General features: G+C 47.6%; 56 protein-coding genes, 3 tRNA genes and 2 pseudogenes (2 of these 61 cut by a window edge). 29 read left to right on the forward strand and 32 right to left on the reverse strand.

Annotated features, from left to right (window positions below; all coding sequences use genetic code 11):
• The 4 genes in view from VNK96_04515 to VNK96_04530 are tightly spaced (at most 46 nt apart) and all read left to right on the forward strand, a layout consistent with a single transcriptional unit that may run on beyond the window.
• Positions 1 to 119, forward strand: the 3' end of a protein-coding gene (locus VNK96_04515) for a hypothetical protein (protein HWP30978.1). The gene continues 235 nt to the left of window position 1, outside the view; 119 of the gene's 354 nt are visible here — the last part of the coding sequence; its start codon lies off the left edge, out of view; its stop codon occupies positions 117 to 119.
• A gap of 25 nt (positions 120 to 144) precedes the next feature.
• Complete coding sequence (locus VNK96_04520; protein ID HWP30979.1) at positions 145 to 771, forward strand: hypothetical protein; 627 nt, start codon at positions 145 to 147, stop codon at positions 769 to 771.
• Positions 772 to 801: 30 nt separating this feature from the next.
• Entirely contained in the window at positions 802 to 1,440 is a 639-nt protein-coding gene (locus tag VNK96_04525; GenBank protein ID HWP30980.1) for a type II secretion system protein, read from the forward strand.
• A 46-nt stretch (positions 1,441 to 1,486) separates the two neighbouring features.
• Positions 1,487 to 2,170, forward strand: a complete 684-nt coding sequence (locus VNK96_04530; GenBank protein HWP30981.1) for a hypothetical protein — start codon at positions 1,487 to 1,489, stop codon at positions 2,168 to 2,170.
• Between the two features lie 34 nt (positions 2,171 to 2,204).
• On the opposite strand, the gene VNK96_04535 is transcribed toward VNK96_04530, so the two are convergent.
• Both VNK96_04535 and VNK96_04540 read right to left on the reverse strand, forming a co-directional pair.
• The gene (locus tag VNK96_04535; GenBank protein HWP30982.1) at positions 2,205 to 3,074 is read right to left on the reverse strand and encodes a hypothetical protein; all 870 of its coding nucleotides are present in this window, start codon (positions 3,072 to 3,074) and stop codon (positions 2,205 to 2,207) included.
• Positions 3,068 to 3,286, reverse strand: a complete 219-nt coding sequence (locus VNK96_04540) for a hypothetical protein (protein ID HWP30983.1) — start codon at positions 3,284 to 3,286, stop codon at positions 3,068 to 3,070. The genes VNK96_04535 and VNK96_04540 overlap by 7 nt, the downstream gene beginning before the upstream one ends.
• A 202-nt stretch (positions 3,287 to 3,488) precedes the next feature.
• On the opposite strand from VNK96_04540, the gene murA reads away from it, so the two are divergent.
• From murA to VNK96_04565, 5 genes and pseudogenes are all read left to right on the forward strand, one after another.
• A complete protein-coding gene (murA, locus tag VNK96_04545) occupies positions 3,489 to 4,766 on the forward strand; it encodes a UDP-N-acetylglucosamine 1-carboxyvinyltransferase (GenBank protein HWP30984.1) in 1,278 nt (425 codons plus the stop codon).
• 1 nt (position 4,767) lies between these two features.
• Complete coding sequence (locus VNK96_04550) at positions 4,768 to 5,766, forward strand: rod shape-determining protein (protein HWP30985.1); 999 nt, start codon at positions 4,768 to 4,770, stop codon at positions 5,764 to 5,766.
• A 52-nt stretch (positions 5,767 to 5,818) separates the two neighbouring features.
• The gene (locus tag VNK96_04555) at positions 5,819 to 6,604 is read left to right on the forward strand and encodes a hypothetical protein (protein ID HWP30986.1); all 786 of its coding nucleotides are present in this window, start codon (positions 5,819 to 5,821) and stop codon (positions 6,602 to 6,604) included.
• Positions 6,605 to 6,616: 12 nt separating this feature from the next.
• Positions 6,617 to 6,913 (forward strand): annotated as a pseudogene (locus VNK96_04560) (TlpA disulfide reductase family protein).
• Positions 6,914 to 7,081: 168 nt separating this feature from the next.
• On the forward strand, positions 7,082 to 7,531 hold the full coding sequence (locus tag VNK96_04565; GenBank protein ID HWP30987.1) for an S-layer homology domain-containing protein: 450 nt from the start codon (positions 7,082 to 7,084) through the stop codon (positions 7,529 to 7,531).
• 153 nt (positions 7,532 to 7,684) lie between these two features.
• Here VNK96_04565 and VNK96_04570 read toward each other — a convergent pair whose 3' ends face one another.
• The 3 genes and pseudogenes from VNK96_04570 to VNK96_04580 all read right to left on the reverse strand — a co-directional run bounded on the left by VNK96_04570 (position 7,685) and on the right by VNK96_04580 (position 8,878).
• Entirely contained in the window at positions 7,685 to 8,251 is a 567-nt protein-coding gene (locus VNK96_04570) for a redoxin domain-containing protein (GenBank protein ID HWP30988.1), read from the reverse strand.
• Between the two features lie 75 nt (positions 8,252 to 8,326).
• Positions 8,327 to 8,623 (reverse strand): annotated as a pseudogene (locus VNK96_04575) (redoxin domain-containing protein).
• A 12-nt stretch (positions 8,624 to 8,635) separates the two neighbouring features.
• A complete protein-coding gene (locus VNK96_04580; GenBank protein ID HWP30989.1) occupies positions 8,636 to 8,878 on the reverse strand; it encodes a hypothetical protein in 243 nt (80 codons plus the stop codon).
• A gap of 69 nt (positions 8,879 to 8,947) precedes the next feature.
• Here VNK96_04580 and VNK96_04585 point away from each other — a divergent pair, with 69 nt between their 5' ends.
• Positions 8,948 to 9,562, forward strand: a complete 615-nt coding sequence (locus VNK96_04585) for a TetR/AcrR family transcriptional regulator (GenBank protein ID HWP30990.1) — start codon at positions 8,948 to 8,950, stop codon at positions 9,560 to 9,562.
• A 166-nt stretch (positions 9,563 to 9,728) separates the two neighbouring features.
• Here the strand turns inward: VNK96_04585 and VNK96_04590 are convergent, their stop codons facing one another.
• Both VNK96_04590 and VNK96_04595 read right to left on the reverse strand, forming a co-directional pair.
• Positions 9,729 to 10,466 carry a ThuA domain-containing protein gene (locus VNK96_04590; GenBank protein ID HWP30991.1) on the reverse strand — a complete coding sequence of 246 codons (738 nt, stop codon included), beginning with the start codon at positions 10,464 to 10,466 and terminating at the stop codon, positions 9,729 to 9,731.
• A gap of 60 nt (positions 10,467 to 10,526) precedes the next feature.
• Positions 10,527 to 11,474 carry an FAD:protein FMN transferase gene (locus VNK96_04595; GenBank protein HWP30992.1) on the reverse strand — a complete coding sequence of 316 codons (948 nt, stop codon included), beginning with the start codon at positions 11,472 to 11,474 and terminating at the stop codon, positions 10,527 to 10,529.
• On the opposite strand from VNK96_04595, the gene VNK96_04600 reads away from it, so the two are divergent.
• The 4 genes from VNK96_04600 (at position 11,452) to VNK96_04615 (ending at position 14,781) form a co-directional block, all read left to right on the forward strand.
• Positions 11,452 to 12,222 carry an SUMF1/EgtB/PvdO family nonheme iron enzyme gene (locus VNK96_04600; protein ID HWP30993.1) on the forward strand — a complete coding sequence of 257 codons (771 nt, stop codon included), beginning with the start codon at positions 11,452 to 11,454 and terminating at the stop codon, positions 12,220 to 12,222. The genes VNK96_04595 and VNK96_04600 overlap by 23 nt on opposite strands.
• Before the next feature lie 14 nt (positions 12,223 to 12,236).
• On the forward strand, positions 12,237 to 13,490 hold the full coding sequence (locus tag VNK96_04605; protein ID HWP30994.1) for a Gfo/Idh/MocA family oxidoreductase: 1,254 nt from the start codon (positions 12,237 to 12,239) through the stop codon (positions 13,488 to 13,490).
• 18 nt (positions 13,491 to 13,508) lie between these two features.
• A complete protein-coding gene (locus VNK96_04610; protein HWP30995.1) occupies positions 13,509 to 14,432 on the forward strand; it encodes a TIM barrel protein in 924 nt (307 codons plus the stop codon).
• Positions 14,433 to 14,493: 61 nt separating this feature from the next.
• On the forward strand, positions 14,494 to 14,781 hold the full coding sequence (locus VNK96_04615) for a VCBS repeat-containing protein (protein ID HWP30996.1): 288 nt from the start codon (positions 14,494 to 14,496) through the stop codon (positions 14,779 to 14,781).
• Between the two features lie 68 nt (positions 14,782 to 14,849).
• Here VNK96_04615 and VNK96_04620 read toward each other — a convergent pair whose 3' ends face one another.
• On the reverse strand, positions 14,850 to 15,026 hold the full coding sequence (locus VNK96_04620) for a hypothetical protein (GenBank protein HWP30997.1): 177 nt from the start codon (positions 15,024 to 15,026) through the stop codon (positions 14,850 to 14,852).
• 1 nt (position 15,027) lies between these two features.
• Here VNK96_04620 and VNK96_04625 point away from each other — a divergent pair, with 1 nt between their 5' ends.
• The 4 genes from VNK96_04625 to VNK96_04640 all read left to right on the forward strand — a co-directional run bounded on the left by VNK96_04625 (position 15,028) and on the right by VNK96_04640 (position 19,365).
• Positions 15,028 to 15,741: a VCBS repeat-containing protein gene (locus VNK96_04625; GenBank protein HWP30998.1), complete on the forward strand. Its 714-nt coding sequence runs from the start codon at positions 15,028 to 15,030 to the stop codon at positions 15,739 to 15,741.
• A gap of 10 nt (positions 15,742 to 15,751) precedes the next feature.
• Positions 15,752 to 17,248 carry a sugar ABC transporter ATP-binding protein gene (locus tag VNK96_04630; protein ID HWP30999.1) on the forward strand — a complete coding sequence of 499 codons (1,497 nt, stop codon included), beginning with the start codon at positions 15,752 to 15,754 and terminating at the stop codon, positions 17,246 to 17,248.
• A gap of 67 nt (positions 17,249 to 17,315) precedes the next feature.
• Entirely contained in the window at positions 17,316 to 18,314 is a 999-nt protein-coding gene (locus VNK96_04635) for an ABC transporter permease (protein ID HWP31000.1), read from the forward strand.
• A gap of 58 nt (positions 18,315 to 18,372) precedes the next feature.
• A complete protein-coding gene (locus VNK96_04640) occupies positions 18,373 to 19,365 on the forward strand; it encodes an ABC transporter substrate-binding protein (GenBank protein ID HWP31001.1) in 993 nt (330 codons plus the stop codon).
• Positions 19,366 to 19,392: 27 nt separating this feature from the next.
• Here the strand turns inward: VNK96_04640 and VNK96_04645 are convergent, their stop codons facing one another.
• Together VNK96_04645 and VNK96_04650 are read right to left on the reverse strand one after the other, a co-directional pair.
• On the reverse strand, positions 19,393 to 20,112 hold the full coding sequence (locus VNK96_04645; GenBank protein ID HWP31002.1) for a DUF1080 domain-containing protein: 720 nt from the start codon (positions 20,110 to 20,112) through the stop codon (positions 19,393 to 19,395).
• Between the two features lie 34 nt (positions 20,113 to 20,146).
• A complete protein-coding gene (locus VNK96_04650; protein ID HWP31003.1) occupies positions 20,147 to 21,484 on the reverse strand; it encodes a Gfo/Idh/MocA family oxidoreductase in 1,338 nt (445 codons plus the stop codon).
• Between the two features lie 209 nt (positions 21,485 to 21,693).
• Here VNK96_04650 and VNK96_04655 point away from each other — a divergent pair, with 209 nt between their 5' ends.
• Positions 21,694 to 22,794, forward strand: coding sequence for a M48 family metalloprotease (locus VNK96_04655; GenBank protein ID HWP31004.1), 1,101 nt, complete (start codon positions 21,694 to 21,696; stop codon positions 22,792 to 22,794).
• Between the two features lie 170 nt (positions 22,795 to 22,964).
• Here the strand turns inward: VNK96_04655 and VNK96_04660 are convergent, their stop codons facing one another.
• From VNK96_04660 to VNK96_04670, 3 genes are all read right to left on the reverse strand, one after another.
• Positions 22,965 to 23,462, reverse strand: coding sequence for a hypothetical protein (locus tag VNK96_04660; GenBank protein ID HWP31005.1), 498 nt, complete (start codon positions 23,460 to 23,462; stop codon positions 22,965 to 22,967).
• A 260-nt stretch (positions 23,463 to 23,722) separates the two neighbouring features.
• Complete coding sequence (locus VNK96_04665) at positions 23,723 to 24,739, reverse strand: hypothetical protein (GenBank protein HWP31006.1); 1,017 nt, start codon at positions 24,737 to 24,739, stop codon at positions 23,723 to 23,725.
• Positions 24,740 to 24,871: 132 nt separating this feature from the next.
• Positions 24,872 to 24,946: transfer RNA gene (locus VNK96_04670), tRNA-Val, on the reverse strand.
• A gap of 78 nt (positions 24,947 to 25,024) precedes the next feature.
• Between VNK96_04670 and VNK96_04675 the strand changes: the two genes are divergently transcribed.
• Both VNK96_04675 and nadB read left to right on the forward strand, forming a co-directional pair.
• Complete coding sequence (locus tag VNK96_04675; GenBank protein ID HWP31007.1) at positions 25,025 to 25,666, forward strand: redox-sensing transcriptional repressor Rex; 642 nt, start codon at positions 25,025 to 25,027, stop codon at positions 25,664 to 25,666.
• Positions 25,663 to 27,243, forward strand: coding sequence for an L-aspartate oxidase (gene nadB, locus VNK96_04680; protein HWP31008.1), 1,581 nt, complete (start codon positions 25,663 to 25,665; stop codon positions 27,241 to 27,243). The genes VNK96_04675 and nadB overlap by 4 nt, the downstream gene beginning before the upstream one ends.
• Before the next feature lie 348 nt (positions 27,244 to 27,591).
• Here nadB and VNK96_04685 read toward each other — a convergent pair whose 3' ends face one another.
• From VNK96_04685 to rpsA, 7 genes are all read right to left on the reverse strand, one after another.
• Entirely contained in the window at positions 27,592 to 29,514 is a 1,923-nt protein-coding gene (locus VNK96_04685; GenBank protein HWP31009.1) for an Ig-like domain-containing protein, read from the reverse strand.
• Between the two features lie 3 nt (positions 29,515 to 29,517).
• The gene (locus VNK96_04690) at positions 29,518 to 30,132 is read right to left on the reverse strand and encodes a hypothetical protein (GenBank protein ID HWP31010.1); all 615 of its coding nucleotides are present in this window, start codon (positions 30,130 to 30,132) and stop codon (positions 29,518 to 29,520) included.
• A 60-nt stretch (positions 30,133 to 30,192) separates the two neighbouring features.
• Entirely contained in the window at positions 30,193 to 32,688 is a 2,496-nt protein-coding gene (locus VNK96_04695; GenBank protein HWP31011.1) for a hypothetical protein, read from the reverse strand.
• Between the two features lie 12 nt (positions 32,689 to 32,700).
• Positions 32,701 to 35,847, reverse strand: a complete 3,147-nt coding sequence (locus tag VNK96_04700) for a S8 family serine peptidase (protein ID HWP31012.1) — start codon at positions 35,845 to 35,847, stop codon at positions 32,701 to 32,703.
• Positions 35,848 to 35,898: 51 nt separating this feature from the next.
• Positions 35,899 to 37,782, reverse strand: coding sequence for a hypothetical protein (locus VNK96_04705; GenBank protein HWP31013.1), 1,884 nt, complete (start codon positions 37,780 to 37,782; stop codon positions 35,899 to 35,901).
• Between the two features lie 202 nt (positions 37,783 to 37,984).
• Entirely contained in the window at positions 37,985 to 38,557 is a 573-nt protein-coding gene (coaE, locus tag VNK96_04710) for a dephospho-CoA kinase (protein HWP31014.1), read from the reverse strand.
• A gap of 93 nt (positions 38,558 to 38,650) precedes the next feature.
• The gene (gene rpsA / locus VNK96_04715; GenBank protein HWP31015.1) at positions 38,651 to 40,138 is read right to left on the reverse strand and encodes a 30S ribosomal protein S1; all 1,488 of its coding nucleotides are present in this window, start codon (positions 40,136 to 40,138) and stop codon (positions 38,651 to 38,653) included.
• Between the two features lie 99 nt (positions 40,139 to 40,237).
• Between rpsA and VNK96_04720 the strand changes: the two genes are divergently transcribed.
• The gene (locus VNK96_04720) at positions 40,238 to 41,536 is read left to right on the forward strand and encodes a thymidine phosphorylase (GenBank protein HWP31016.1); all 1,299 of its coding nucleotides are present in this window, start codon (positions 40,238 to 40,240) and stop codon (positions 41,534 to 41,536) included.
• An 80-nt stretch (positions 41,537 to 41,616) separates the two neighbouring features.
• On the opposite strand, the gene VNK96_04725 is transcribed toward VNK96_04720, so the two are convergent.
• Complete coding sequence (locus VNK96_04725; GenBank protein HWP31017.1) at positions 41,617 to 42,144, reverse strand: hypothetical protein; 528 nt, start codon at positions 42,142 to 42,144, stop codon at positions 41,617 to 41,619.
• A 121-nt stretch (positions 42,145 to 42,265) separates the two neighbouring features.
• Between VNK96_04725 and VNK96_04730 the strand changes: the two genes are divergently transcribed.
• Positions 42,266 to 42,457 (forward strand): hypothetical protein, encoded by a 192-nt coding sequence (locus tag VNK96_04730; protein ID HWP31018.1) that lies wholly within the window; start codon positions 42,266 to 42,268, stop codon positions 42,455 to 42,457.
• Positions 42,458 to 42,674: 217 nt separating this feature from the next.
• Here VNK96_04730 and VNK96_04735 read toward each other — a convergent pair whose 3' ends face one another.
• From VNK96_04735 to VNK96_04745, 3 genes are all read right to left on the reverse strand, one after another.
• On the reverse strand, positions 42,675 to 42,911 hold the full coding sequence (locus VNK96_04735) for a zinc ribbon domain-containing protein (GenBank protein HWP31019.1): 237 nt from the start codon (positions 42,909 to 42,911) through the stop codon (positions 42,675 to 42,677).
• Between the two features lie 185 nt (positions 42,912 to 43,096).
• On the reverse strand, positions 43,097 to 44,707 hold the full coding sequence (locus VNK96_04740) for a hypothetical protein (GenBank protein HWP31020.1): 1,611 nt from the start codon (positions 44,705 to 44,707) through the stop codon (positions 43,097 to 43,099).
• A gap of 33 nt (positions 44,708 to 44,740) precedes the next feature.
• Entirely contained in the window at positions 44,741 to 45,508 is a 768-nt protein-coding gene (locus VNK96_04745) for a DUF6754 domain-containing protein (protein ID HWP31021.1), read from the reverse strand.
• A gap of 57 nt (positions 45,509 to 45,565) precedes the next feature.
• On the opposite strand from VNK96_04745, the gene VNK96_04750 reads away from it, so the two are divergent.
• Positions 45,566 to 45,895: a zinc ribbon domain-containing protein gene (locus VNK96_04750; GenBank protein ID HWP31022.1), complete on the forward strand. Its 330-nt coding sequence runs from the start codon at positions 45,566 to 45,568 to the stop codon at positions 45,893 to 45,895.
• Between the two features lie 267 nt (positions 45,896 to 46,162).
• Positions 46,163 to 47,476: a Glu/Leu/Phe/Val dehydrogenase gene (locus tag VNK96_04755; protein ID HWP31023.1), complete on the forward strand. Its 1,314-nt coding sequence runs from the start codon at positions 46,163 to 46,165 to the stop codon at positions 47,474 to 47,476.
• Here VNK96_04755 and cmk read toward each other — a convergent pair.
• The 5 genes from cmk to VNK96_04780 all read right to left on the reverse strand — a co-directional run bounded on the left by cmk (position 47,434) and on the right by VNK96_04780 (position 51,072).
• Positions 47,434 to 48,099: a (d)CMP kinase gene (gene cmk / locus VNK96_04760; protein ID HWP31024.1), complete on the reverse strand. Its 666-nt coding sequence runs from the start codon at positions 48,097 to 48,099 to the stop codon at positions 47,434 to 47,436. The genes VNK96_04755 and cmk overlap by 43 nt on opposite strands.
• Before the next feature lie 88 nt (positions 48,100 to 48,187).
• On the reverse strand, positions 48,188 to 49,456 hold the full coding sequence (gene aroA, locus VNK96_04765; GenBank protein HWP31025.1) for a 3-phosphoshikimate 1-carboxyvinyltransferase: 1,269 nt from the start codon (positions 49,454 to 49,456) through the stop codon (positions 48,188 to 48,190).
• Positions 49,444 to 50,298: a prephenate dehydrogenase/arogenate dehydrogenase family protein gene (locus VNK96_04770; protein ID HWP31026.1), complete on the reverse strand. Its 855-nt coding sequence runs from the start codon at positions 50,296 to 50,298 to the stop codon at positions 49,444 to 49,446. The genes aroA and VNK96_04770 overlap by 13 nt, the downstream gene beginning before the upstream one ends.
• 99 nt (positions 50,299 to 50,397) lie before the next feature.
• On the reverse strand, positions 50,398 to 50,718 hold the full coding sequence (locus VNK96_04775; GenBank protein ID HWP31027.1) for a TfoX/Sxy family protein: 321 nt from the start codon (positions 50,716 to 50,718) through the stop codon (positions 50,398 to 50,400).
• A 260-nt stretch (positions 50,719 to 50,978) separates the two neighbouring features.
• Positions 50,979 to 51,072 (reverse strand) — tRNA-Sec (locus VNK96_04780).
• A gap of 123 nt (positions 51,073 to 51,195) precedes the next feature.
• Here VNK96_04780 and dapF point away from each other — a divergent pair.
• The 4 genes from dapF (at position 51,196) to VNK96_04800 (ending at position 54,665) form a co-directional block, all read left to right on the forward strand.
• On the forward strand, positions 51,196 to 52,062 hold the full coding sequence (gene dapF / locus VNK96_04785; GenBank protein HWP31028.1) for a diaminopimelate epimerase: 867 nt from the start codon (positions 51,196 to 51,198) through the stop codon (positions 52,060 to 52,062).
• A gap of 13 nt (positions 52,063 to 52,075) precedes the next feature.
• Positions 52,076 to 52,151 (forward strand) — tRNA-Ala (locus VNK96_04790).
• 182 nt (positions 52,152 to 52,333) lie between these two features.
• Complete coding sequence (locus tag VNK96_04795; GenBank protein HWP31029.1) at positions 52,334 to 52,915, forward strand: hypothetical protein; 582 nt, start codon at positions 52,334 to 52,336, stop codon at positions 52,913 to 52,915.
• On the forward strand, positions 52,905 to 54,665 hold the full coding sequence (locus VNK96_04800; GenBank protein HWP31030.1) for a DEAD/DEAH box helicase: 1,761 nt from the start codon (positions 52,905 to 52,907) through the stop codon (positions 54,663 to 54,665). The genes VNK96_04795 and VNK96_04800 overlap by 11 nt, the downstream gene beginning before the upstream one ends.
• A 40-nt stretch (positions 54,666 to 54,705) precedes the next feature.
• Here the strand turns inward: VNK96_04800 and VNK96_04805 are convergent, their stop codons facing one another.
• The 3 genes from VNK96_04805 to VNK96_04815 all read right to left on the reverse strand — a co-directional run.
• Positions 54,706 to 55,974 (reverse strand): multiheme c-type cytochrome, encoded by a 1,269-nt coding sequence (locus VNK96_04805; GenBank protein ID HWP31031.1) that lies wholly within the window; start codon positions 55,972 to 55,974, stop codon positions 54,706 to 54,708.
• Positions 55,975 to 55,985: 11 nt separating this feature from the next.
• Positions 55,986 to 57,545 carry a DUF1573 domain-containing protein gene (locus tag VNK96_04810; GenBank protein HWP31032.1) on the reverse strand — a complete coding sequence of 520 codons (1,560 nt, stop codon included), beginning with the start codon at positions 57,543 to 57,545 and terminating at the stop codon, positions 55,986 to 55,988.
• A 67-nt stretch (positions 57,546 to 57,612) separates the two neighbouring features.
• On the reverse strand, positions 57,613 to 57,671 hold the end of the coding sequence (locus VNK96_04815; protein ID HWP31033.1) for an FAD-dependent oxidoreductase. 925 nt of this gene lie beyond the right edge of the window; only the last 59 of its 984 coding nucleotides appear in the window; the start codon falls outside the window, past its right edge; it ends in the stop codon at positions 57,613 to 57,615.

Below are 57,671 nucleotides of genomic sequence, written 5' to 3' on the forward strand. Positions count from 1 at the left end.
AATGCAAACAATATATGGGATGGTATGTCTGTATCAATAACGAGTGGAAGCCTAAATGCGTGTATCTCAACACCCAAATGGGTCTTTATTGCGGAAACAATGGAGACTGCGGTGGATGAACTTTACGAGATATAAGGTGATATAATGAGCCGTAGAAAACTCGTCATCATTGTACTCGTTAGCCTGCTGGGGGTAGGAGGTTACTTGTTATGGCTTCTTTTTTCAAGGGAAACACTCTTACAGGTTGCCGAGAAGGTTCTGCTCGGCATAGAAAAAAAAGACGCAAGATTACTCATGCGATATTTATCCAATGAAGAGAAGAACCTCGCAGGATTGAACGAAGAAAATCTGCAGAGATTTTTAAATAGCTTTTTTAACAAGGGATTTCAAGGTTTTCAAAGGGATGGAGCACCAATCATAGAAATTTCCGAAGTATTCCACTCTTTATCTCTTACACAGGGTTATCGGCACCCTGACGGAAGAGAAAAATCCATTACAATAACTGTGGCAATGACCGATGAAGGAATTAAAGCAGTCAATCTAACAAATACTATTTTCTTCGCATCGCTATACTTGGATTGGCCAGAGAGTCTTCCTCGTACCGGAAAAAATGCTGCAAAATTGTATGCGGAGAAAATTTCAAAAGAACTTTCTTCTTTGAAAACTTCCGGGCTTAATGGAGTTGTGCAGCAGCCCATAAGTGGCCCATCAAAATTCTTTACCTGGGAAGAATTGATAAGGCGTTATGAAAAGATTGCAAGTCCAAAGTAACACTTACGAATTTTTCCAAAGAGGAAAACCATGAAAAAGAAAACGAACTCCGGCTTCACATTGGTCGAAGTGATTGTTTCTATTTTGATTATCATCGCGTTAGCAGGACTTCTCACGCCTGTTTTCAATAGAATGAAACGCTCGGCAGAAATACGCTCCTCGATAGCGAAGTTGCATCAACTCGGTGTGGCGGTTTCTCTCTATCGTACTGACTACGGTGGTGAAGGCTATGCTCGATACGATTCACCCAATGCGTATTACGGTTTGGCGCTCCCCCCCCTAAGGTATTACGAGTTTTACCGGTTAGACCATTACGGTGCTGATGCGAACTTCTTGCCGAGCCCTTGCGGTGCTGACCAAACCATATTCGATACTTTTCGATGTGGCGTAATAGGCTGGATTACCTATGTCGCTCCAGAATACGAGCCTGCGTTGATGAAGCCAGGCTCAGGAAATCTGTACGAGTTCCACGATTACCTGGCGACTTATCGTGAAAACGCAGTTTTATTTATAGACCCTTACTGCAATCCCCCCGGGACCATCATGGGTGCGCCCTACATTTATAAGCGCGGTCTTTCGGTCTTGATTTCTGGGCAGGTCGTAAATCGTTATGGAATGGGATATGCAGGAGCGGATAATCTGCGGTGGTATTCCGACCCCCCCGAATAAAGCATATAGGACAAGTTTCGTATCTCGATAATGAGGAAAGTGTGACATGATAAACAAAAAAAAAGTTGTCGTCTTATCTGTCGCCGCAATCGTGGTCGTCGTGGCAGCAGTGCTCATCATTAAACATTTCTTCTTTCAAGAAACTCTTGACCAAGCGGCGCGTCGTGTTTTGCAAGCAATGCAAAACTTCGATGCGGGAACGCTCATGTCTTATGTTTCTGACGAAGAAAAAGAACTCGCTAACTTATCCGAAGATAAACTGCAGAGGTTTTTCGATGAATTCGTCAAACCTCATTTGAAGGGGTTTCGCCCTGTTGGGCAAGTAGAAGTTCTCACGTTCACGATACAAGGTGGATTGAACATGACGCAGAAATATCAACACCCAGATGGAAGAACAACGTATCTAAACTCATTTGTAATGATAACTGAAAAAGGAATAAAAACCTTAAATCTCACGCGCTTTCTCTATTTATGGGCTCTTTTTACCGAGTGGCCAGCAGGAAAGCCGTATCCGCGTGGTCAAGAAAAGATGCAGTTCTACGCTGATACGACTTTAAAATATAAGGAACGACTCGAAAAAACTGGCCTTCGAGGAATCGTGGAAGTAGAAGGAAAAGATTTAACAAGAAAGTTCTATACGTGGGATGAATTGGCTCAAATGTATCTCGCTCTCAAAAAGGAAATCGCTGAGAGCAGTGGAAGAAGGAAACGCGAAGAAGCAACACATTGAATATTGAAAACGTCCGTTATTGAGTCCTGATTTTTCAAGTCATTTTTATCTTCCTCACGGCCCTCATCGAAGCGACCCAGGAACGATGCGTTTTCGAATTCGGTATCGCCTCCCCGAATTCGATCCGAAACGATTCTCCGAACCCTTCTACTGTCATAGTCTCCAAGTTCGGCTTCTTCCAGCATTCCCTCGCCGCTCCCTCCACCAAATAAAGGGCTATCGTTTTGTGGTCTAAGGGAACGGGTCCGAATTCGATATCCGGAAGGCCGACTTTCGCCATTCCACGCGTGAATGCCCAACCCGCATCCGTCGTCTCAACCCAATGGATTACGACATGTAAATCGAAACGGTCTCCTCGCGAATTTCTCTGCAGTTCGTTATATAAATCCTCTCGCTTCCAAAACTTTTGCGCTTCGACATCATAAATCAAAGGCGCATTCGTTATCTCCGCCAATGCATCTACGCAATGCGTGACGAATTGCAGGTAGGAAGTGTCTTTAATGGGTGTGTCTTCAGAAATGAATGTAACTCGAATCGCCGCGTTCGTCTTTTCTAAAACGGAAGCGATGTCCGATGGAATTTCTGCATCCGTTTCGCAAAGAATTTCCGGTCGAAACATCATAGCGTTTTGCTCTCTCTTGGCAAAACCGATATGAAAACGAATGTCGCTGAACGTCAAACCTTCTTTGGCTCCTATAGGCACCCCCCCTTTGCGATGGGGATTGCGCGCAAGAAGCCGCTCCATCAATTCTTTATCCGATGGAAGATTTTCAGCAGAGGTGTAAATCCAATATTCGCTGCGCACGAGGGGGGGCTGATGTTTGCTCTTGCGCCTTTTCAAAAAGACAAACAAAACCGAGAAAACAACTGCCAAGAAAAGAATAGCGAGAAAAACATTCAGCATGAAAGTTTGCCTTCTAACCACGGACGAGCCGCTTCCACTTCCTGCTCCGTTAAATTCGCGAAACATCCCTCGCAAAGTCCTACCAAATTCACTTTAGGAGAGCGACAAAGCATGCATCGGTCTATCTCTCGTGCGAGGCAAACCTGTCGAGGGTTTCGAATCGCGCGCAAAAGGTCTTCGCGCCTAACCCCTTCGCTGTTGTATCGCCGCATCGTTTGAATTATGAATGTCAGGAGCGTTTAGGGTCGCGCCTTACGGCGCACCTACGTTTAGATTAGATTTTCGAAAACGGGGTATAACCACTGAAACGTTGGGTCTCCGCTTGGGTAACTATAAGAAAAGGGTAGAAAATTTGGCAAAAGTTGGATATATTTCTGGATGGATGGAAATATCCTTCAAGGATGGAGGAAAAAGTTGAACGTTTTTGAAATCACTGGTGGTAGGGAACTCGCAGGAACCGTCGAGGTCAAAGGAAGCAAAAACGCAGCCTTAGCCATTCTTTCTTCCGTTTTTTTGACCGACCAACCCATAACTCTCACGCGCGTTCCCAATATTACGGACATCCACACCAAACTCCGACTGCTCGAGCGTTTGGGAGTCAAAGTCCAAAAGAAGGGCGAGACGATTCGTTTCGTGCCTTCTTTGAAAAGTTACGAACCCGACCCCGACCTCGTGCGCTCGATTCGTACTTCTTTCTATCTTTTAGGCCCGCTTTTAGCGCGAATGGGTCGTGCGCGTTTGCCTCAACCGGGGGGGTGCCGAATCGGCGCGCGTCCGGTAGATTTTCACCTCAAAGGATTATCGCTTCTCGGCGCACAAATCGAATTGAACGGAGGGTTTTACGAAGCGCGAACGAACGGACTAAAAGGGACGGAAATTTATTTGGACTTCCCAAGCGCTGGAGCGACACAACACTTGATGGCAGCGGCGGTGTTAGCGGAAGGATGCACGACGATAAAGAACGCAGCCATGGAGCCCGAAGTCGTTGTTTTAGCAGATTTTCTCAACCGCTTGGGCGCACGAATCGAGGGAGCAGGTTCGAGCACGATTACGATTCAAGGGGTAACTTCGCTGAAGGGGGGGGAGTTCACGATTCCTGCGGATAGAATGCAAGCGGGAACTTTTCTCTTGGCAGGAGCGGCTACGGGGGGGGACGTCACCGTAAGCGGAATCCTTCCCGAACATCAAGCTCCCGTAATCAGCAAACTGAAAGAGGCAGGCGTCGGTATCGAAGAAGGACCGGATTGGGTGAGAGTCAAAGGAAATCGTTTTCTGCAAGCGGTAAATGTCAAAACGATGCCCTATCCGGGATTTCCGACCGATTTGCAACAGCCGATGTGCGCTGTTCTGGCAAAGGCACACGGAGTGAGTACAGTAGAAGAAACGATTTACGAAAGCCGTATCGGACACATTGCGGAACTCAACCGCATGGGAGCAAAAATCCGCCTCGAAGGCAGGACTTGCATCATCACCGGCGTCGACCATCTCGAGGGAACGGTCGTGGAGGCTTCCGATTTGCGCGCAGGGGCGGCTTTGGTGATCGCCGGACTCTCTGCGAGGGGAAAAACCATTGTTCGCAACGTAGAGCACATCGACAGAGGTTACGAAAGCATCGAAGTTTCCTTACGCAAATTAGGAGCGAAAATCGAGCGTGTATCGGAAAAAGAAAGCAAGGTGACGCAGCATGTTTAAAATGAGTGCGGAGCTCGGAATAGATTTAGGCACTTCGAATATCTTAGTTTATAAACGCGGAGAGGGAATCGTTTTAGAAGAACCCACGGTCGTCGCTTACAACACGCAAACGAAAAAAGTTTTAGCGGTAGGGGAAGCGGCGCGTGAAATGATCGGGCGAACGCCAGGAAGTATCGTCGCCATTCGCCCTTTGCAAGACGGTGTGATTGCCGATTACACGCATACGCTCAAAATGCTGGAATTCATCATTGACAGGGTGTGCGGTCGTCATCGTCTTTTTCGCCCGAAATTGATGATATGCGTTCCGAGTGGTTGCACGAATGTAGAGAGAAGGGCGGTTCTTCAAGCGGCTCGTGAAGCAGGCGCGGGAGAAGTTTTCACGATCGAAGAGCCAATGGCGGCTGCGATCGGTGCAGGGCTTCCTATTTCCTCGCCAGGCGGAAACATGGTCGTAGACATAGGGGGGGGGACGACTGATATCGCCGTCATCTCTTTGGGGGGGCTCGTAATTGCGGAGAGCCTTCGCGTCGGCGGGAACAAATTCGACGAAGCCATCGCTCGTCATCTACGAAATGCGTACAATCTGATGATCGGTGAAAGAACTGCCGAGGAAATCAAATGGAAAATCGGTTCTGCCTTCCCGCTTCCGCAAGAGTTGAGGTTAGAAGTCCGTGGGCGCGATTTGATGGCGGGTTTACCGAGAACCATCGAGATTACAAGCGAAGAAATTAGGGAATCGCTTTCGGACCCATTGCGCGCAATTACAGAGAAGGTTTGTACGGTATTAGAACAGACACCTCCGGAATTGAGCAGCGATATTATCGAGAGGGGAATCGTGGTGACGGGAGGCGGCGGACTTCTTCGCGGAATAGACAGGTTATTGGCTTCCATTACGGATATCCCTGTGCGAGTAGCAGAAAACGCCTTGCATTGCGTCGCGATTGGCACGGGTCGCGCCCTCGAGACCTTACCGGCTATGCAAAAATCCGCCACAGCGTAAACAGTGACGTATAATAAATAATAAAGTCGTATCCACTAAAGAGGAGATATGTATGATAAGTTTAATCGTAGGCGCTAGTCTTCTTTTCATTCCTCAAGAAATTCAAGGAAAGGGGGAAGAGCTTTACAGGAATTTTAGAGAAAAACTTTTGAGAGCACAAACCCTTTCTGGCAGGTGTATGTTCACAAGGATAAGTCCTGATGGCAAAGTTACATTTATAAAAGAATTCAAATACAAAAAACCGAATTTAGAATTTATAAAAACATGGTACAAAGGAAACCTTAACGGAATCGATGTTAGTGACGAAAAGAATAATTGGTTTTACAATGCAATAACGAAAGAATATCAAGTACAGCAAACGTCGGATCGCTTTATCCACTCTATAACTGGTCTCGAGGCGTTTACAAATCCTGAAATAAAATACGAAATCCTCTCGAGCCCTAAAAAACCTTCTAAAGTCAACAACAGAATTTGTTACTCGGTGAACGTTGTTTTTATCAGAGAACATATTGAAAAAGACAAATTACCGGAAACCACTTTTTTCTTCGACAGCGAAACCGGTATGCTGTTGAGAACCGAAACGATATATAAGCATATTATTCTCAAAGTCGTATCTGAATTCGAACGCTTGGAAATTAACCCTGTTTTGAAACCGGGAGAATTCACTTGGATAATTCCCGATGACGCAAAGCCTTTTTCAAGCACACAAAGCCTACTACCCATTGGAGCAGATGCACCATTTTTTACAGCAAAAACCTTTGACGGAAAAGAGTTCAAACTCGCAGATGCAATAAGAACGAGCAAATGTATCCTCTTATACTTTTGGGGTTATGGTTGAAAGCCTTGTAAGGAGGAGTTTCCTCACTTACAAAAATTGCATTCGCGTTTAGAGAAAAAAGGATTGAAAATCGTAGGAGTCCACATAGGTGGACTGTCACAGAATGTAAAACGATTCTACGATGAAGGGAAGTATACGTTTCCAACCATAATGAGTTTTAGCGCAGATATTCAGTTCGAGATCGCTTATGGTGTTCGCACTTTTGCTACAGTATTTATCATCGACTCGAACGGAAAAATTGCAGACCGCTTCATTACCACCAATATCGAAACTATAAAAACTGCGTTGAAGAAGTTAGGCATTGAGTGAGTCCTATCGAGTGCTGATGGCAAGACCTGCGAGAACGCCTTAGAATCAACACAATGGTTGAATAGATTCACCACAACCATACTTTTCCGTATAGCCCTCTCCTATGATAAACAACAATCTACGACAAAACCATGATATACTTCGTAAATATCATTTAGGAGACCAAATATGCTCACCTATTGTTTAGCAGCAGTTTCGATAGCCATTCAAGTGGCTGGATACTCGGATATCCCGCGAGACCATTGGGCGGCTGGTTCCGTGGAAAGACTGACGAATATGGGATTATTCCCCCCCGGGAAGGGGAAGCCGTTCCAAGGCGAGAAACCGGTTACGCGATATGAATTCGCCGTCGTCATGGACAAATTCGTTACGGACATCCGTCGCTCTTTCCTTCGTCAACCGATAAAGAAAAAAATCAATACGCAAAAAATTCGAGGGCGAAAAGAAGACGGTTCGCAAACTGCGATGATACGTTTGGCGGAAGAAGGATTCCTCCCCTATTATTCACCGATTTTTCATGGGCCTAAGGATGCGATCACGCCGGATATGCTTTCGATTGCTCTTTCCCAAATCGCTAAGCGCATTGCATGGTGTTTTCAATCGGAAAAATCAAAATAATGATTTATTTTCTGCATTAGAGCATCGAAAGAGAATATCTTAGACTTACCCACTTTGTGGGAACATCTGAATCTCCAAAGAAAGAAAAGGGATTTTGCGCAAAGCGCAAAACCCTAACTTATGAACCCTCGAACCGAGGGGGATTTAAAACGCTCAACCGAAAGTCTGGCGTGGAGGAGCCTTGCTCAAATCTACATTTGCGACTTCGACCCCAGCAGCCTTCGCAAATGCGCGATTCAAATTCTCGAGCGTCTCCTTTCCATATCCGGGAAACACCTGAGCGATTTTTCCGTCTTTGCCGATTTCGACCGCAACAACCGAAAAGCGCATCTCGTATGCCTTGACCAACTTCTTCTCAGGATCGGGGAGCAGAGGATATTGAACTTGAAATCCCTTTGCCCATTCCGCAATTTTTTCTGGAGAAGTCCATACGATGCCTACGAATTGCACTTTGTCTTTATACGCTTCGTACAGCGCATTGTAGAGTTTCGATGCGCGCGGATTATGCGGGCATACTTCTTTCCAAAAGAGCACGAAAACAGGGCCCTTTTTAAGCATCTTATCGAGGGAAATCTCGCGTCCATCCTGCGCCTTGCCCGAAAAAGTGGGGGCTACAGAACCCTCAGGCAAAAAAATCCTTTGTTCTTGCGAGTTTCCCGCAAGAACAAAGGCTGAAATAAACAATGGCACAAACAGCGAAGCGAGCAGTCCTTTCTTCATGGTTTATTGTACCGATTCGACCGGAGTGAAAAGTTCCCTATAACGGGAAATATCAACCCTAAGCCTATAGATGAGTCATTGCTTTGGCTTTTCTTTGATCAGCATTTCCACAGCGCGGTCCACTTCTTGATTCGCAATGTCCGCGAACCTCAGATTTCCCTCTCTATCGATGAGATAGTAATCCGGGAAGGAATCGGCATGGAAAGCATCCATCAGTTTCCGGTCTCCATCCTGCGCTATTAGCCAGGTGATTCCGAGTTCTTTCACGACCTGCTTCATTTTCTCCGAATCGGGGTCGCAATGAATCCCAATCAAGACCAAACCTTGGTCTCGGTAGCGTCGGAGCAACTCTTTGAGATGCGGCACCGACGCCTTGCAGGGCCCTCACCACCATGCCCAAAAGTCGAGCAAAACCACTTTTCCCTTCAAAGATTTCCAAGTCGGGGCATCGCCGGTGAGATTGACCCACTCTTTCGCCTTCAGAGCAGGAGGAGGTTTCCCCTCGAGAGCGTCCTTGAGTTTCGCATTCTCGCCCGAGCGTTCTCGCTTGAAATCCTGAAAGGGTGGTGCACCAACGAGTATTGCCGTTAGAGCCAAAACGAGAAGGGACGTTTTGAAAACTTTCATGAGATAGATTATATTCGCTCATAGTTCTTGTCGTGGAAAAAGAGGTATATGTAGCGATTGGTACAAAAAATGGCAAAAGGAAAAGAGACAAAAGAGCGGATTCTATCAGCAGCGACGCGAATTATGGCTAATAAAGGCTATGTCGGGGCTGGAGTGGACGAAATTATGCAAGAGGCAGGAGTCGGAAAAAGCAGTTTCTACCATTTTTTTCCGTCGAAAGTCGCCTTGGGTGTAGCGGTTCTGGACGAATATGTCCAAGAACTCAGAACAGGACTAATGCCTGAGATTTTTCACAACAAAATACGGGCGAAAGAGCGAATCCCCGCTTTTTTTTCGAAACTCGCCGAGCGGCTACATTCTGGAAGCGAGGACACGCTTCTCGTCACTTGGTCTGCAGAGACACCTTTTCTGCCCGAGGAATTGAGAAATAAACTCCTAAGCCTCATCACCGATATTCGTGAAGAATTCGAACGCACTTTCGAGGATGCGATACAAGAATACGATTTATTCCCAGAAGCACCGATCGAAGAACTGGCAGAAAACACTATGAGTTACCTTTTAGGTTTATTAGTTTTATGCCGCGCATACGATTCACCTTCCCTTTTACGAGAAAAAGCAAATAGCGTTAAAAACCTTTGGAGAGAGTACACACTCGATGAAAAGCCCGCTCATAGAAAACTTTGAGCAAATCACATCTTATTTAAAAAACTCAATCGATGTGTTTCAACAAACAAGAACAGTTGAGGTTCAAGAGCGCTTAATAGCCTCAACTGCAGGAGCAGTTGAGGCATCACAAAGCAACACAAGCAAAGTAAGCAATCACAGTCAACTGCGGGAGTGTTGGGACATTTTAAATTTTCCGCGCTGCCCAGAGAATCGCGCGTCGGAGCATATCCATGAATAGCGGCTCTCGAAATGTTTCCTTGGTATGTCCCATTGCACAATACCAACTTCGCCCCCCCTCGAAATCTTGACACCAGATAATCGGGTGGTCGTTTCCCATTTCCCCGCCTCGATAACTCTTTTCGTTTACCGTCGCTAACACGTGAACCTCGCTTCGAGGATTCGCTCGAAAGTTGTACCATTCGTCCTTTCTTCGCCAAACTTTCGGCAGAGCGCTCATGGTCGGATGATTCGGATCTTCGATGTGAACGTCCGCTTCTTGAATTTCGGGATGTATTTTGAAATAAGCACCTACCAACCTCCCGTAAAACTTCCACTCGTATTCCGTATCGCTCGCAGAGTGTATCCCTATAAATCCACCCCCCCGTTTGATAAACGATTCGAAAGCACGTTCTTGCGAGGGATTCAACACGTCCCCCGTCGTATTGAGAAAAATGACGACATCGAAGTTTTTGAGTGTTTCATCAGAAAACCAACTCGCATCCTCGGTAAACGCAACGCTATGACCTTCCTTTGCGCAAAGCTCGAGAATCATTCCTTGTCCATCAGGAATAGATTCGTGTCTATATCCTGCTGTTTTGGAAAAAACGAGTACGTTTATCGCAACATCTTCGGGTGCTGATAAGGTGGATTCTACAAAAGCGAAAGCAGGATAAACCAAAAGAGCGAAAAGCAACAAGTTCATCGGAAGCATTTTACCAGCGAGCCGGTTGTGCGTTTCCTACAATTCTTGAGAGGAAATATATTATTTTGGTTTGGCGAAAAATGCCTTCGCCCCGAAGGTTTTTGCCAATTTCTTTCCTTCTTTTTCTCCCAACACACACAAAGCCGTTGCTAAACTATCGCTCGTCATTGCATTTTTTGCAATCACGGTAACTTGCAGTCGGTTCGTCAAACCGAGCCCCGTTCTCGGGTCTACGATGTGGGAATACCGTTTTCCGTTGATTTCTACGAATTGATAAATATCCCCCGAAGTGGAAATCCCGCAATTCGACAAAAATAGGGGCTTGCGATGAAAGCCACGAATGACAATTCGCCATCCTTTCTCACCAGGGGGCGGCTGAGAAACGGCGATATCCCCCCCTGCCTCGACTAAAGCAATCTTTATTCCATGCTTTTTCAATTCGAACAAAGCCTCGTCGCATGCATAGCCTTTCGCAATCCCCCCCAAATCCAATTTCATGCCTATTGTTTTTAATTCTACCGTCGAAGTTTGCTTATCCAATGCCATCTTTTTCCATCCTGTTTTCGAGAGGGCTTTTTGTAAAGCATTGCGGTTAGGCAATTTTTTCGCCTTCCGCGCTTCTCGCCACAGCGAAACGACAGGACCGCACGTAACATCGAAACCCCCCTCTGAAAATCGCGAGACTTTTTGGGCAAATTCCAAAACTCGAAATAAATCCTCGCTGACTTTTATTTTTCCCTTTCCCGACATCGAAGAGAGCCGAGAAAGTTCGCTATCCACGCGATAATCGCTCATGATGGCATCGAGTTCGGCAAACCTCGCAAAAGCCGCTCGAGCCGCTCGCTCCGCTCGAGACTCTTCTTCCGCATATAATATTAAATCGACCCGAACCCCCATATGCACTTGACTGTACGCGAATCGTCTAACTTCTCGACCCTTTCCGAACCCAGCAAAGGGTAAAACGAACAACATAACGGACAACGCGATGCACATCACTGCTCTTTTCATTTTTTTAAACCTAACGCCGCAGCAAGCTTCTCTCGATATCTTCGAAGAAAAGATTCCCTCTACGCTGAGTTCTTTTCGCATGCGTCGCGTTCCTGATGGCGAGATTACGATAAACAAGAAAAAATATTCTATCAAAAATATCTATTTCAGCGAAACAGAAATCACTTGGGACGTTTACGATATTTGGCTTTATCGTTTAGACCTCACTGCTGAAGAACGTGCGAAAGGAATAGATGCCGAATCGAGACCGAGCAAGCCTTATGGTGCACCAGACCGTGGCTTCGGTCATTCGGGTTATCCTGCAATTTCGATGACCTATGATGCGGCAGAACAATTCTGCGCTTGGCTTTCAAAAAAAACGAACAAACACTATAGGCTCCCTACGGAATTCGAATGGGAATACGCTGCTCGCGCCGGAGAAAAAAGTTCTTCGATGTCGAACCTTCTCGATTATGCATGGGTATGGGAAAACTCCATGAGCAAAACCCATCCCGTCGGCAAGAAGAAGCCGAACAATTGGGGATTTTTCGATATGTTAGGTAACGCCGCAGAATGGGCAAAAGATGTCGATGGAAAGCCAGTTCTTTGCGGTGGTTCGTTTTTGGACAAACAAACAAACATCGGCTTCTCTACGAGAGCCTATCAGACTCCGAAATGGAATCAAACCGACCCGCAAAATCCTAAAAGCAAATGGTGGCTTTCCGATGCACCTTTTGCCGGTTTTCGCATCGTTTGCCAAGATAAATAGGATATGCTTTCAGCATGCAAGCGAATGATGGTTTAACTCGGAGAGACTTTCTCAAAAAATCAGCAATGGTAACCGCTTCGATGGTCATCCCTTCGGGAGTTTTCGCATTAGGTTCTGAAACGATAAAAGTTGGTCTGATAGGTTGTGGAGGGCGCGGAACAGGCGCTGCAGCGGACGCCGCAGAAGCAGACCCTGCCGTCGTTCTTTGGGCGATGGGGGATCTTTTCCAAGACCGTTTGGAAAGTTCTCGAAAGCATCTCCAAGAAACCCTAAAAGATCGTTGCCAAGTCCCCAACGAACGCGCTTTCGTCGGTTTCGATGCTTACAAACAAGTCCTCGAAAGCGGTGTGGATATCGTAATTCTCACTGCGCCTCCCGGTTTTCGCCCACAGCATTTGAGAGTGAGTGTGGAGGCGGGGAAACACGTTTTCATGGAAAAACCGATTGCGGTAGATGCTCCTGGAGTTCGCTCTGTTATCGATTCTTCCGATTTAGCGCGTGCAAAAGGGCTTTGCATCGTAGCAGGTACGCAGCGCAGACATGACGTTGCGTATCGTGAGGCGATGAAACGAATTCACGATGGCGCACTCGGCGAAGTCGTTGCTTGTTATGCGTATTGGAATCAAGGCGGTCTTTGGATGGTTCCTCGCAAAGAAGGATGGAGCGATGTCGAATGGCAAATACGCAACTGGCTTTATTTCACTTGGCTTTCTGGCGACCACATCGTGGAACAGCACATCCACAACATCGATGTATGCAATTGGGCAATGAACGACCATCCCGTGAAAGCGATTTCATTGGGGGGGCGACAAGTGCGCACAGACCCTAATTACGGGCATATCTACGACCATTTCGCAACGGAATTCGAATATGCGAATGGTGTGAAAATGGTAAGCATGTGCCGACAGATTGACGGGACGGCATGGCGTGTCGGCGAGCATATCGTCGGAACGAAAGGAACTTCGGATGCAAACAATTGGATCAACGGCGAGAGCGCATGGCGATTCGAAGGCGAACGTCCGAATCCCTATGTCTTAGAACATAAAAGGCTCATTCAGGCGATTCGCACCTACCCGATTAATGAGGGACGTCAAGTCGCGGAAAGCACCATGACGGCAATCATGGGAAGAATGGCGGCTTACACTGGTCAGGAAGTTACTTGGGAACAAGCGTACAATTCTCAGGAATCTCTTTTCCCCGATAAAGTCGAATTCGGTCCTAAACCCGTCGCATCCGTAGCGATGCCAGGCTCTACGAAACTTATATAAATACGAAACTTATATAAAATGGAAAGGTTGACTCGGCGCGAGTTGATAAAGGGGGGGCTTGCTTCCGGTCTCGCTCTTGTCGTCGGGGAAAATTTATTGGGAGAACGAAGAAAGATGAACAAAGCAAAATTCCGATTGAAATATGCTCCGCATTTCGGCATGTTCGTACACCATGCGGGCAACGATTTGGTGGATCAATTGAAATTCGCTGCTGACGAAGGATTTCAAGCGTGGGAAGACAACGGCATGAAGGGTCGCCCTGTAGCCGAACAGGAACGAATTGCAAAAGCGATGTCGCAACTGGGCATGGAGATGGGAATTTTCGTGATTAACCCGAACACAGCGTGGAAACCTTCTCTATCGACCGGAAGCAAAGAAGGGGTGGATGAATTCGTAAAAGAATGCCGCTCTGCTGTCGAAGTCGCAAAGCGTGTAAATGCGAAATGGATGACGCTCGTTCCTGGGACGATGGATTCGAGACTCGATAAAGGATTTCAACTCGCGAACGTGATCGATGGACTTCGATTCGGAGCGGAAGTTTTAGAACCGCACGGTCTTGTTATGGTGATGGAAGCACTCAATTCGCGCAGAGACCATCCGGGAATGGTTCTTTCGAAAGTCGCCGATGCTTATTTAATTTGTCGCGCGGTGAACAGTCCTTCTCTCAAAATTCTTTACGACTTTTATCATCAACAAATCGATGACGGTAATTTAATTCCGAACATGGATTTGTGCTGGTCGGAGATTGCATATTTCCAAATTGGCGACACTCCGGGGCGCGCAGAACCGATGAGCGGGGAAACGAATTATCGGAATGTGTTCAAACATGTTTATGAAAAAGGATATACGGGCATTTTAGGGATGGAACATGGGATGAGCAAACCCGGAAAAGAGGGAGAACGCGCGCTTATCGAAGCCTATCGTTGGTGCGACGATTTTTAGAAATTTTGTTTCAGAATACTTTTTGTTATCGAAAACAGCGTCTATATGTAATAATTTCTATATGGTCTGGGCATATATTCTTCCGCTTTTCACCTCTCCTGGCAAAATCGAGCTCGCGGAGCCGTTTCTCGTAAAAGCCGGAAACGAAATTATCAAGGTGGAGGTCGGTCACGCCGCTCCTACCTTCGCGGATTTCGATGGAGACGGACTTCCCGACTTGCTCGTCGGGCAATTCGGCAATGGGCGACTCCGAATTTACAAAAACGTAGGGACGCGCACAGAACCCAAGTTCGACAAGTTCGAATGGTTCATGGCGGATGGAAAAATCGCTGAAATCGAGGCTGGGTGATGCATCGGATTCGGTCCGCGGTTCGCGGACCTCGATGGCGACGGGATTAGCGATGTCATTTCCGGTTCTTATACGAAAGGTCTTTCCTTTTTCAAAGGTCTCGGTGGTGGAAAATTCGCTGCTGCGAAACCCATTCTCACCAAGTCCGGAAAACCTCTTTCCGAGGAATATGCGCAGAGTCCGTGTCTCGGAGATTGGGATGGAGATGGCGATTGGGACATCGTGCTCGGTTTCATTTCTGGCAACGTGAAACTCTATCGTAATAACGGAGATATGACGTTCAGCGAAGGAGAAGAATTGAAATGCAATGGCAAGCCGATTAGTGCTTTTGACGGAGGGCCTTGCGTTACGGATTGGGATGGGGATGGTATTTTGGATTTGATCCTGGGTGACGACTTAGGGAACGTCATCTTTTATAAAGGAACTGCGAAGGATTCTCTCGATTTGACGATGGATGAGAATGCATACATTCTTCCCAAAGAAAACTCCAAAGACGCATGGAAAATGCGAAAACTCGATTCCAAATCTAAATATGGTTTTTCGCCGGCGAAGCCCGGAGCACGAGTGAAACCATTCACTGCAGATTGGAACGGAGATGGAAAACTCGATTTGCTGGTAGGAGATTTCTTCAACCTCGAAAGACCTGCACCCAAACTTACCGAAAAACAGAAAAAGGAACTGAGTGCACTCGAGGATAAGCAAAGAGCCATCGTGAAAAAACAGCAAGTTTGTTATGAGCGTATTGGAAAACAGGCACTACGAGTCATAGGTAAAAATAAAATAGAGGAACTTTCCCAAGAAGAGATGCAAAAATACGTCGACACATTCAGGAAAATAGGGGAGCAAGACAAAGAGTATCTGCAATTGAATCAAGAGTATTATAAACTCCATCAAGCAATCGAAAAACTCCGCCCCACTCCTGAGTTAACAGGAGTCGTTTGGGTTTATTTGAGAAAGTAATTTTCACAACGTGCCTGGAATCGAAGTCCGCAGTATCGTCAAGGACTTCCCTGCTGTTCGCGCTCTGGACGACGTAAGCGTACGTTTCGCCCAGGGAGAAGTTCATGGAATAATCGGGGAAAACGGGGCGGGGAAAAGCACGCTGATGCGAATCTTGGGGGGGCTCGAAAGTCCGACCTCCGGCGAAATCTACATAGAAAGTAATGGGAAAACCCAGCGGGTCGAATTTCGAAACGTGCGCGATTCGCTGCGCCATGGCATAGCCATGATTCACCAAGAACTCAATTTAGTTGACGATTTAACGATTGCAGAAAACGTATTTTTAGGAACCGAGCCGACAAAAGGGGGAATCCTACAACGCGCTCGAATGCACGACGCAACGAAACATTTGCTCGACCGTATCGGAGCGAATTTCGAACCGTATATCGAGGTCGGCAAACTATCCATTGCAGAAAAACAACTCGTCGAAATCGCAAAAGCCCTTACCTACGACGCTTCTACGCTGATTATGGATGAACCGACATCGGTTCTCAGCGAACGCGAAACGAAGAATCTTTTTTCGCTTATCAAAAACCTGAAAAGTCGCGGCGTGAGCGTGATCTACATTTCTCATCGTCTCGCGGAAGTGGAAGAAATTTGCGATAGAATCACCGTTCTGCGCGACGGCAAACACATTCGTACATTTCCAAAAGGGGAATTGACACAGACCGAAATGGCAAATCTCATGGTGGGGCGCCCTTTGAGCGACATGTTTCCCACAAAAGTCCCGTTCGAGAAAACCCGTCCCGCTCTATCCGTTCGCGCTCTTTTGGGAGAGGGTATGCGAGAACCTGTCGACTTCGAAATCTTTCCGGGTGAGATTCTCGGATTGGCAGGTCTAATCGGTGCAGGGCGAACGGAACTCGCAGAAACGATTTTCGGAATCCGCTGCATTCTTTCTGGAGAAATCTCTCGTCATGAGGCAAGATGCGCCATTCGCACCGCTAAAGACGCCATGCAAAACAAAATCGCATACGTTTCGGAGGATCGAAAAGAAAAGGGATTGATCTTGAATATGGACGTTGTCGAAAACATCACCCTCGCCAATCTTTCCGCTTACGCAAAGCCTATCCTACGTTTCTCCGAAGAAAGAAAAGCAGCAAAAGAATGGACTGAGAAACTCGACATACGAGTTCCGAATTTACATGCTCCTGTGCTTTACTTGAGCGGGGGGAATCAACAAAAAACCTCTTTAGCGAAATGGTTAGACACGAAACCCGAAGTCCTCATTTTAGACGAGCCGACGCGCGGTGTGGATATCGGGGCGAAAAGAGAAATTTATGAAATCATCCATCGCCTTGCCTCCGAAGGAATGGCTTGCATTCTGATTTCCTCTGAAATGCAGGAATTGATTGGTTTATGTCATCGTGTACTCGTGATGAGGGGGGGAAGAATCGTGAAAGAACTTCGTGGGGATGATATCTCGGAATCGGCGATAATGACGGCAGCGGTGGGGATTGAGGCATAAGTGAGAAGACAACTACTCGCCATGGAGAAAACCGAAGTAAAATCTCAGATAACCTAAAACATTCGCTATGAAAATTCTCGGCACGTTTCTTCAGCGATACGGAGTCCTTGCGGCGTTCCTTCTTCTTTTTGCATGGAATGCGTTTAGAGACCCTGGAGTTTTCCTACAACCGGAGAATCTTCGCAACCTCGTCAACCAAAACGTCGGCGTCGGAATCATCGCAATCGGAATGACACTCGTGATTATTACGGGGGGGATCGACCTTTCCGTCGGAAGCATGTTAGCGCTCGCTGCCGCGCTCGGAATCACCGCACTCAATAAAACGATATCTTTAGGATACGGAGAAAGCGTTGCGTGTGCGATTGCGGCAGTCGTTTCCATCGCTTCGGGTACGTTGATGGGGGCATTCAATGGGTTATTGGTCGCGTACGGGCGCATTGCTCCTTTCGTAGCGACCCTCGCAGGTTTTGCGGCATATCGCTCGCTGTGTCTTGCGCTCGCCGATGGAGGAGAAATTCGTTCTCAAAGCACAGAACTTTTTCCGTCTTTGGTGCGCGGAGGGATTCCCTTGCCGCTCGTAAATGTCAGCGGGGGGGAGCCATTGATGATTACGTGGGGCATCATTCTTTTCCTATTAGCCGCATTGTTGGCCGGATTCATATTGAACTATTTGCCGTACGGACGTCATGCGATTGCGACGGGTAGTAACGAGCGCGCAGCAATTTACAGCGCCATCAACATCGCAAGCACACGATGGATTGCCTATACCCTTTTAGGATTCCTCACCGGCATTGCTGCATTCACGCAAGCGAGTCGCATGAATTCCGTCGCTTCCGGTTCTCTCGGAAATCTTTATGAACTGGATGCGATTGCCGCCGTAGTCATCGGCGGCACGAGTTTGCGGGGGGGCAAAGGTCGAATTTGGGGAACCGTCGTCGGGGTTCTTCTTTTGGGCATCATCACGAATATGCTCGTAGTCGCCAACGTTTCTGTGCATTGGCAAGGCGTCGTAAAAGGCTCGGTCATCCTCGCTGCCGTACTTTTACAAAGAGAGCAGAAAGACTAACCTCCCGAGCGAGGTCAAACTTGGGCTAAGATATAGATTCTAAAAGGAGGTTTTTTGCATGCACTCACGATTCATGAATGGCATTATCATGTCCTTGCTCGCTGCGCTTTTCTTCGCGGGGTGTGGGAAGCCAGCGGGTTCGCCCCCGACTGGCTCGAGCGGCATTGCTCGAAATCTGAAAATCGGCATTTCCGTTCCCGCAGCGGACCACGGATGGACTGCTGGTGTGATTTGGTGGGCGAAGGAGGCGATGAAACTTTATCCCGACGTCGAATGGACGCTCGCTACTGCCGAAAACCCAGACAAGCAAATCAAAGACCTCGAAACGATGATGACGCAAGGGTTGGACGCGATTGTCGTTCTTGCGACCGAAAGCGCACCCATCACTCCTGTGGCTGAGGAAATAAAAAAACGAGGAATCCTGCTCGTCAATGTAGACCGCGGTTTTACTAAACCCGTTGCAGACCTTTTCATCGAAGGCGATAACAAAGCGTTCGGACGGAAATCTGCAGAATTCATCGTGAACAAACTCAACGGCAAAGGAAAGATCGTGATATTGGAGGGCATTCCGAGCACAGTGAATACCGACCGCGTAGAGGCGGCGATGGAAGTTTTCAAAAGACACCCTGGAATCGAAATCTTAGATCGACAAACAGGGATGTGGAATCGTCAAAAAGCGCTCGACGTGATGCAAACGATTTTGCTCAAGCATCCGAAGATCGATGCCGTCTGGGCAGCGGACGACGATATGGCTTTAGGTGCGGAGCAAGCGATCAAAGAGGCTGGACGCGAAAAAGAGATGTGGATTTTAGGGGGGGCAGGAATGAAGGACATCGTGAAGCGCGTGATGGAAAGCGATCCGCTTTATCCCGCCGACATCACCTATCCGCCTTCCATGATTGCTGTCGGAGTTCATGAAGCAGTTTCGATTCTGCGCGATGGCAACCGCGAAAAAATTCTCCAATTCATGCCGAAGCACATTTTGATCGACGTGGAACTGATTACGCCGGAGAACGCGAAAGATTATTATTTTCCCGATTCGGTGTTTTGAGATTACCGGAAGTAATTATTATCGCTTTCACAACTTCTTAATTCGAATACTCCGAAACCAGACTTTATACCCATGGTCCTGGAAGACAATCCGACCTTTTGGTTTCCTCCCGAATTCCGGTAACGAGGCGAATTTGCTCTTCGATACTCGAGCCTTCCAATCCTCCGAGCCGATTTCGTACTCTACGATTTTTACGCCGTTCATCCAATGCTCAACTCGGTTGCCATTCGCAATAATCCGAACGTAGTTCCATTCGCCTGCCGGTTTCACGACCTTCTTCGTAGGAGCGTAAAGAGCATATGCCGCACCAGCGGAAGTTTCCGGAGTCTTGCCATTCGGGTGACGCTCGTCATCGAGAATTTGGAATTCAGGACCCGTTTCGGCAGCCCCCCCATGATCCTCGGTGGCACGGTAAAAGATTCCGCTATTGCCCCCTGGCTCGATTTTCCATTCTAAACGCAATTCGAAGTTGTCGAACTCCTCGAGCGTACATAAATCCCCCCCGTCTTCACCGGGTACGAGCGCCAGAGCGCCATCACGAACTCCCCATGCTTTCGGTACCGTCGCGCGTTTCCATCCTCTCCAACCCCTCGTCGTTTTCCCGTCGAAAAGCAACCTATAACCTTCGCTCTTTTCCCTTTGCGTCAAAGTGTTCGGAGGGGTTTCTTCTCTAACGCCATATTGATAGGCGTAATCCGTTGTCATGTTCGAAGAAAAAACAAGAGCAATGAATGTCAATCCACACATAATCGAAACCTCCTTTTATTCGGTAATCAGCATATCACACCCTGTGGATAGGCAGTTTCCATGGCTTTCGATATTCTCGCTGATACGCCAGTGTGTTCTTTCCGGCATTTCCCACAATGTCCATTTTTTTCTTATTCCAAAGCACCGTCTCTCCAGATAGGAGCGAAGCGTTGATGAGATGGCAAACAATGGTCGTTTGTGCGAGAGATTCCAAATCGGCGCGCGGTTTTTCGCGCGTTTTGATGCAATCCAACCAATTGCGCCAATGGTCGTTGGTCGGTGGAAATTGTTCTTTTGGTAATTCTTTTCCATCCGGGTCGAGTACGACCCAACCTCCGCGCCATAGACGCAATGTCCTGCCATCAGCGCTTACGAATTCGATTCCATGAAAAGGAATTCCGGGATGGTCGCGGCTCACCTTCCAGTGTAATACGAACTCCGGATTTTCGAATTTCAACAGGGCTTCCGTAGTATCCGGGGCTGTACGGTCGTCATCCGTTATCGCCCAAAGCCCCCCCAATGCGGTGATTTCTGTCGGCATAACCAAATCGTCGCTTTGGCTCATTCCCAAAAGAATGATATCGATCAAATGCACTCCCCAATCCGTGGTCATTCCTCCGCCATAATTCAAAAACCATCTCCAATTGAAGTGCAAATGATTCGGTTTATAAGGAATCAATTCCGCAGGACCTGTCCAAAAATCGTAATCGAGTTCTCTCGGGGGGGTGGTGGGCTGCTGTCTTCCCGCGCGAAACCCATCGGACATCCACGAACGACAGAGAATCACCTTCCCTAATTTCCCAGAACGAATGTAGGCGATAACGTCCGTAAAGTCTTGCACGCTTCGTTGCCAAGTACCGACTTGCACGATACGTTTGTATTTCCTCGTCGCAGCAACCATAGGGTTCGCTTCTACGATATTGAAAGAAATGGGTTTTTCGCAGTACGCGTCCTTCCCCGCTTCGCAAGCATAAATCAAATTCAATGCATGCCAGTGGTCCGGAGTGCCGATAATCACGGCGTCTATATCTTTTTGTTCGAGGAGTTTTCGAAAATCGCGATACACTGCAGGTTTTTTCCCGTATTTTCTTTGCACCTCCAAGAAATCTCCCGGAATGCGGTTTTCGTCCACATCGCAAAGTGCAACGACTTCGACTTCAGGGTACTGCATCAAAGTGCGCATATTCGCTCCACCCATACCTCCGCAGCCAATCAAACCTAAAAGGATTTTCTCGTTTGCAGAAACCTGCTTGGTGCGGTTAGAGGCTTCAGAAGGAACATCTAGCGCTCCGAGTGCGATTCCACTTGCCGCTAAGCCGATGCTTCGAACGAATTCCCTCCTGGTAATCCCACCAGCGTCTTCTTTCTTCATTCCTTACCTCCTTATAGCCACAGTAGATTTTTATGTATGTTAACCTAAGAGAGCAGGCTGATGTCTTTTAAAGGATCGAGCCGTCGTGGCATCTTAGGAATAGTTAGCTCCTCGAGAAGGGTTGAGGCATCATTTCCTAAAAGGATGCAGTAGATTTTTTACGGAAGAATGTGGCTTATATATAACTAAAAAAGAGGGGCTAGGTACTAATGGCTAAGGTACTTGGAAGTGCATACTATCGTTCCGTTCCAAATCCCGGGACGAATCGCTATCTCCATCTCATCGTCATCGGCTACTTTTTGGAACTCTTTTTTCTGCTCTCGCTCGTTGGCATTGCGGCGGGTTCAGGTTACGGTATTTACTGGGTACTTACATCAGGCACCGTTGGCGGTTATGTTCGTTACAAACTAGTGATTTTTTTCGCCACCGTGATTCTATCGGTGCTTCCGTGTCTTTTCGTATTTCGCCCGAGATATCGCCCCTTCGGTTTCGAAATCCAGAGAAATAGACATCCACGATTGTGGTCTCTCATCGACGAAGTTGCTCGAGGAATGCAAACGAAACCTCCCGACACGATTTTTCTAAATCACGAGGTGAACGCAGCGGTATTCGAAGTCGGCGGCATTTTCGGAATGAACAGAAAACGAATCATGATTATCGGACTCGGAGAATTGAGTGCCGTAAATATATCGGAGTTTCGTGCAACGATTGCTCACGAACTCGCTCATTATGCTGGAAAACATACCGCTTTGAACGGCTGGCTCATTCGAACATCGGAACGTATCGAATTGCTCGCCCAAGAAGAAACTCCATGGTTGCTTGCGTTGTTCGTAAATTTTTATTTGTTCGTTTTCATGCGATTCGTCGGCTCACTTAGGAGACGAGAAGAATTTTATGCCGATGAAATATCCGCACGCCTCGTAGGCAGAACCGCTGCGATGGAAAGTTTAAAAAAAGAATACATTTATGGTTATCTTCAAGAGCATTTCTACGATAAGGGGGGGATGAACGCAATTCACGATGGAATAAACTATTTCGCCGCGCTCAGGCAATACGCAAAAAGCGCTTATAACCAAGACCAATTTCCGAATATCGAGAAGAAAATCGGAGCGATCTATCCGACGCCTTATGACCAGCACCCTACATATCCCGAACGCATCGCCTTCCTGAGGAGATTGCCCGATAAACCTCACAACACCGATACGCGTCTCGCCCGCGAACTATTGGATAACCCCGACGAAGTGGAAAACGGTTTGACGAAATGGATGAAAGTGCTGATCGATTTGACTCCGACTGTTCCGCGGGATTAAAAGTATCTTTACAAAAAAATCCAAAGGCAATATTTCTTACGAGAAATTACCTTTATGTTATTTGAAAGAAGTAGTCGAAGACATCAGGTGCAGTTGAGGCATCTTTAAAAAACATAAAAAAATCCCTCGATTTTCGAGGGATAATCTTGCTTTATCGGAGGCAAGGGGTTTTATAGGTGATTAATCGTGAACGTTATTTCCGCTCGCATTCCGTCACCTGAACCTTTCACGGTTAACGGTTCACCACGATATCCGTTCACGTCGCCAGTGATGCGTCCGTTCACGGTGTTATAAACGAGCGTCAATTCACGTTCGCCCCGTAGAGGGTTGATGTCACACCAGTCATCGCGTCCTGAACTACCTGTATCGAAGTCAAACAATCTAATCCGTATGGTTGTAGTATCACCCCATACGATGTTCGTAATTCTCCAACCAGGTCTCAGAACGTCTTGACCGTGCCAAACACTCGTTCTGGTCCATTGTCCGTCTATCAGCACCTCAGCGTAGAAATCCGCTCGGTCTGCTTTGAGGAAATCCTTATCGAGGTTGTCGATTTGTGCAACCTGCATAACGGACACGGTTACGATGTTGGGCTGTGCCTTAGTCCCACCTATAATCGGGAGCGCTAAAGCAAAAGCACAAACTGCTAACATTGTCAGTTTTTTCATTTTTACCTCCTTATCTTCACCTTGAATTTTCGCGTTTTACGCTGTTCCACATGTTTCATGTTCGAACTCGATTCAAGGATGTTTTCGGAGCATCTCTTTACGAGATGTTCTACTTAACGACTGAAAAGGAAGATCTATTCGTGTTTAATGAAAGAAATATGCGGTGAGTAGTACCATAGTAGTATGTCGATAATCGTCTGTGATAGGAGCCCAATAAAACTTTTAGGAAAAATCCCTACATAACCTTCGTTTCGTTCCGTTTATTTATTCGGGCATTCTACAATCCAGTTCTTAATTAGTTTATTATTACACCAAGCCCCCCCGCCACGGATTTTCGCCGCTGTCGTTTCCCAAGTGACTGTCTCTTGCGTTGCCGTGTTCGGTTTATTCTGGTCAGGATCGTGTGCAAAAACGAGCGTATAATCTCCGTTACATAATTTCGCCATACCTACAACGGAAACCGTGTGCGTCCCGGTGTCCATTTCTACGTCTTGGTCTGCGAACTGTTCATACACCTTGTCAATCTCTCGCGGTTTGTATTTCGTAGTTTTTACAGGAAGTCCTTTCGCTTTCATATAAGCGTCTTTTGTATCTGGCCATTTGTTCGAATCACAACCCCCCTTCGTCCAGCCCGTAGCGGTTTTCATCTTCTCCGTGGTGATATCTTCTGCTTTCATCCCCAGATTATGCTTCGTGTTCAACCATTGAAGACTGTTCGATACCGCCGTCGGAACGCATTCGTTCGCACCTGCTTCCTGGTTGGGAAAGTTCGCATGTGTCTTGAGTTCATCGCAAACCAAAAAGCCACGCACAGGCTCAGGGGGGGCGAACGGAAGGAATCCGTGCAATCCTCCGCTCCACATATTTTGGTTGAGGTCTTGTACGTTCGCTGGCTCGTTTCCTGGGGGAAGATAGTCCAATGGATAAGGCGTAATGCTGAAGTTGTATTCCATATAATTCACGTCCGTTCCCCATGGAAAGGGCAATGCATAACTTATGTTTACGGATTGCAAAAACCCTGCTCCCTCGACACTCAAAAGCGGAATGTTCATAACCTGCCATGCCCCGTTGACGTTGAGATTGAAATACAGCGGAAATGACTCGCCAACATAGGTGATTTTCACCGTGCCCCAATTCGAGTTGGGTTTGTAGACGTTATCGTAAAAGAGGTTGATTTGGTAGAACTCAAGTTGTGCTCCGCGCTGCGAAAACCAACTTGTTTCGACTGGCGGAATGAAAACCACTACTAACAAAGCGCTTAGTATTCGAAAAACCATTCTATTTCTCCTGAAAGCGGAATGCCTGTGCGTGCTGTAATACTGTTCGTGCTGTTGCGTGCTGTGCGGTCAGCTTCAGTATAACATGGAAGATGTTCAAGCGAGGAACTGAGAGTTTTTTTCCTATCAAGTTGGTGGGCGGTACTGGATTTGAACCAGTGACCCCTACAGTGTCATTGTAGTGCTCTACCCCTGAGCTAACCGCCCTTTCGAGGCAATTCATTCTACCTTGCCTTGAGTTTAGGATAGGTACAATTTTGAAATTCCTACGGAGTCTATCAAGGCTTGGACACGCTCGAACTTCAAAATAAAATTCCTATCCCTACGCTCCAACGTCTTGCAACTCTCTATAAAGTTTTGCGAGAAGCGGAAGCAAAGGGAGAAACTTTTTTAGACAGCCTGGAACTGGAAACACGGACAGGCACATCCGCTGCGCAAATCCGCAAAGACCTCAGCCTGGTCAAATTGACGGGCAAGCCAGGAGTAGGATACGAGGTAGAGCCTCTACGTCGACAAATTGCGCGTTTTCTGAAAATTGACCGAACGTTACCATTCGCACTCGTCGGAGTAGGAAACCTCGGCCAAGCATTAGCCTCTTATCCAGGTTTCGGAGAGTACAACTTTCGGCTCGCCGCTGTTTTCGATAACGACCCTCAAAAGATAGGAAAGACGATCAATGGGTTCGTCATCGAGGATGCAAACGCATTGCCACGACGCTTGCGTGAATTGAAGATTCGAGTCGTAGCGATAACCGTTCCAGCCCCTGCTGCGCAAGGTGTGGTTGAGGCAGCAATTCGCGGTGGGGCTCGTTGGATCTTGAATTTCACTCCCACACACCTAAAAGTTCCGGAAGACTGCTTCGTTCGGGACGTATCCTTCACACACGAATTCGCGATACTGGCGTATTTTATCAATAGAGAAAAATGAAAAACGAAGATTCCCGAGTAAAAGTAAAAGAATGCGATTTTTTAGTTATCGGTAGCGGGATAGCGGGTTTGACGTTCGCCCTGCGTACGTCGGATCATGCAAAGGTCCTCGTCGTTACAAAGGGCAAACTCTCCGATGCGAACACGAGTTGGGCTCAAGGGGGGGTTGCTGCTGCGGTGGGAGAGGACGATTCTTGGCGATTGCACGAAGAGGACACCTTGCGCGCAGGCGCAGGACTTTGCGATCCTGTTGCTGTGCGCTTTTTGGTGCAGAATGCGCGGCCTGTTTTGGAATGGCTCATCAGCATCGGCGCGCAATTCGATTTCACGGATAACCACGGACTTCCCCATCTCGCTCTCGCACGAGAGGGGGGGCACAGTCGTAGCAGGATCGTTCACCACGCGGACCAATCCGGTGCTGAAATTCAACGCGCGCTCACTGAAGCCGTTAAGAAACAACCGGCAATCGAATTTTGGGAACATACTTTCTGCGAATCTTTAGGGATGAGGGATAATCGCTGTACAGGAGCCTTCGTCTACAAAAAAGACGAAGGAAGATACGAAATTCGCGCAAGAAGCGTATTGCTCGGTACAGGAAGTTGCTGTTGGGTTTACCGCTATACCACGAACCCCCCCATTGCAACGGGCGATGGCGTCGCCTTAGCTTCTTCCTCAGGAGCAGAGATACGAGATATGGAGTTCATCCAATTCCATCCGACCACCCTTTATCACCCACGAGGCAGAAATTTTCTCATTAGCGAAATCGTACGCGGTGCCGGCGCTGTCCTTCGCAATTCCGAAGGAAAACGCTTTATGTTAGATTACGACCCTCGCGCAGAACTCGCCCCGAGAGACATCGTCGCAAGAGCGATCTACACAGAAATGACGCGCACGAAACAGCCTTGCGTTTATTTAGACCTCACCCATCTCGATCCAAAACAAGTGCGAAAGATGTTCCCTGGTATTTGTGATCGTTTGGCGAAATACGGTTTCGATATTACGAAACAACTCATTCCGGTAATACCTGCCGCTCACTATCAATGCGGGGGGGTTCATACGGATTTGAACGGAAGAACGAACATCACGGATTTATACGCCTCGGGAGAGGTTGCGCATACGGGAGTGCATGGCGCCAATCGCTTGGCGAGCAACAGCCTTTTGGAAGCCCTCGTATTTTCCTTCGCGGCGGCGGAACACGCTCCTCGGCATGCAGGAAACATCGAGAGGGGGGAATTCGTAGAGCAAAATGTGCCCCCCGTTCCTCCAGATATGGTTCCCAGTTTGGTTAAAAGACTTCGAAATCTGATGTGGGAAAAAGCGGGCATCGTACGCTCGAATAAGGGACTCGAGGAAGCAGCGAATACGATTCATGAGATGATAGAAGCCGTTCGCACGAGACATCGTTCCGACAAAGATAAGACTTTCCTTAGAAAAGGCAGCGAGGCAGCGAACATGCTCGAGTGCGCAAGGCTCATCGTTCAAGCAGCGATTGCCCGAAAAGAGAACGTGGGCTTACACTACAACATCGATTTGGATACCTCCGCGAAAGCCGTGGTGCAAAAGGCGAGCACTCCCTAAAAATATATTTTCATAAAATTGCACACAACCTTTCTTATAGCAAGCAATCTTCCTTATAAACGAGAAATGAAATGAATGGTTTCCCCTTGTTTACACGGGAACGTTTTATGCTGCTACGGAAATAGCAACGATGAACGTAGAATTTCATTCGACCCCCTCCTTGAAAGTTCCCCCTCTTCGCTCCCCTCGAAGGGAACCGGATTTTTCGTAGATTACAGCAGGATTAAAAAGAGGGAAGCAAAAACGTAAAAAAGGTGTTCTCCTAAGAAAAAGCGGAAAGTTTTGGAATGAAAATACTATCCTTTGGCGAGGATAGATCCAAAAAAAATGTTTACCTCAAAAAAATGTTTACCTTACAGGTGCATTAATCAACTGAAAACCGAATTTCCCCGTATCGGTCGAATACGTTATTGCAACTTCACGCACGCCGATTCGATACCCTAATATCAATGTTTTATCTTCTAATTCGCTACCGAAATAGCGGTCGAATGTCAACGATGTCCCTATACGCCACTTTTTATTGAGAAAATACGAACCGTCGAAAAACAATGTATGACTATCTACGTCCAAACTCTTTACCCCATATGCACTAAAGGACAAAGGTCCGAAACGCTCGGTCACTTGCGCAGTAAGGCGATGTCTGCCGGTGAGTGTTTCCGTAAAAGCGTCGTGCACATAATCGTACGCCATCGTAAGAGAACCACTATTTCCGAATTTCGACACGACCCCGAGATTCCCCACCACTCCGAATCCATCTCCACGCCCTTCACCCCATAAATGAGAAAGCGTGAGAGAGCCGTTCAATATAAGATTCGAACTCAATTTTTGCGGAAGCAAGACAAGGCGACTCCGCATTCCCGCCCCTTCTTGATGCGATTCCTTATCCTCCAATCGCGCGAAGCCAGAGACCGCGGTTAATCCTAATGAAAACGTCGCTGGCAAACGCCCTATTCTTTCGGGATCTGTATCCATATTCAATTCTGCACGGCGACTTTCTGCATCGAAACCGTCGAAGGATTTCGAACTCGTTGCCGAAACATTGACGCTAAAACCATCGAATGGGCGAGCCGCCGTAACACTGCCGAAAACCGAGTCGAAACTCGGAAACTCGAGAACTGCGTTTACGGAAGTGTCGTCGCTGAAATGATGAGAGTGCTGCCATATCAATCCCATGTCCTTTCTTCCTACCCCCCCCAATGTGCATGAGCCTTCGTATTCTTGCCCTTGATAGGAATTCTCCCAATCGAGAAATACCCCCCCGCTCGCCGCATATCCCCTGCCATAAATCGAGCCACTGCGGAGACGCAGTACACTCATAAAACTCGGAGTCAAGGAAACGAAGTACGGGTAATTCAATACGATGCTGTTGTTGAAATAACTTACGATTTGCTCTCCGAGCGGATTACCTTGAGACACATTCGACAAACGAAGCGCATAGAGAGGCATGCTCAACACGCGCATATCCCCCACGTAAACCCGAGCGCGATGAAATTGCAGTTCTCTTTGAGGGAATGCGATGATGCGCTCCGCATGAATGCTGCTGCTCGCGCGCCCTACGTCTTGAAATTCGAACTCGTTCGGTGTCATCCCAGAACCTTCATCCAATCGAGAACCCATCAACTGAAAATAACCCGCTCTGCCTTCTTTTTGAGCAATCGCCGAACCGCGACGACGATAAAGCGAATATCTCAATCTTTTACAATTAATTTTTTCGCCCCCCACTGTGATTTCCGCATCCTTCGCAAGCACGACAAGCGTTTTTAAATCCAGTTGCAAATCCGCCGCGTCAATCGAAATATCTTTATATTTAACAAAAGCAGGTTTCTCTTTTCCCGCTGCGGAAACGATTTGCAGTTCGTTATGGTAAACGAGATATTCGGGACTCGATATTTCGATATACTGTCTCGTCGCCGAAAGAACCGAGCGGTCTTTCACGAACTCGATTTCCAAAGTTCCCACGGTTCCGACAGACGGCACGGTCGCTGTGATGCGGGCTATTCCCGGTGAGTTCGGAGCCACGAGAATCGCACGAGCGACACCATTGATTGTCGTCGTGTCCGCTTCACGAAATGTTCCTAAGTTCGTCGTGAAATGAACACTGCTGCCATCCGCGACGATGCGCCCCCCCGAATCCCTCGCCTCTGCGCTGATCGTAATCACGCTCTTCCCATCTGCAACGGAGAGATTCGGATACGCACTGAGACGAACCGAACCAGATGCCAAAATCACAAGAGGGAAAAATATCAGAAACAGCAAAAGAGACGAGCGCATTCGCTAACCTCCCGATTTTTCTTTCTTAGGTGTTACGATGGCTTCGATAATTTTCGGTGCGACCTCTTGAGCGAACTTACCGACGGCAGCGATGCCCGCCTCCGTTTCGTTTTCGCCATTGGTCGTTATCGTAGATGCAAGCGTTGTGACGAGTTTGTTCGTTTTCGTATTTATCACTTCCACGATAACGACCATCTCGGCAGATTTCGTGTTCGTTTGAAAAGCGAATCTATCCACGACTCCCGCGACGGTGAATTCCGCCCGCAATAAGCGCCCTAATTTCTGCGCTTTATATTCCCCCCCACTTTTTCCCGTAAAAGGCGGAATCAATATTCCTGTGGGAATCGAGCCTTCGTTGATTGCGCGTTTAACGGCAGGATGTGTGCGGGAAAAACGACTAATCCTCAATCTCTTGTCTTGAGATAAACCCTTTTCCAATGCGAGCGTAAGTTCGTTTTCTAACTTTAGCCCTTCCGGAGAACGAGCGTTATCTCCTAAACCGAAATCGAAAAGCAAAACTTCGATTGGTTTACTGCCGCGGGACGCCGCCGTAGGAGCTTGCAAACTCGCATTTACAATAGAAATCGCACAAAGAAAAACAACTGTCCAAAATTTCATGACAGACTCACTTTCCACTCCCGTTTACGGGAGAGAGCCAGAAGAAAGCCAATAAACTTCTTATTGCTGAACATTAATAAGAAACTCTCGCGTGCCTGGCTGATTCATTGTGAATGCATACGACCTACTCACGCGCATGTCGACTTGCTTGCCCGTTTGGGTATCTACGAATTTCAACCGAATATTCTTCGGAATTTCGTTGATCTCAGGCCAGGAAAGCGTGAAGACTCCGGAAGAATACGAAGTGAAACGAATCTTGTATGTTTGTTTGCTTTGTACTTTCCGTATATCCTGAATCCACGGAACGAGTTTTCCTTCTTCCTCGCGCATGAAACTGAACAAAACTTTCGTTCCTGGAGAGGCAGGTGGTTCGAGCACAGAGCGTTCGTTCGCATCTCCGACGGTGGGGGCAACGCCGAAATAGCGCTTACCGAGTTTCAAATTTTGACCTCGTGCTTGAATTCCTAAACGCCATTCCAATTGAGTCTGTGACCAATCTTCTGTCGCGTCGGCTATCGGTGAATCGTCTCCCGTACCGGCGGCAAGCCCTTGTCCACCGGGAAGTCCCGGAAGGTATATAGGTGGCCAGTACAGCGTGATAAGCGCAGTGGATTTCGCCTTCACCCAAAAACCTTGTCCTGCCGGAACGAGTTGCGAAGTATCCGAACTGAACTTATAAAAATTCCCTGTAAGCGGGTCTGGGTCGAAATAATAAATCGTCCCTGAAACGAAGCCTTTTTGCACGAGTTCTTTCCATGTCAAAACTTCTTGTTGATTCGTCGAACTGATTGCGTTGAGTTGGTTCAACTGAATCGGATAGAGATAGGGGTTTCCGATGAGATTCCACCCCCTGCGCAATACATAGGAAAAACCGCCAACGGGGTCATCGCCGAATGGTGTCGCGCCGTTTAGGGCTAAGCCAGGGTATTCGGAATCGGGCAGAACCCATTGTCCTCTTCCTCGCTCGATGGTGTTCGTTACTTCGTATTGTTGAAGCAGAGGATTCCAGTTATAAGCGATGACGTTTGCGGGGGCATATGTCGCTGAAAATGTATTGTTCGCAAGGCTGAATGGAACAGTTACGAGATTATAGGGGAACTTCAAATTCGTTTTCGGAGCAAGTCCGATGACGACTTGTCCTTCCACATCCTTTTGCCCCCCCGGAGTTGCGGAACAACTTATCTTGTATTTTAGAACTCCCGGTGTTGCACCGTCTGCTACCACCTGCCAAGAGACATTATCTACAGTTCCATGTTGTAATGTCGGAATAATTTTCGTTGCCGTTTCTCCAGCATCGAGAGATAATCCTGGTGGGAGTTGGATCGTCAAGGCTACGTTGGACATGTCAATTGTTTTGTCCACAAGATCATAAAGATTATCTACCCAAGCTACAATCGTAAATGGATTCGGATTTAACCCATTGAGTCCAGTGTTGTCGGTTGCAACGAGATATTGTGCCTCTGTGGCTAAAGCGTATCCCTCGGTCTCAGCAGCAGTCTGTTTTGCATTGATGTCTGTTCCACCCCAAGGCAGTTCGAAATAATAAACGATTTTTCTCGAGCCCCCCGGAACGACTGGTTTCGGGTCGAAGAAAATTGCGAAAGTTGTGGAATCCAACGAAAAGTCGTCGAATATCGTGCTGTCCCACAAGAAACCACCGTCGGTGCCGAGAATGTGGTTCCAATTTCCCACTTGAAATCTATCTACCTGTGTTTGGTCCAAATGTCCACTGTCCTTATCTAACAAAACCCGCAAGCCCGGATAAGGAAAAGCCTGACGGAAGAAGATCTCCGCTTTCTTGGGAAAGTTTATAGGATCTTGCTGTCGAATCCATTCTTTTTCGATTACGATAGGTCTTCCTGTCGGGAGCAAAACGTAAGCATTATTCGCCCAACCTGAGGACGCGGGCGATTGACTGAAATTGAGCATGCCCAGCCACATCTTTTGGGCAAGACCTATGTTCGTCGTTTCTGCATTTTGGTTAATCAAAGTCCATTCGAATCGAATCGCATTGGCGCGAGTTGCACATCGCAATTCCGCACGCACCCCCCCGTCTACGGTTTGCCAAGCAGTAAATTTCGTATACGATGCATTGACATAAGCAACGTCTAATCCGCCTTCACCCCATTTCGTGTCGGTAGCATTTCCTGTCGAATCTACAGCGCGAATCGTTACGAAACTCCAATCGTTTCCTGCACCCACAGGAAAGAAGCCGAGGCCAAGAGTTCCCATGGTATGAATGGAAATGTCATCGAGAGGCGTGACATCGCTCCCGATCGCTCCAGTTCGGATACCGATATATCCCGTCGCATCCTCTGCGTCATTTCCGGGGGGGATTCCACAGGGACTCTCGGGACCCCAAGTCACGGTGCCGCTCAAGCCTAGCATCACTTCGATAATGTTCGTCCCTATCGCCAACGAAAGGTAATCCGTTGAAATAGGTTCTGTATTCGTCGGGTCGAAACATACTTCCCAACCGAATTGAGCAGAAGCCTGAGTTGTCAAAACGACTATAGAACTTAGAAGGACTTTCGTTTTTAGTAGTGTATTTTTCATATTGTTTTCCTCCTATCGTACGACAGTTACAGGGGTCGTAACCCTTGCGCGTTCTCCCTCCGGTGTTTCCGCCAAAATTTGTACGATGTAAACGCCGGGGGGGACTGCAATACCGCGAGAATCACGACCGTTCCAAACCACAGTGGCAGTGCCGGCACTGCGAGAGCGCGATTCTAAATCGGCAATGTACTTTCCGTTCGTCGCCAAGATGCGCACTTGAACGTTCGCATCCGTCGTCAACGTGTATTGAATCGTGTAACTACTGCGTGCTCCTCCGGAAACTCTCGTCCCGCTGATGAGGAGTTTTCCAGGCGTTTCAGGTACAGCGGTTATCGTGAATTTCCTCGGAGTGAGTTTTTCATCAGCGCGGAATTGGAATGTCGTGCCATTGCGCACGATTTGGGTCTTTTCCGTCGCTTCATCATAAAGGGTCAAACGTATCCTTTGCGAAGAGGATGCGATTTCGTTCCATCGAAGAGTATACGTCGCGTTCGCACGGTGGGGGCGAACCACGAAAGTATAAGTTTGCTTGCTCTTCGAAAACTCTCGCAAATCTTGCGCTACGGCAGTCTTTCCGTCTTTTCCTAAGAAATACAGAACGACATCGTTAGGTCCAGGGGGGGGTTCGGCTACGACGTCTTGCGATTCGTCGAAATCCTTCGTCGCGCCGAAAAAGTTATTTTTATCTCGTGCACCCGGTGCTTCGACACTCAACTGCATTGCCCAACCGTCTCCGTGAATGATCGAGCCATCACCCTTCGGGCTGCTTTCGTTCGCCGGTGTCGGTGGAACTTGCAGCCAGCATTCTTTGTGAGCGCGCACCCAATGGGATTCGAAAGGAACCAATTGACCGTTCGCAGTTCCTCTCCACGTGTAATCCATATCGACGCCGGTCCCATCGCTCGTTAATTGCCAGCGGAAAATCTGAGGATTGATGATCTTCTTCGCTGCTGCTTCGTCAATCGTGTATACATTCTCACCGAACGTCGTCTCGATAACGATGAGGCAGTTGCCCCAATCCACGAAGTAATCGTATGGGTTTCCGAATTGATTCCAACCCGGATTCAATTTAATTCTATAGTGCAAAACATCGGGCTCAGGACCTTCCTCGACGGGCATAGAGGCGGTGAAATTCGTCGGAAGGAGTAACCACCAACCTACACCCCAAGGACCGTTTTGTGGTGTTTCTTGTGTCGTAGAGCCGGATTGATAGGTTTTGATGATTTCTGCGCTTGCAGGAGTGAACCCTGCATCTTGGGTGTTATCCCCCCCTGTGTAAAACGAGTACGTTCCTTGCGGATTCCCATTCGCATCCAGGCCGGTGAAAACCCATCGCGCCATATCGAAATCCACACCTAACGTCCCGAAAAGATCCTCAGGTAGATATCCTCCTGGCGGTGCGCCATCACCACCGATTCCATATGGGAGCGAAAACATAATCTTTCCCGTCGAAGGTTCGCTGAATGTCGTCCACTTATGGGAAACTACCGACAACTGCACTTCCCCTTCGACCGGGATCGCGTTCGTAGCATCGTCTACGCCTTCTACACGAATAATCCAACTGTTATCGTTATTTACGCCATCGTATAAACGCGTTGCCCCTTTCAAAATGAAAATGTTCGGGTCGCCTTCTGGGTCTGGGTCTATGGTGTAATCACCCGCATCTACGGTTTGCGAGAAACTACCATCTTGTGTTTCGATCGTAACGACAGGCGCATTCGCGCCGGATGTCTCCACACGAAACAGACGAAAAACAAAAGGCACTTTTTGATATTTGATCGTTGCGCCGTTTTCGGGAGTTATCGGTTTGATATAAGGAACTAAAAGCGCTGCAGCGGCAGCGACATCTATTTCGCCCCAACCCGTGTCGAGATTCGGTTTCGTATCTCCTGGAGCGACGACAGCCGTTTCTTTCAATACGTCCACGATATCCTCTCGCGCTATTCCTCCAGAAAATAGAAGTGCTGCCGCCCCCACCGCTTCAGGACACGAATAAGAAGTTCCACCACCAGCAACAGTTCCAGAACTGCCTCCGAAATACCCTAAGCAAAGAACGTCTGCCGTAAAATCGCCAGTAGGTGTAGCGATATCAACTTTGTGAATTCCGTCTTCGCTACCAGGACTCGAATAACTTGCAAATGTCCCCTTTGTGCCTCCATCGTAACGTGTTCCAGCGACGGACACTACGCTCTTGAAACTCGCAGGCCAACCGGCAGGGAAAGGACGGCTATTCCCTGATGAAGCGAAAGGAATCGTTCCTTGCGATGCGATGTGATTGAGCATTTGCTCGGAAATTGCATCGGGAAAACCAGCCCCATAACTCATGTTTTGCGCGAGAAGGGGGGGCAAGTCGGGGATTTCGTTGTAATCGATCACGAATTGATATGCATCGAAAATTAACTCGAACCAAAGGTTTCCGAAATCATCGCAAGCGACAATCGGTAGACACTTCACACCTTCCCACGTCACGCCTGCCATATCGAGAGCGTTATCCGTTCCAGCAACCATGACGCTCGCTGTCATCGTGCCGTGGGTGAAAAAGTCTAAAGCATCAGGAGGCAAAGGCGGACGAACCTCCGTGCCACCGGTGAAAGTGTTGTAGCCTGTAATGAAGCGGAGGTTTCCGAATTTATCGAGAAAATCGGGATGGTCTAAGTCATACCACGTGTCGATATCGGCGACGATTACACCATCGCGTCCTTTCGTGGTTTCCCATGCCCCCCCTGGATCCGGTAATCCAATTTGGAACAAGTTCCATTGCTTAGTCGTATCGTTTACGCTCGTTCCTAATTCAGGATCGTTGGGATTTTGATACAGTTCTACTTTGTGATTGAGATAAGCAGCCTTGACGAGAACGCTTTCGCGAATCGCATCGAGTTTTTCTTGGATGATTGCTTTCTCTTCTAACTCGGACAATTTGTCCGCATCCGGTAAATAAATAAGAAACATCCCCGGTGCACGCATCATACGTTTCAGAACCATCCCGTAACTCTGCGCAAAAGAGGAGGCTTGATCATAGGTCGTGGATTGATTCTTCAACCACACGATGATCTCACCCTTCTTGTACGGGTAGTCCGTGTCTAGTGCAAAAGCCGTTACACCGAAACTCGATGCACTAATTATTAGGCACGATATCCATTTCCAAAGTTTTCCTGTCATCGTCTCCACTCCTAATGAACAAGCATAACACTACATTGACAACGTCCGACTTTAGCGTCCCTTCTTGGGTGTCCCACCAGGTTTACGATCATCCGGTTTTCCTTTCGGAGGTCGCTTCCCACCAGGCTTGGGCGTCATCGGATTCTTTTGCGGACCTGGAGGTGGCGGGGGTTCTTCAACTCGTTCGAATTGCGCGACAACACCGGGTACGAAACGCTGGGCAATTACGTCTGGACGAGGACCAGGCACATCTCCAGCAACTCTCGCACCTACACGCCAATACAATTTCTTTACACCTGGAAACACGCCGCTAATGTCTATCGGTTCATCCGTACAAAGTTCCGTTCCTGGTGGCACCGCTGTCGTTTGCTTGAATGCGACCATCACTACCTGACTCGGATTATTGAAAGCAGGTGATGTCGAGATCTCTACAGCGTAATCTGTTGCTGATTCCACCGCTTGCCAACAAAATTCGGTTTCGTTGGGAACGTCTTGCGCTCCATCAGCCGGGAAAGTGGGAATTGTTCTTTCCAATGGCGTTGCGTTACCTTTTGCGTATTCGAAACCAGTTTGGAAATAACAATCCACGACATCACCTTCACCAGCACCAGGAACATCGAGTGAGGAAAGTTTATAAACCAATCGAATGCGATAAAGATAAGTAATTCCAGAAATGATTCCCGGAGCGCTGAATTCCGTACCACCCGGGTCCTCGATGCAAGCAGGACCACCTACGAATGCGTCGAGGTTTCGATAACTGCCAGTAAATCCAGTTCCTGTATTGAGAATCGTGGTTTCGTTCGCTTGCGCAACTAAAGCGGGGTCGGGAAAGATGCCATCCCCGTTCAAATCAATTCCGTCTAAATCGTGACGGAAGATTTGCCATTCCACCTTGTTGTTTACAGAGCCTGTAAAGATATTCGGAGTCCAACTACATCGAACCGCTGGCGCTCCCGATGCAGTCAAATCTGCTTCTGTAATAAATTCGCCGGGACCGAATTCCATATTCTCCTTCGCAACCAAAGTCGCGCCTAACCCAATAACGAGCAACCCAACCAGCGAATTCGTTACATCCATTCGTTTTACCGTTCGAACTTTCGGACCACGACTGGTGAGAACAACCGTATCGAGTTTGTCGTAAATTGGGCGAGCTTTATCGCCTGGAGCAACACCTTTCACGCTTCGAGAAACAGTCGCTTCACTTTGGTCAGGCGAAACGCTCGTAACTCGAATAACAGCAACCATCTCCTTTCCACGGGTAACTACCAACTCCATTCCTTGCTTAATTCCTTCACGACTACCCTTATTCAGTCTCAAGGCTTTGCCCGGTGTGGCGAGTACGTATGCATAGCCGATTTGTTGAGAAAGGACTCTTGAGACGACTTGCTGAGCAGCGTAATCTACAGCCTCTGCAAGAAGAGTATCGTCGCTAACGTCACCAGGTCGTTCTGAGGATTGCCCATAAACTGCAGCGCCATAAACCGCTAATCCAGAAGCGACATCGATACCGCGAACTTCCATAACGATGTCCGCAGACTTCCCGTTTCCTCCGGTGTTAATACGCGCTTGCGTTACCTCACCGACAAAAACGGTCTCGACTTGCAAGAACTGCCCTAATTTCAAAATGTCGAGGTGACGGGTTACGGGGGGTTGGAGTCCCAAATCTGTATAAGCACGCTCCACGGTTTCTCGCGGAACGACATTCGCCTTGTTGGTACCTGCCAATAACGTAGCAACGGCGTCTGCTGCAGTGCCACCAAGAGCGGGTCCGCCGATTCCCGACGTGTTGGCAAAATCAATAACAGCCCACTGAGGAAGGGTTGCCGTGATTTGCCCCCTGGACTCGGGAGTTATCATGAATACGAGCGCAAAACAACTGCTGAGTAGAAAAGCTCTAAAAGCGTTCTTCGGCAAAAGGGGAGATAAAGCCTTCACGATGTTTGTTTCCTCCTTGCTTCTTTTTTCATCTCTGTTCTTCGAAACAACACTGCTTGTTTTCGGCAACTGCTCCGAGGGTATGCCCTTTAGCACGAAACACCCACTAAAGCACCTACCAAATTCAGCACATCCTCCGGCTTCTGCGCTTCAATAAGCGCAGGAGAGCCACAAGATGCGAGTATAGCACGTATCGAACATCCTAAAAGTCTATGTCCGACACGATTTTTTCTATCAGTAACTTGACTGTATGAATCGGGAAATCGGTTCGCACAATTCGGTCAGCAAATACACGTTTCACTTCCGTGGGGAGTTGCGCCTCCATTACCTTCCTCGCCATATGCTCATCGCCTTGAAAACGAGCCGTCAACCTCTTCATCCGATTTTCTTCTCCGGAATCCAGCACCCAAACTTCATCGAAGTAAGGATGGGTAACCGTCTCGATGAGTAAAGGAATTTCGAAAAAGCATGTCCCCTCCGCATTTTCCCCCCACGAAAACATGCGATTCAAAACCAAAGGATGCATACAGGCATTAAGTCGCCTCCGGAAGTTAGCGTCACTAAAAGCCATTTCTCGAAGCCAAGTTTTGTTTACTTTTCCCCCTCGTACTGCTTCTTCTCCAAACTCCTCCTTGAGTTTCCTCTGGAAATCCGGGTCTTCATACAAACTCGAGACAATCTCATCTGCGCTGATTCCTGGGAACCCCAGCTCTTTCAAAAAAAATAAGACCGTGCTCTTTCCGTCACACGGTCCGCCCGTTATGGCAATGCGCACTTCTTAATCGTAACTTATTCTTCTACTTTGTTTTTTTTAATCGTTTCGTTTTTTCTGCTCGTTTGGAGCTTCATTTCACGTGAACTTTTCAGATTAGTCCGCATTTTCTGCTTCTCTTCGTTCCGGATGCTCTTGTTCCTCGGACGCTTCTAAATCTACTGCAGCGACGCTGCTTTCCGATTGTTCCGTTTCAACCGATTCGTCGGATTGTTCTTCATCCCGCTGAATTAAGCCTCTTAGAGCGCCAAGTCGCTCGCCTATAGTCGTACCCGTCGAATGGGGTTCTTCTTCGGTTCGAGTTATACGTCTCTGTCGCCCTTTACGCTTCGGCTCTCGTCTCGGCTGACGTTCTTCATAAGGAAGAAGCGCCTTCATAGACAACACCATTCTTCTTTCTTCCGGACGAAGTTCGATAACTTGAACGTCCACTTCGTCTCCCGGTTTGACAATATCCGACGGTCTCGAGATTCTGCGGTGAGCCATTTCACTCACAGGGATAAATGCCTCCGCTCCTTCAGGGAGTCTTACGAAGGCACCGCTTTGCACCACGCGAGAGATTTTCGTCTTCAGTTGTTGCCCGATGTGATAGTTTTCTTTTATGCTAACCCACGGGTCGGGGAGAACATGGCGTCGCCCCAAACTTACTCTTCCTCTTTCGGGGTCAACACGTAAAACCATCACGGTTACCTCGTCGCCGACTTTAAGCTCTTCGCGAGGATGCTCGAGCCTTGCCCATGAAATTTCGCTCACGTGAAGCAACCCATCTACCCCGTTCAAATCAACGAAAGCGCCGTAATCCACGAGGCGTCGAACTTTCCCTTTTAGAATGTCGCCGTTTCGAACATTCGCGAAAAATTCTTTTCGCCTTTGTTCCCGCAGGATTTCTTCTGCCTCTTTGTTGGAGAGGACGACTTTATTTCTGACGCTATCTATATCAATGATTTTCAATGGGATGCTTTGTCCCACGTACCTATCTAATTTTTTGATATCGCTCGTAGCGACATGGGATGCAGGCACAAACCCTCTAACGCCTACATCTACTTCTAATCCGCCTCGAACGCGATTAATAACCATTGCGTTGATAATTCTTCCGGACTTGTAGTCTTCGACGAGACGTTCCCATGCTGCCTCGAAATCCGCGAGCCTTTTGCTCACTATCGGGTTCCCCTCTCGAGAGTCGGGTCTTATCACTTTCACCTTGATTCTGTCGCCGACTTTGACGACATCCGAAGCGGAATCAATTGCCTTCTGCGAAAGTTCAGCCAGAGGAATGACGCCTTCTGCTTTCTGGCGTTTTTGCCCGAGGTCGACAAAAACTCGGTCTTTGTCTACTTGAACAACAGTTGCTGTGACGACTTCGCCTTTTGTTAGCGGCTGCGGAACTTCGTCGATTCCCTCCGAAGCAAATTCCTCCATAGCCGCGGAGAACTCGTCGTATCCGTTCTTTCGTTCGAACTTTTCAGAGTTTTCGTCGTTTTGGTTCGTGTTCGATTCGTTCTTTTTAGATTCGTTCGAGCCCTCGATAGCCTGGACATCGTTTTCCGGCTGATGAGAGGGCATCATTGTTGTCTCGTCGGTCATAGTCATTTCCCCTAATCACTATATCTCGCGCGCGGTTTCGGGCGAAGTGTAAGTATTGCATACTTTCATATATTCTTGCGTAGAAAATTTCCAACATAAATGACAGTAATTCACTTTATCGAGGAAAAAAGAGACGGGCGTGAGCATTCCGCCGAGTCCATCGAAACTTTTATCCGAGATATTTCAGAAGGAAAAATCCCGGATTATCAAATCGCCGCTTGGCTGATGGCTGTGTATTTACGAGGATTGTCTGTTTCCGAGGTTGTCGCGCTCACACGAGCCATCGCGGAGTCGGGAGAAAAACCTGACCTCTCAAGCCTTCCGAGACCGATTCTCGATAAACACAGTACAGGAGGAGTGGGAGATGCAACCACACCTATTGTGCTGCCGATTCTGGGGGCATGCGGGATAACAGTAGTCAAAATGGCAGGTAGGGGTTTGGGATTCACTGGAGGAACGATAGACAAACTCGAGGCAATTCCCGGATTTCGAACCGACTTGACAGCGGAGCGCTTAGTGTCGCAAGCGCGCGAAATCCGAATCGCCCTCGCAGAGCAAAGCGAAAAACTCGTGCCAGCCGACAAAAAACTTTACGCCCTGCGCGATGCCACAGGAACAGTAGACTCTCTTCCTTTAATTGCCTCGAGTGTCATGAGCAAAAAACTCGCATGCGGTGCAGATGGAATCGTATTGGATGTGAAAGTCGGTTCAGGGGCATTCATGAAAACGGAAGATAGAGCGAGAGAACTCGCAAAGCTCATGGTGGAAATCGGTAGAGGCGCAGGGAAAACAGTACGCGCAATTTTAACGACAATGAATCAGCCTCTTGCTAAGGCGGTAGGGAATGCACTGGAAGTGAAAGATGCAATCTTGGAACTCAAAAACGGATGTCGAGGCAGGTTGGGACGAGTCGCCTTGACGCTCGCAAAGGAAGCGATTGAGATTGCGAAATCTTTGGGGGGGCATCCAAAAGTAAACGACCCATCGGAAGTCGTGAGCAATGGGGCTGCTGTCGAAAAATTGCGAGAATGGATAAAAGCACAAGGGGGGGTAAGCGAAGTCGTGGACAACCCCGATAACGTTCTGCCGAGAGCGCCGATTCGCCGCGAATGCAAGGCGAGTTCTTCGGGTTTTATAATAGAATTTGCGACGGCTGAAATCGGTGAAATAGCACGTGAGTTGGGTGCTGGTAGGTTTCGCAAAGAAGATGAGATTAATCCCGCTGTGGGATTAGAAGTTCGCAAGGAACTGGGGGATGAGGTGCATTCTGGTGACTTGCTTTTCGTAATTCACGCATCTTCGAACGAGAGCGCGGATAAAGCGGCTGCGAAGTTATTAAGCGCAGTTAAGATTGGAGATCAGCAGGCAGAGGAAAAACTCATAGTTGATATCATTTAGCAACTTTATTTATTTGAAAGAAAATGCGTTCCCAAACAGAGTTTGGGAACGAGGGAACAAAACGAGGAAGAAATAAAACTTTATTTCAAACGTAAACTATCGAAAAACATTTCTATATCAGGTGATGCTATTTTTTCTCGAGCGCACACCGTAGTTAATGTAAACATCCCTTTATCGTTTGCGAAAACCATGATCTTCATAACTTGGGGTGATTGTGTCGAAATTAAAAATTCTCTTCCTACTACATTGTCTCTCGATATTTCTCTTTCATTTAAAACTTTATGTCCACCTTTTATAATGCTGTCAGTGAAACCAGCCAGGGCATCTTTTTTCTTCGATAAGGTGTCTAAAGGCTTCGGGGATTTCATGTAAAAGACAATAAAACTTACTCCGTCCTCTTCACATGTCAGTGCGGTGGCAGTTAATCCCCTGAGGTTCATTTGGTCTTCTTTCGGCTTTTTCGGCAATCCGAGTTCGAACCCTAAATCCGACCTCTCGACACGCACCCATCCGGGAGGGAGTTTTATCTTTTCCTGTCGAGAACAACCATAAAGCGACGTAATTATCGCTACTATTACTAACAATCCCTGCCTTGCACCCATTTTCATCTTTACAAAAACTTCCCTACGAAATTTTGCATGGGAGAGTGCCTCCCGAAAGCTTGCCTCGGCGAAACTTAGCTACATTATATCGAAAACGGTCGAAAAACGCCAGCGAGAGAGCAGAAAAATGCTGCGTCCGTTTTATAAAAAAGCGAGTCGCGACAAAGATTACGTATCGGATTGCACTACGATTGATTGTATTTTATTTATTTATCCGAAACGAGTCGCGCATCACAAAAACGTATTCGAGAACACAGAGTTTGGAATGAGGAAACAAGGAATGAAAAATAAGGATGCGGTTCCCAAACAGAGTTTGTGAACGAGGGAGCAAAGGTGCGTTCCCAACAGAGTTTGTGAACGAGGGAGCAAAGGTGCGCTCCCAAACAGAGTTTGGGAACGAGAAAAAAAATAACGAAATGAGTTTGGGAGCGAGGGAGCAGGAATTAAAATAAGACGTAGTTCCCAAACAGAGTTTGGGAACAGAGAAATTGCAACGCAAAAATTCCTACTTGAGCGAGCTCGGAGTGGAAAAAAAATTAATCGTCCGACCACGCTGGTAAGGCGCGCATAAAGTGCTCTGCTCGCACACGAGCCCTTTGGATCGTCAAATCCGGTTGCCAGCGCATAAACCACCGTGCAATGAGTTCTTGAACTTCTGCACGCGATTTCAACTCTCCGTTCGGGTTCGAGCACTCGTTGCAATAGACATCCGACTCCCCTTTGTTTTGAGGGTCGTTCAAACTTGCAGCACAAGAATGACAGTAATCAGCCATGTAATTTTCTCCTTTTTAGGGTGAGGGCGGAATAATACCAATTATTGAAGTATTTCACCAGCACAAAAACTTACAAGACACTTCCGGGAAGGTTATAGTCTCCACTGCAGGAGCAGTAGCATGAACTTCAAGCACAAAATTCATTAGGTCTTTGGATGTAATACGAAGTCGAAATAAATATGGTTTCACTCCAAAGAGGTTTTATCCAAACTCAACCAAATCCGAAGAGCCATTGCAATCGCGCCTACGAAGGCGCCGAAACCCACTGCGCGCTGCACGGCATCGTTGGCTACGGTCAACAGCCAAGTGCGAGGCTCTGTAACGAACGCGTCTATCTTTGCGCCGACTTCGAGCGCTTGTTGTGAAAAGAGCGATCCGATGAATTGCCCCGCAGGAACTTGAGCCAAAACCACGAAAGCGGCAACTATCGTCAAAACTGCTGCATCGAAAGTGCGTATACGAAATGCGCGATACGCTGCGGAAACCAAATACGCCGCCAATAAGCCGAACATCGTAGAACCCAACGGAAATTGCATCTTCATAAAAAGCAAATCGTTCAAAGATTTCCAAAAATCCGGGGGGGCAGCATTCGTTCGATAACCTATCTGAACTATGAGCATGACAAGGAGAGCGAGCAAAACGACTGCACTATAGAATCTTCCCGTTTCACCTCGAACGAGACGCCTGCCATGCACGCTGAGCAAGCTGATCAAGCCCATGCCGAAACCGAAAGTCATCACAGTCGGAACGAAATTCGCAAGCGCTCCTGCCCATTCATGGAAGAGAGTAGAAGTTGCAGGATTCCCCAAAGCGACGAGAGAACCATCGGGCTGCGAACCGGTTGCGATGCGCAAATCTTCGAGGTTCGTGCCTTCCCAAAGACCGATGCGCAGTCTTCCGTCTTGAGCCTCATTTTCCGTAGGACGAACCCCCCCTACGATAAGGATGCGAAGTCGCCCGTTATCGGAAACGGCACGCACATCCACGATTTCGTCGAAAAATGGCGCTCGGAAGATTTCCTCTCGCAAAATTACGTCCTTCGGAAGACTTTCTTTAGCCCCCCCACAAAAAACGCGCCCCACTGGCTTAGCGTCTCGAATTTCAGTAACCGTAAGAATGGGCGAACCTTCCGGCATTTGCGATAGCAACAAAAATCGCCCATCGGACAAAGGGGAAAGCGCTAATGGAGTTTCCGGGTCTTGCAGACGCAGAAATACACCTTCACTCTTCCAATTCATCAAATCATCGCTTGTCGCTGAGTGGACGACTCCTCGCCCATAAACGATATAAAGCATGCGATATCCTCGCGCGGTTCGAAACACGGTAAACCAATGCGGACCTCCGGGGGTTTCCCTTGCGTCGAAGATCGCTCGATTTCGAGGGATCCAATTTCGCCCATCCTCGCTTTCCGCCAAGCAGATTCTTCTTCGGTCGTCTTTACCCAAACCCAAATAAAGGAGTTTGAAGCCGTCTTCTGTAGAAAAAACAGAAGGTCTTTTTGCGCCGTAATAATCGTCGCGACGAAAAGGAGAAAAACCGAAAACTCTTTCGCGCACGTTCGTCGCGCGCAAATCCATTCGCACGAGATAGGCACCTTGTTGATGCTCGCTGAGCGGTTGAGGTGCTTTACGCGAACCGGATGTATAAAAAAGAGTCGTTCCTAAAAGGTCGGGAGCATACATTCCGTATCGGTCGATTCCCCCCCCTATTTCCGTCGGCAAGAAAAACGCCAAAATCCATATGAGGCCGAATCCGAATGTGATGCCCCAAATCAAAGCGCGTTTCAAACGAAACACGTGTTATCCCTCATTTTTGTCATGCAGCGAATTTCACCAGCCCAAAAGACCTTCGAGAGGATTCAATACGGGATAGAAAATAGCGGCAACAGAGCCGAAAAATAATAACACTAAAAGCAATAACTTCGCCATGTCCTGCCCGCTCAACATTCCGACTTGCACAGGGTTACGCGAGAGATATGCACTCGCGGCATACAGTTCTTCGCCGATTAAAGTGTAATCGCAAGTGCATATAAAAAAAGGAATTTGAAAATAATCCGCAGTAGCAGCGACTTGAATCGCACCGATGCGGTTACCTGTTTCCGCAATCAAAAGGGATTCGAAACCGAAAGAGCCGAAATAAAAACCGGCGGCGGCTTGTTCTCGAGTGAGAATGCCAATCGTGCCCGCTGCGAATGCGCTCTGGTCGCGTGAAAGAAATCGAACGTCGCTGTGATGAAAAAATTCTTCCTTTCCTTCGCTGCGATACGCCTCACGCAAAATCTCCTCGGCAGCGGGAACGACTGGCGGCTCCATCACAGGGACGATGACGCGAACCATAAACTTAGCGCACTGTCGGGCGATCCACCCGAGAACCGCTAAACCCGCTAAAACTTGCATGTTATCCAAACTGGCTATCCCTGGAGTGAAGACTACGGGTCTTCCCATTTCTGTAGCGCGTCCTACTGCTTCCTCTAACGCATCTATGCCCGGAATGCGGCGGATAAAATATTCTTTTCCACGACGTGCGAACATCGTTCGCATAAGAATGAGTCCGCAGACTAAGAAAGCGAGAATACGCATTGACCAGGGAAGGTCCATAATTAAAGAGGATACGCCAAAAAAGATTGATTAATACGGACTACAATAAAAAATTAGATGCCTATTTACGATTATCTCTGCGAGGAATGCGGCAAACGCTTTACTGTTTTGATAGGTGTCGTACAAGAAAGCGATGACGAAAGTTGCCCGCATTGTTCTTCCAAACATACGAAAAGACTTATCGGAAGGTTTGCTCGAGTGCGTTCGGAAGAAGAACGGCTATCGGATGTGGAAGATAAATTAGAGCGAATGCACGAACCGGATTCCTATTCGGAAATTCGAAGGACGATGCGAGAAATGGGCTCTGCTATGGACGATGATTCTGCAGACGATTTGGAAGAACTTTTCGAAGAAGACATCGAAGGAAAATCAGACGAGGAAGAATAGGGGGGGGTACGATGAAAAGTTGTAACTTTCTCATCGAGAGAGGAAAAAGAACGAGTAGTTTTTAAAAACCCCCTCCTTAGAAGTTCCCCCTGCTTCGCAAGGGGAACCAGATTTATGAAAAATCATATTAGGTTTTTTTCAAGCAGCGCAAAGGGAAAAGCTTAAACGATCCGCTATCCAATATCGAAGACAAGGATATGATTAACCTCATATTTACGGGGTCGATAACGAAGCAACTTCATGAAGTCTATGTTGTAAACTGGGGCTATGAATAACCCATTCGAGGTGGCTCAAGCACAATTAGACGAAGCCGCCCACTTACTGAACTTAGACAAGGATATCCACGAACTTCTTCGATATCCTATGGCAGAACATCATTTTCGAATCCCCATTCGCATGGACGATGGTTCTGTGCGGGTGTTTTCCGGTTATCGCGTGCAATACAATTGGGCGCGCGGACCTTGCAAGGGGGGAATTCGTTTTCACCCCGAAGAGACGATTGATACGATTCGCGCCTTAGCGGCATGGATGACGTGGAAAACAGCGTTGGTGGATTTGCCTTTAGGTGGGGGCAAAGGCGGAGTCGTTTGCAATCCGAAGCAAATGAGCGAAGGAGAACTCGAACGTCTGAGCAGAGGTTATGTTCGAGCGGCGAGTTCTATACTTGGTCCGGATTGGGATGTTCCTGCCCCCGATGTGTATACGAACCCCCAAATCATGGCATGGATGATGGACGAATACGAAAAAATTTATCGTACGCATGCACCTGGTTCGTTTACAGGAAAACCACTGAGTATCGGTGGCTCTCCTGGCCGAGACGATGCGACAGCACGGGGGGGCATGATTTGCCTGCGTGAAGCAGCGAATACATTAGAACTCGACTTGAAACATGCCACTGCTGCCATACAGGGTTATGGCAATGCAGGTTCTCATGCCCATCACTTGTTGCAGGATTTGTTCGGAACGAAAGTCGTCGCCCTTAGCGATTCGAAAGGCGGAATATACAATCGGGACGGATTGGACTACGAAGCAGTAGTCGCACATAAAGAGGCAACCGGAAGCGTGGTTGATTTCCCAGGCGCTACAAAAATTTCGAACAAAGACTTACTCGAACTCGATGTGGATGTTCTTCTTCCTGCAGCGTTAGAAAATCAAATCACCGAGGAAAACGCAAAAAATGTTCGTGCGAAAATCGTTGCCGAATTGGCGAACGGACCGACGACTCCCGAAGCGGACTCTATCCTCTTTTCGCGAAATATTTTCGTGATTCCAGATTTCTTGTGCAATGCAGGAGGTGTAACCGTTAGTTACTTCGAGCAAGTGCAAAACGCTTATAACTTTCGTTGGAAGTTAGGCGAAGTTTATGCTCGTTTGGACGAGACGATGACTGCGGCTTTTGCAAATGTTTTAGAAGTGCAACGAGAAAGGAACATTCCTCCGCGCATGGCTGCGTATTTAGTGGCAATCCAGCGGGTTGCGCAAGCCTGCAAAGACCGAGGATGGACCGGGGCTTATCTCAGGGAAGAGAAAAAACCGGCTCAGCCTGCTCGCCAGGCTTTCAAAACCTCTTCTAAAACCTGATCAGGCGTTAAGTTATCCGTAACGATTACGATTGCATCGGGTGCCACGCGCAGTGGGCTATCTTCGCGTGTGCTGTCCCTTTCGTCTCGCTGTGCGATTTGCGCTTCAATTTCTTCGAGGGGGGGCACGGCTTGCCCTTTTTCTTTCAATTCTTTCCATCTTCTTCGCGCGCGTTCGCTAACTGATGCCGTTAGAAAAATTTTCAATTTCGCATCGGGACATACTACCGTCGTCGTATCGCGACCTTCGATGACTGCGGGCTTTTCTTCCAGCATTCTTTTTTGTTTTTCGACCAAAGCACGCCGAACTTCCGAATGCGTGCTGAGCGCGCTTGCGAGTTCTCCGATTTCGAGAGTTCGAATCTCTTCCGTTACATCCTCCCCGTTCACGATTACGTGTTGACTGTTATCCTGTAAAAGACGAATACAAGCATTGCGCGCAATTTCCGCCGCCTTTTCGCCATCGTTCGGACCGAGACCGTTTCGCAACGCTAAAAGCGCGACAGCTCGATACATAGCCCCTGTGTCTATGTATAGAAAACCTAATTTCTTCGCAAGAGCCTTCGCTAACGTGCTTTTTCCTGCTCCTGCTGGTCCGTCTATCGCAATGACTGCTTTCGGCATATTCTTTAATTTCGATTTTAATTTCGATTTCGTTGATTTCGAACCTCTAAAGGCGAGATTCGCACTCGGATCAATCGCGGCTGCGCTTCTACATTTTGGCTAAACGAAGAAGTTCTTCTTCGAATCCTGGAAAACTCGTGGCAATCGTTTCCGCGTTGGTAATACGTGTTTCGCCTTCTGCTAAAAGTCCCGCAACTGCGAACGCCATTCCGATGCGATGGTCGTTCTGTGCATCGATGACAGCGCCTCGCAAGCGAACCGGTCCTTCGACTGCAAGACCGTCATCGAACGTTTCTACCTTCGCTCCCATCGCTCGCAAACCTCTTGCAACCGTTTCGATGCGGTCGCTTTCCTTTACTCGCAATTCTGAAGCATCTCGAATGACCGAAACTCCGTTGCACTGCGTTGCAAACACAGAAAGTATCGGAATTTCATCGATCAATCGAGGAATGTTCGCACCTCCGATTTCGAAAGATTGATATTCGGATGAACTTTTTTCGAAATGAATATCGGCTACGGGTTCACCTTGTTCCGTTCTTCGATTGGCGATTTCAAAACATACCCCACAAGACTGAAGAACACCCAAAATCCCATTGCGTGTCGGATTGATTCCGACTTCCCGAACATGCAAATCTCCCCGCAAACAAGCGGCAGCAACCATAAAAAAAGCGGCGGACGAAATGTCGCCGGGAATTCGCATGATAACACTTTTAGGTTTCCCCGAACGTATGCTCACTTTGCAATGTTCGATTTGCACTTCGCAACCTGCATGTCGAAGCATGCGTTCTGTGTGGTCACGACTTGCTGCCGGTTCTTCGATAATGGTTTCTCCTTCTGCGAATAATCCCGCCAAGAGCAAAGCGGATTTCACCTGCGCACTCGCTATGGGCAAGCGATAATGAATTCCTTTTAATCTTGCAGGTTTTATTTTTATAGGCGCTGTATCTCCTTCGACGTTTGCTCCCATAAGACGGAGCGGTTCGATGACACGACGCATAGGTCTTCTGGAAAGCGATTCGTCTCCTACAAGTTCTGCTTCGACCCCTACTCCGGCTAACAAACCTGTCATAAGACGCATCGTTGTCCCGGAATTTCCGCACCATAACGGACGACCCGGGGAACGAAATTCCGAAGGGAAAATTTGCACATCATCATGGCTCGATTCGACTCGCGCTCCCAAATCTCGAAGAATTTGCAAAGTGTCTTCGCAATCTCGCGCTCGCAAGGGATTCGAGATTTCCCCCCCCGAAATCGAAATCGCGCCAATCATATAGGCGCGATGCGTGATGCTTTTATCGCTCGGAGGTCGAAACTCCCCCCCGAAGCCGGAGGCTTTACGAAGGACTAACTCTCCCACCCTGCTTTTGCCTTTCGAGACGCTTCGAAAAAGTCGAGCAATGCTTCATGTTGTTCCGCATCCACGGCTTTGCGAAGTTGTTCGAGCATATATTCCAAATCTTCCAAAGCAGAAACGATTTGCGCTCGGTTGTTGCGAAAAATATTCGCCCAAAGTTCGGGATTCGCTCCTGCAACTCGAGTCAAATCTTTCCAACTCGGACCTGCGATTTCCGGATGCACCAAATTGCTTCCCAATTGCGCGAGAATTCCTGCAATTGCATGAGGAAGGTGCGAAAGAATCGCAGCGTGCCTATCGTGCTCTTCGGGAGTCAATATGACTGGCTGCGCACCTAAAGAAACGACCAAAGAGCGAATCGCTTCCAACGCGCCTTTGTCCGTTTTTTCCGTAGGCGTCAAAACCCACGCACGATTTTCGAAAAGATTCGGGTCGGCATATTCTGCTCCGCTATGCTCACTACCAGCCATCGGATGACCACCGACGAAACGCGGACCGAATCGCAAAGGATACGTTTCCGTCCACGAAACCACGTTCGCCTTCACACTGCTCGTATCCGTTACGATGCAGTTCACTTTGCAAAATACGTCCGCTTCTACGAGGCATGGAATCACCTGATTCGGAGGAACGGCGATAATCAAAATATCCGCATCACCTAAGCGGTTTAGAGTTTCATAAATCTGATCTACCGCGCCACGCTCGGCGGCGGCATTTCGGGCTTCTTCTGAAACATCGAAACCGATAACTCGCTTAGCGACTCCTATATTCCGCAAGCGCATACCTATCGAAGCTCCGATAAGCCCGAGACCAACGATTCCTACAGTGCCGTAATTTACGCGTCGCATATTTTATAAAAGGATTTTATTCTGAAAGGATTTTGTATTTTATGTGATTCGAGGAGGTGAAAGACGCAAAAAGACTATGGCGCCTCGATAAACGCTGTTTTATTTCAGCGAAGGCTCGCCGTTGAACTTGCTTTTGGAACGCGCGTATTCAGCACTGCGTCGTATCCAATATTGAAATACCTCCGTATTGTCCAATATCGAAGAGGGGAGCTCTACATATTCGCTCATCTCTGGAGCGCCAGGACCGGGGCAGAAAGTTTTCGCTCCTTCGAGTCGAAGTGCCTCTTCTCTATCTTGCGGTGAAAGTTTGAGCCCGACAGAGTCGTCCAAAAGAATGGCAAACATTTTTTCGCCTGTGTAAATACCCATTCCTCCGAACATTTTTCGAGCGCGGGCGTCCAAGCCCTCGGAGGCTTTCATTACTTGTTCGTATCTTGAAGGTCGGTATGCCATAGTAAATAAAATGTCAAAGGAGTCAGGCAAGCGTTTCCTTTTGAATCACGAGCAGAGCACTCGTCCCTCGCATGCATTCCAGTGGGAATCTGACTCCCATCGGCATTAAGTGTCGCAATTATACCCTTAAAAATTTTTGTTGTGGTGGATTATTCTTTGTTGTAGCCCGATTTAGGAAATCTTTTCGTGGATAAACACAGGTGAAAACCCGAAAGGTCGCTGATCATTGGCGGGAGCGTGTAGGAATCGAACCTACCCGACCCGATTATGGGTCACACCGGTTTTGAAGACCGGGAGGCACACCAGCACCCATTCGCTCCCTTTCCTAACATTCAACCCTTACTTTCGAGGAGTGGTTCCGAGAAGTTTGACAGTATCCCTACGTATCGTGCAACGCAATTTTTAGGGTTTTCGTTCCTCGAGGTGGTAATGTTTCCGTAAAAGATGGAAGCGATTCCGAGCATCGAATTCTTCAAATACGAAAGTTTAGGAAACGATTTCGTCCTCATCGAGTCCTCGGAGGATTCGATGGATTTTCCATCACTGGCAAAAATGATGTGTAAAAGGCGATTCGGAATCGGTTCGGATGGTCTTTTGATTTTGAATCGTTCCACGATACCGTATAGCCTCCGCATGTTCAATCCGGATGGCACGGAGGACTTTTGCGGGAACGGATTGCGGTGTACCGCATTGCATCTTTCTTTTTCAGGAGAGGCATCGAATATCGTTCTTTTTCACGGGGGGGCTGAAATCCCGGTCTCCATCGGGATGGGAGGATGGATTGACGTAACTCTCCCGAGACCGAGTTTCGAACCACGAAGAGTGCCCTTAGCGGAAGGGATTCCAGAGATCTTCGATTCTCCGCTCGTCATCGAAGGAAATCGGTTTACTGCAACTGCGGTAAACACAGGTACGACTCATACGATTTTAGCAGTGGAATCCCCCCCCGATGACGAAACTTTTCGGAAAGTGAGCGCGGCATTGGAGCATCACCCTTATTTTCCTGAGCGAACATCCGTTATATGGCTTTGGGAAGTTTCTTATAACGTTTTGAAAATCCGCATTTGGGAACGCGGTGTCGGTGAAACCTTAGGATGCGGTACGGGGAGTGCGGCGGCTGCTGCTTACATGTTTCGAAAAAAACCGGGACTTCTTTCCGTCGGGGTGGAAAATCCTGGAGGGGATTGCGCGGTTGCAAAGGGACCGAACGGTAGTTTAGTCGTCAGCGCGAAAGCGCGAAAAGTTTTTCAGGGGAGGTTTTTCATTTCGGAAACGGGGATGCATGGGGAAGAGATGAAAAATGTGGTATAAAATAATTTGTTTTGGGGATGTAGCTCAGTTGGGAGAGCGCTTCAATGGCATTGAAGAGGTCGCCGGTTCGAGCCCGGTCATCTCCACCATATACAATACTGTTCATGCTTTTTTTGATGTGTAAAGGGTGATCTGAAAAAGGAGATCGTATGACGAGAGACATCCCATCTCGATTATTTGGTCAAACTTATAAGAACAGAAAAATACTGTTTTATAATATTTCTGTCTCAGATAACTAATAAACGAGTGGTCAAAAACGTGAGAGTGTTTTTTGGGAGTTCTTCAAGTGAGCAATGAGGATAAGTTTAGCCTAGGATTTATCGCAGAGTATGTGGGTCCGAATAACGCATTTTATGGCGGTTTATTGATTACCAATGAATGTGGACTGCCTAGAGAATTTCGACATACTGAAGCGGTAAAGCCAACAAGGATTCAGCAGATTCTTTATGGGGAAGCTCTGCTTGAATCAATTGGAACAGATGCCATTGGCCCAGCATTGCTTTCACAACTTGTAATGAAACCCACCTTGCTTCTTATTGATACAAGTTCTCGAAAGATATTTGGGACATTTTGTGCTAATTATCCAAGAGTTGCTTTGTTAGTCGCATCGCCTACAACGGAGAAGATATTTATGGAAAGCATTGCACCTGGAGAGGAGTTGTTAGATGCGGAACAGCTAAATAATTATGGAGTTGAAGGCAGTTACATTTTCGCTTACATTAAGGAGAATGGATCAGAGCAAATCGCGAGGAGGGCACTTGAAAGTGCGCAAAACCGAATGAATTTGCTATCACCGTTTCAGCGTGTGAGAACAGTATTGCAGCACATAGCAGAGCAAAGCCGTGCAAGGTAATCAAGAGCTCGATACCCCAACCTCATATCGATTGCAAAAGGGGATACGTGGTGTTCTTTTCCGAATATGGAAAGGTAAACGTTTGCGCGTTGCACCTGCATCGAGACTTGACATTCAGAAACCATACACCCCTTCGACTCGATCCCTTGAATTACTTTTTCGTCGCCCGTCATGTTATGCCGAGCAGCTTGCATTATTACAACCTACTGTCCAAGGCAAGATATTCAAAGGTTCACCAATAGCAACTGAGGCGCTACCTCCAGAATCTAAAAGAACAAGTTTGGGAGATGGTTCAAGCACGAGACGAGAGAAGCATAAAGATGATGTTATAGACCTAAACATTCTTTATGAACTTCTGTACCCCCCAGTAAGCGAAGCGGCGATTGATATAAGAGGTTTTGACGACCTTTACCCATACCAAGTCAAGGGTGTACAGTTCCTTTGCGAGCGATGGTCTGCTCTTTTAGCTGACGACATGGGGTTGGGGAAAACGGTTCAATGTGCAATTGCTGTAGCGATTCTTCTTAAACAACAGAGAATAGATCGAGCATTAATAATTTGCCCACGAGCAGTTATTAGACAATGGAAACAAGAGGCGCATCGTTGGGGGGGGTTATCGGCAACAATCATAGAAGGGTCACAAGAACAACGTAAAAGCCTTTGGAAATATAAAACTGGACTTATTTTAACAACACCGCATATAGTTTACAACGACAGTTCATACCTTCAAAAAGAAGTTTTCGACCTAGTCGTCTGTGATGATATAGGAATGTTAAAAAACCCTGGACAAATAGCTGAGAGTATTCGGAAATTACGCAGACATGCGTCTTGGTGTCTAAACGGTACTCCACTAGAAAACAAGCCAGAAGACGTGTTGAACATTATGGAATTCGTCTGTCCAGGTTTATTCAGCTATACAGAAAGACAAAAGGGATTAAACGCATCAGAAGTTCATCGTAGAATAAGTCCTTACTTTTTACGGCGTCGGAAGACAGATTACTTGGACTTGCCGCCTAAAGTACCAATAGGACCAATAGAAGTAGAACTTGAAGGTGAACAACTACGCGCTTATCGTGAAGCAGAAATTCGAGAATGGCACGCACTGCAAGAATCAGGTATACGCATAACTCAAATACATATATTTTCCGTGATCAATAGCTTAATACGCCTATGCAATTATCATCCTCCATCAGGGACAAGCGCAAAGCTCGAAGTTTTGGAAGACGAGATCGACATCGTCCTTAACGATTCAGATAACCGTGCAATCGTGTTCGCGCATGACGTGGAAGCACTCATGTTTATTCAAAAGAAGTTATCGCGTTATAGTCCTCTGCTATACCATGGCGGCCTTTCTGATTCGGAAAGAGCGCGGGTATTGGAAAATTTTCGCGGTCCATGCCACTTGCTTTTAGCATCCGTGAAAGCAGGTGGTAAAGGCCTAAATCTTCAACAAGCTTCATACGTCTTCCATTTCGATCGCACGTGGAATCCAGTCGATGAGATCCAAGCCGAAGATCGCTGCTATCGAATAGGTCAGAAAAATACACTTTTCGTTTACCGTTATCGTGTTAAGGACACGATTGAAGAACGCATTGACGAAGTTCTTTCTAAAAAAATTGACTTATTCAAACTGTACATAGACAGCCAAAGCGATACAACAATACTGGAGAGAGAGTTTACATCGAAGGTGAGTCTAGAAGACTTACTTGAAATCGTTCGCCCACCTAAATCTATCCAAAAGGGAAGCTAGACGCCTTAGTGAACTCAGTAAATTTCACGTTCACAAATTTTTACATTCCATGTTTTATCTTCTCCCAATACGTCTTGAAGTCGAATCCCGGGCTGTGGTCGGGGATGTGGCAGGTGAGGCAAGATTCCTCCCCTGCCTTTCCGTAAGGCGCGGTGGGGCGCGCAATGTGTGCCGATGCGGGTCCGTGGCAATTCTCGCATCCCACACCCGCTAAATGCGGTGTTTCTTTTTTACTGCGAAAACCGCTGATGTCATCCAGCCCCACCACATGACAGCCTACGCATTCAGGGTCTCTATCGTTTTTCGTTTTTTCCAAGGTCGGTAATGCATCTGCATGCTTGCTCTTTTTCCATTCGCGGTAAGCGTTCACGTGGCACGTCGCGCATTTGTTCGAGCCGACATATTTCGCACTTCCAGACTTTCGAGGCAATTGCTCTAAAAGTTTTTCCTCGGAAACTCTTTGCAAATAAGAATCGTAAATTCGGGATGCGATTTTGTCGTCTTGCACCTCTGCGCTCAATTCGATGAATCTCAAGTTGGTCCATTCCCCGTTCACGAGTTCGATGCGTCCTAAATATCGCATCCTGTCCGGCGTTCCCACGAGTATCGTGCTACCGATTTTCAGCGGTTTTTCGGGGGGGTCGCCCTTTTGAAGGTAGAGAATCAAACCTATTTGAGGATGTTCTTTCGCCAACGCCTCCGCTTCCTTTTGGCTTCCCGCGAATAAAACGACGTAACGAGGACCCTTTGTTTCCGAGGCGCGAATGGCTTCCTCTATTTTCTTCCCTTCGCTTCCCAAAGAATCTGCCTCCGCTTGCGGCATGAAGCCTTGGATGAAAAGGGTTCCCGCTTTTTTACCGATTTCCTGCGGTAAAGCCCCCTCCTTTTGAAAATTCGACGAAAAAAATGCCCCCCCAGTAGTCTCCGATAATGCTCGCAAATAATCTGCACCCAAGCGCGCGTCGTACGAACCGACGTTAAGAACCGTCGCCGGAAGGTCTGCAAAAATTTCCGCCAACGCTTCCGCTTTCAATTGGTCTTGGCGATTTTCTGCTTTGGTCCAATTCCCGATATCCACATAATAAGTATTCGGATTTTTGATGAGCGCGCGAACGATGCTCGCAAGCCGTTTCACCCCCCCGATTTGAGGCTTCGCACACCCGCAAGGCGCAAGATATCCTCGGATGTCTCCTGTGAAAAGCAATACGGCTTCCGGTTGTTCCGAAGGGAGGCGATTGACGGCGAAAAAACCGATGAGTATCGGTGAAAGAAAGAGCGAGGCTTCGATGGTTCTTCGAAATTTTTTCATCTTTGCAAAAATCAGCGCGAAGTTCCTCCGATCGGGAACGTAAGCTCGGAATATTCCGGAATATTCGTTTTGAGGGTTACCGTCCCTTCCAACTCTCCCGGTTGACCTCCTTTATAAGTAACCGTAACCTTATAGGAGTGGTTGCTTTTATCAAGAGGTTGGAAGGAAACCTCGAACTCCGGGCGGTCCACACTGGCTTCGAGAATTTTAAAAGGTTTTTTCAGATATTTTACGGTTACACTTCTCGTAGCCCCCCCTGTGGACGGGACGGAGGAAAACATGATGCGATTCGGCATAATCACGATACCTTTGACCGCTTGCATCACTACCCTGGTAGCGGGTCTTTTTTTTGCATCTGTTAGAACATCCAAATAAACGTGCTGCAAGCCTTGCATGAAATCTTTCGGAAACGTTACCTTGACCACATATCCCACACGTTTGACCGGTTTCTCATCGAAATAAGGGTCGAAAAGTTCTCCATGAAAAGGAAGAATTTCCGTTTTCACTTTAGGATTGTTGGGAGTTACCGATAGCAACCGAACGGGATTGCCGGGGGGGATGTAGACGTAAAATTCTGCAACCGTTTCTTTATCCTCTTCGAGACCAACAGGAATAATCGTGTCCGGCAGGATTCGATATTCGGGAACTACGCTCGTAATCAAATATAACGTGATCGTAGGATTGAAAACGTCGTTCGTATGCAAAACGATAGTTTTATTTACGGAACCGAGAAGATTGTTCGTTACGAGAACAGGTTCGAAGGTTTTCGTTTCTCCTTGTGCAATCGTGAGTTGTTTGGGAATATTTACGCAGAGGCAAGTCGTTTCGGGGGTTATTTCTAAAAGCGCGTTTCCCGTGTTTGTAATGCGGAAGGGAAAAGAGACATTCGCTCCTTGTTGAACCTGACCTTTATCCAGTTTCGTACTCTCGACCGTGATTTTCGGAACTGCGGCGACCAGCGGGATTTTTTTCTGAATTGCGTTTGCGAGTCGTTCCCTTGCCGATAAAATGCGATTTAGGATTTCTTGTTCTTTCGGAGAAATGCGTGGGGGGTCTTGACCCATGCGAAGTTCTTTTCCCATGAGAGTGCCGACAACGTTTCTGGGAGCCAGCCCTAAAGCGACTCCGAAAGCCTTCGCGGCAGCGAAAATTAGAGAATTCTTTAAAAAAGGAGTTTTTTCTTCTCCATACGTCAGAGGGATTTTTGCGACGAGAACTCCATTTTCCCACTTAGGGAGAGGCATTTCATCCGGAGTGTTATCGGTAATAAGAAAACGAATCCGCGGCTGGTTATTTTTCACGAATTTCACTCTATTTTCCGATGCGCTTTCCCAAAGTCGAGAGGCTTCCGTAAAAACATCCTCGAGATTTTCTTTAGAGCCGACGATTTGATATCCTATTTCCCCCCCGAGCCATGACTCTAATCGTTGTACCGCTTTTTCGAATTGGGATGAACTCAAAAAAAGTTGGATTTCGTAATTCGTGTCGTAAAGTTCTTGCGTGCAATACGGGGGCAGTGTAGGACCCAATGTTTGCAATACGAATAATCCCGCGAGTGTAAAAATGATCATCCTTTATTTTCTCCTTGTCCTTTCATTCGTTGTCGTCGTAATAAGTATAAGTTATTTCACTTAAAAATTATTTCATGAGCGCCAAAATTCGCTTTGCAGCCATTACTCCGCTTTCGAATGCATTTT

It is taken from the genome of Fimbriimonadales bacterium, from assembly GCA_035559795.1.
Classification (GTDB): domain Bacteria; phylum Armatimonadota; class Fimbriimonadia; order Fimbriimonadales; family ATM1; genus DATMAR01.

Bases quoted from the DNA above. Each gene is read 5' to 3' on its own strand.
- VNK96_04750 (HWP31022.1), top strand. From the start codon at position 45,566: ATGCCTATTTACGATTATCTCTGCGAGGAATGCGGCAAACGCTTTACT.
- VNK96_04685 (HWP31009.1), bottom strand. From the start codon at position 29,514: ATGCGCTCGTCTCTTTTGCTGTTTCTGATATTTTTCCCTCTTGTGATT.
- VNK96_04615 (HWP30996.1), top strand. From the start codon at position 14,494: ATGGTCTGGGCATATATTCTTCCGCTTTTCACCTCTCCTGGCAAAATC.
- VNK96_04690 (HWP31010.1), bottom strand. From the start codon at position 30,132: ATGAAATTTTGGACAGTTGTTTTTCTTTGTGCGATTTCTATTGTAAAT.
- VNK96_04770 (HWP31026.1), bottom strand. From the start codon at position 50,298: ATGCGACGCGTAAATTACGGCACTGTAGGAATCGTTGGTCTCGGGCTT.
- VNK96_04745 (HWP31021.1), bottom strand. From the start codon at position 45,508: ATGGACCTTCCCTGGTCAATGCGTATTCTCGCTTTCTTAGTCTGCGGA.
- VNK96_04810 (HWP31032.1), bottom strand. From the start codon at position 57,545: ATGATCATTTTTACACTCGCGGGATTATTCGTATTGCAAACATTGGGT.
- VNK96_04755 (HWP31023.1), top strand. From the start codon at position 46,163: ATGAATAACCCATTCGAGGTGGCTCAAGCACAATTAGACGAAGCCGCC.
- VNK96_04655 (HWP31004.1), top strand. From the start codon at position 21,694: ATGGCTAAGGTACTTGGAAGTGCATACTATCGTTCCGTTCCAAATCCC.
- VNK96_04605 (HWP30994.1), top strand. From the start codon at position 12,237: ATGCAAGCGAATGATGGTTTAACTCGGAGAGACTTTCTCAAAAAATCA.
- VNK96_04525 (HWP30980.1), top strand. From the start codon at position 802: ATGAAAAAGAAAACGAACTCCGGCTTCACATTGGTCGAAGTGATTGTT.
- VNK96_04805 (HWP31031.1), bottom strand. From the start codon at position 55,974: ATGAAAAAATTTCGAAGAACCATCGAAGCCTCGCTCTTTCTTTCACCG.
- VNK96_04725 (HWP31017.1), bottom strand. From the start codon at position 42,144: ATGAAAATGGGTGCAAGGCAGGGATTGTTAGTAATAGTAGCGATAATT.
- VNK96_04550 (HWP30985.1), top strand. From the start codon at position 4,768: ATGAGTGCGGAGCTCGGAATAGATTTAGGCACTTCGAATATCTTAGTT.
- VNK96_04660 (HWP31005.1), bottom strand. From the start codon at position 23,462: ATGAAAAAACTGACAATGTTAGCAGTTTGTGCTTTTGCTTTAGCGCTC.
- VNK96_04650 (HWP31003.1), bottom strand. From the start codon at position 21,484: ATGAAGAAAGAAGACGCTGGTGGGATTACCAGGAGGGAATTCGTTCGA.
- VNK96_04695 (HWP31011.1), bottom strand. From the start codon at position 32,688: ATGAAAAATACACTACTAAAAACGAAAGTCCTTCTAAGTTCTATAGTC.
- VNK96_04585 (HWP30990.1), top strand. From the start codon at position 8,948: ATGGCAAAAGGAAAAGAGACAAAAGAGCGGATTCTATCAGCAGCGACG.
- VNK96_04590 (HWP30991.1), bottom strand. From the start codon at position 10,466: ATGAACTTGTTGCTTTTCGCTCTTTTGGTTTATCCTGCTTTCGCTTTT.
- VNK96_04665 (HWP31006.1), bottom strand. From the start codon at position 24,739: ATGGTTTTTCGAATACTAAGCGCTTTGTTAGTAGTGGTTTTCATTCCG.
- VNK96_04565 (HWP30987.1), top strand. From the start codon at position 7,082: ATGCTCACCTATTGTTTAGCAGCAGTTTCGATAGCCATTCAAGTGGCT.
- VNK96_04700 (HWP31012.1), bottom strand. From the start codon at position 35,847: ATGACAGGAAAACTTTGGAAATGGATATCGTGCCTAATAATTAGTGCA.
- VNK96_04540 (HWP30983.1), bottom strand. From the start codon at position 3,286: ATGCGGCGATACAACAGCGAAGGGGTTAGGCGCGAAGACCTTTTGCGC.
- VNK96_04645 (HWP31002.1), bottom strand. From the start codon at position 20,112: ATGTGTGGATTGACATTCATTGCTCTTGTTTTTTCTTCGAACATGACA.
- VNK96_04520 (HWP30979.1), top strand. From the start codon at position 145: ATGAGCCGTAGAAAACTCGTCATCATTGTACTCGTTAGCCTGCTGGGG.
- VNK96_04720 (HWP31016.1), top strand. From the start codon at position 40,238: ATGACAGTAATTCACTTTATCGAGGAAAAAAGAGACGGGCGTGAGCAT.
- VNK96_04600 (HWP30993.1), top strand. From the start codon at position 11,452: ATGCACATCACTGCTCTTTTCATTTTTTTAAACCTAACGCCGCAGCAA.
- VNK96_04570 (HWP30988.1), bottom strand. From the start codon at position 8,251: ATGAAGAAAGGACTGCTCGCTTCGCTGTTTGTGCCATTGTTTATTTCA.
- cmk (HWP31024.1), bottom strand. From the start codon at position 48,099: ATGCCGAAAGCAGTCATTGCGATAGACGGACCAGCAGGAGCAGGAAAA.
- VNK96_04730 (HWP31018.1), top strand. From the start codon at position 42,266: ATGCTGCGTCCGTTTTATAAAAAAGCGAGTCGCGACAAAGATTACGTA.
- VNK96_04530 (HWP30981.1), top strand. From the start codon at position 1,487: ATGATAAACAAAAAAAAAGTTGTCGTCTTATCTGTCGCCGCAATCGTG.
- VNK96_04580 (HWP30989.1), bottom strand. From the start codon at position 8,878: ATGAAAGTTTTCAAAACGTCCCTTCTCGTTTTGGCTCTAACGGCAATA.
- VNK96_04555 (HWP30986.1), top strand. From the start codon at position 5,819: ATGATAAGTTTAATCGTAGGCGCTAGTCTTCTTTTCATTCCTCAAGAA.
- VNK96_04640 (HWP31001.1), top strand. From the start codon at position 18,373: ATGCACTCACGATTCATGAATGGCATTATCATGTCCTTGCTCGCTGCG.
- rpsA (HWP31015.1), bottom strand. From the start codon at position 40,138: ATGACCGACGAGACAACAATGATGCCCTCTCATCAGCCGGAAAACGAT.
- nadB (HWP31008.1), top strand. From the start codon at position 25,663: ATGAAAAACGAAGATTCCCGAGTAAAAGTAAAAGAATGCGATTTTTTA.
- VNK96_04610 (HWP30995.1), top strand. From the start codon at position 13,509: ATGGAAAGGTTGACTCGGCGCGAGTTGATAAAGGGGGGGCTTGCTTCC.
- VNK96_04595 (HWP30992.1), bottom strand. From the start codon at position 11,474: ATGAAAAGAGCAGTGATGTGCATCGCGTTGTCCGTTATGTTGTTCGTT.
- VNK96_04775 (HWP31027.1), bottom strand. From the start codon at position 50,718: ATGAAAGCCTCCGAGGGCTTGGACGCCCGCGCTCGAAAAATGTTCGGA.
- VNK96_04535 (HWP30982.1), bottom strand. From the start codon at position 3,074: ATGCTGAATGTTTTTCTCGCTATTCTTTTCTTGGCAGTTGTTTTCTCG.
- VNK96_04635 (HWP31000.1), top strand. From the start codon at position 17,316: ATGAAAATTCTCGGCACGTTTCTTCAGCGATACGGAGTCCTTGCGGCG.
- dapF (HWP31028.1), top strand. From the start codon at position 51,196: ATGGAAGCGATTCCGAGCATCGAATTCTTCAAATACGAAAGTTTAGGA.
- VNK96_04735 (HWP31019.1), bottom strand. From the start codon at position 42,911: ATGGCTGATTACTGTCATTCTTGTGCTGCAAGTTTGAACGACCCTCAA.